The sequence below is a fragment of the Acidibrevibacterium sp. genome (assembly GCF_049965395.1).
GTDB classification, from domain to species: Bacteria; Pseudomonadota; Alphaproteobacteria; order Acetobacterales; family Acetobacteraceae; genus Acidibrevibacterium; species Acidibrevibacterium fodinaquatile.
Genome location: NZ_JBMFWJ010000002.1, coordinates 57,348 through 113,389, shown reverse-complemented (window position 1 = coordinate 113,389; position 56,042 = coordinate 57,348). Strand labels below are relative to the sequence as shown.

At 64.5% G+C, this 56,042-nt stretch carries 55 protein-coding genes (2 of these 55 cut by a window edge); 25 read left to right on the top strand and 30 right to left on the bottom strand.

Annotated elements, in window-relative coordinates:
* The 6 genes from ACP5M5_RS01495 to rfaD all read right to left on the bottom strand — a co-directional run.
* On the bottom strand, positions 1–1,656 hold the 5' portion of the coding sequence (locus ACP5M5_RS01495; protein ID WP_427935061.1) for a cytochrome c3 family protein. The gene continues 33 nt to the left of window position 1, outside the view; only the first 1,656 of its 1,689 coding nucleotides appear in the window; it begins with the start codon at positions 1,654–1,656; the stop codon falls past the left edge of the window.
* A gap of 236 nt (positions 1,657–1,892) precedes the next feature.
* Positions 1,893–2,417 (bottom strand): lytic transglycosylase domain-containing protein, encoded by a 525-nt coding sequence (locus tag ACP5M5_RS01490; protein ID WP_427935060.1) that lies wholly within the window; start codon positions 2,415–2,417, stop codon positions 1,893–1,895.
* A 73-nt stretch (positions 2,418–2,490) separates the two neighbouring features.
* On the bottom strand, positions 2,491–3,069 hold the full coding sequence (locus tag ACP5M5_RS01485) for a gamma carbonic anhydrase family protein (protein WP_427935059.1): 579 nt from the start codon (positions 3,067–3,069) through the stop codon (positions 2,491–2,493).
* Entirely contained in the window at positions 3,059–4,018 is a 960-nt protein-coding gene (argC, locus tag ACP5M5_RS01480; RefSeq protein ID WP_427935123.1) for an N-acetyl-gamma-glutamyl-phosphate reductase, read from the bottom strand. Before argC ends, ACP5M5_RS01485 begins: the two co-directional genes overlap by 11 nt.
* Positions 4,019–4,132: 114 nt before the next feature.
* Positions 4,133–4,948: a prolipoprotein diacylglyceryl transferase gene (gene lgt, locus ACP5M5_RS01475; protein WP_427935058.1), complete on the bottom strand. Its 816-nt coding sequence runs from the start codon at positions 4,946–4,948 to the stop codon at positions 4,133–4,135.
* Positions 4,945–5,925 (bottom strand): ADP-glyceromanno-heptose 6-epimerase, encoded by a 981-nt coding sequence (gene rfaD / locus ACP5M5_RS01470; RefSeq protein WP_427935057.1) that lies wholly within the window; start codon positions 5,923–5,925, stop codon positions 4,945–4,947. Before rfaD ends, lgt begins: the two co-directional genes overlap by 4 nt.
* 67 nt (positions 5,926–5,992) lie before the next feature.
* On the opposite strand from rfaD, the gene ACP5M5_RS01465 reads away from it, so the two are divergent.
* The 3 genes from ACP5M5_RS01465 to proC all read left to right on the top strand — a co-directional run bounded on the left by ACP5M5_RS01465 (position 5,993) and on the right by proC (position 7,729).
* Entirely contained in the window at positions 5,993–6,298 is a 306-nt protein-coding gene (locus ACP5M5_RS01465) for an accessory factor UbiK family protein (protein WP_427935056.1), read from the top strand.
* A gap of 127 nt (positions 6,299–6,425) precedes the next feature.
* The gene (locus ACP5M5_RS01460) at positions 6,426–6,932 is read left to right on the top strand and encodes a YbjN domain-containing protein (protein WP_114913791.1); all 507 of its coding nucleotides are present in this window, start codon (positions 6,426–6,428) and stop codon (positions 6,930–6,932) included.
* The gene (gene proC / locus ACP5M5_RS01455) at positions 6,929–7,729 is read left to right on the top strand and encodes a pyrroline-5-carboxylate reductase (protein WP_427935055.1); all 801 of its coding nucleotides are present in this window, start codon (positions 6,929–6,931) and stop codon (positions 7,727–7,729) included. The genes ACP5M5_RS01460 and proC overlap by 4 nt, the downstream gene beginning before the upstream one ends.
* Positions 7,730–7,809: 80 nt before the next feature.
* On the opposite strand, the gene ACP5M5_RS01450 is transcribed toward proC, so the two are convergent.
* Complete coding sequence (locus ACP5M5_RS01450) at positions 7,810–9,048, bottom strand: ABC transporter substrate-binding protein (RefSeq protein ID WP_427935054.1); 1,239 nt, start codon at positions 9,046–9,048, stop codon at positions 7,810–7,812.
* Between the two features lie 173 nt (positions 9,049–9,221).
* On the opposite strand from ACP5M5_RS01450, the gene ACP5M5_RS01445 reads away from it, so the two are divergent.
* A complete protein-coding gene (locus ACP5M5_RS01445) occupies positions 9,222–10,328 on the top strand; it encodes a malate/lactate/ureidoglycolate dehydrogenase (protein WP_427935052.1) in 1,107 nt (368 codons plus the stop codon).
* Positions 10,329–10,332: 4 nt separating this feature from the next.
* Here ACP5M5_RS01445 and ACP5M5_RS01440 read toward each other — a convergent pair whose 3' ends face one another.
* From ACP5M5_RS01440 to ACP5M5_RS01395, 10 genes are all read right to left on the bottom strand, one after another.
* Positions 10,333–11,106, bottom strand: coding sequence for an alpha/beta fold hydrolase (locus tag ACP5M5_RS01440; RefSeq protein ID WP_427935051.1), 774 nt, complete (start codon positions 11,104–11,106; stop codon positions 10,333–10,335).
* Positions 11,106–12,014 (bottom strand): DMT family transporter, encoded by a 909-nt coding sequence (locus tag ACP5M5_RS01435; protein WP_427935050.1) that lies wholly within the window; start codon positions 12,012–12,014, stop codon positions 11,106–11,108. Before ACP5M5_RS01435 ends, ACP5M5_RS01440 begins: the two co-directional genes overlap by 1 nt.
* Before the next feature lie 11 nt (positions 12,015–12,025).
* Complete coding sequence (locus ACP5M5_RS01430; RefSeq protein WP_427935049.1) at positions 12,026–13,030, bottom strand: NAD(P)H-quinone oxidoreductase; 1,005 nt, start codon at positions 13,028–13,030, stop codon at positions 12,026–12,028.
* Between the two features lie 90 nt (positions 13,031–13,120).
* Positions 13,121–14,326, bottom strand: a complete 1,206-nt coding sequence (locus tag ACP5M5_RS01425) for an ABC transporter substrate-binding protein (RefSeq protein ID WP_427935047.1) — start codon at positions 14,324–14,326, stop codon at positions 13,121–13,123.
* Positions 14,323–15,291 carry a branched-chain amino acid ABC transporter permease gene (locus tag ACP5M5_RS01420; protein ID WP_427935046.1) on the bottom strand — a complete coding sequence of 323 codons (969 nt, stop codon included), beginning with the start codon at positions 15,289–15,291 and terminating at the stop codon, positions 14,323–14,325. The genes ACP5M5_RS01425 and ACP5M5_RS01420 overlap by 4 nt, the downstream gene beginning before the upstream one ends.
* 8 nt (positions 15,292–15,299) lie before the next feature.
* Entirely contained in the window at positions 15,300–16,172 is an 873-nt protein-coding gene (locus tag ACP5M5_RS01415) for a branched-chain amino acid ABC transporter permease (RefSeq protein ID WP_427935044.1), read from the bottom strand.
* 16 nt (positions 16,173–16,188) lie between these two features.
* Positions 16,189–16,899 (bottom strand): ABC transporter ATP-binding protein, encoded by a 711-nt coding sequence (locus ACP5M5_RS01410; RefSeq protein ID WP_427935042.1) that lies wholly within the window; start codon positions 16,897–16,899, stop codon positions 16,189–16,191.
* Positions 16,883–17,719, bottom strand: a complete 837-nt coding sequence (locus tag ACP5M5_RS01405; protein ID WP_427935040.1) for an ABC transporter ATP-binding protein — start codon at positions 17,717–17,719, stop codon at positions 16,883–16,885. The genes ACP5M5_RS01410 and ACP5M5_RS01405 overlap by 17 nt, the downstream gene beginning before the upstream one ends.
* A gap of 111 nt (positions 17,720–17,830) precedes the next feature.
* A complete protein-coding gene (locus tag ACP5M5_RS01400) occupies positions 17,831–18,571 on the bottom strand; it encodes a tRNA1(Val) (adenine(37)-N6)-methyltransferase (protein WP_427935038.1) in 741 nt (246 codons plus the stop codon).
* Complete coding sequence (locus tag ACP5M5_RS01395; RefSeq protein WP_427935036.1) at positions 18,568–18,774, bottom strand: DUF2007 domain-containing protein; 207 nt, start codon at positions 18,772–18,774, stop codon at positions 18,568–18,570. Before ACP5M5_RS01395 ends, ACP5M5_RS01400 begins: the two co-directional genes overlap by 4 nt.
* A 130-nt stretch (positions 18,775–18,904) precedes the next feature.
* On the opposite strand from ACP5M5_RS01395, the gene ACP5M5_RS01390 reads away from it, so the two are divergent.
* From ACP5M5_RS01390 to ACP5M5_RS01355, 8 genes are all read left to right on the top strand, one after another.
* Positions 18,905–19,936, top strand: coding sequence for a polyprenyl synthetase family protein (locus ACP5M5_RS01390; RefSeq protein WP_427935035.1), 1,032 nt, complete (start codon positions 18,905–18,907; stop codon positions 19,934–19,936).
* 7 nt (positions 19,937–19,943) lie between these two features.
* Positions 19,944–20,537 (top strand): TIGR00730 family Rossman fold protein, encoded by a 594-nt coding sequence (locus ACP5M5_RS01385; protein WP_114912144.1) that lies wholly within the window; start codon positions 19,944–19,946, stop codon positions 20,535–20,537.
* Positions 20,534–20,917, top strand: coding sequence for a helix-turn-helix domain-containing protein (locus tag ACP5M5_RS01380; protein WP_427935033.1), 384 nt, complete (start codon positions 20,534–20,536; stop codon positions 20,915–20,917). The genes ACP5M5_RS01385 and ACP5M5_RS01380 overlap by 4 nt, the downstream gene beginning before the upstream one ends.
* 58 nt (positions 20,918–20,975) lie before the next feature.
* A complete protein-coding gene (locus ACP5M5_RS01375) occupies positions 20,976–22,424 on the top strand; it encodes an MFS transporter (RefSeq protein ID WP_427935031.1) in 1,449 nt (482 codons plus the stop codon).
* 102 nt (positions 22,425–22,526) lie between these two features.
* Positions 22,527–23,648 (top strand): serine hydrolase domain-containing protein, encoded by a 1,122-nt coding sequence (locus ACP5M5_RS01370; RefSeq protein ID WP_427935029.1) that lies wholly within the window; start codon positions 22,527–22,529, stop codon positions 23,646–23,648.
* Positions 23,649–23,741: 93 nt separating this feature from the next.
* Positions 23,742–25,460 carry a pyrroloquinoline quinone-dependent dehydrogenase gene (locus ACP5M5_RS01365; RefSeq protein WP_427935027.1) on the top strand — a complete coding sequence of 573 codons (1,719 nt, stop codon included), beginning with the start codon at positions 23,742–23,744 and terminating at the stop codon, positions 25,458–25,460.
* A gap of 80 nt (positions 25,461–25,540) precedes the next feature.
* Positions 25,541–26,104 (top strand): c-type cytochrome, encoded by a 564-nt coding sequence (locus tag ACP5M5_RS01360; protein WP_427935026.1) that lies wholly within the window; start codon positions 25,541–25,543, stop codon positions 26,102–26,104.
* Positions 26,105–26,210: 106 nt separating this feature from the next.
* A complete protein-coding gene (locus ACP5M5_RS01355) occupies positions 26,211–26,825 on the top strand; it encodes an endonuclease/exonuclease/phosphatase family protein (RefSeq protein WP_427935025.1) in 615 nt (204 codons plus the stop codon).
* A 7-nt stretch (positions 26,826–26,832) separates the two neighbouring features.
* Here the strand turns inward: ACP5M5_RS01355 and ACP5M5_RS01350 are convergent, their stop codons facing one another.
* The 6 genes from ACP5M5_RS01350 to trpB form a co-directional block, all read right to left on the bottom strand.
* Entirely contained in the window at positions 26,833–28,269 is a 1,437-nt protein-coding gene (locus ACP5M5_RS01350) for a phospholipase D-like domain-containing protein (RefSeq protein WP_427935024.1), read from the bottom strand.
* A 78-nt stretch (positions 28,270–28,347) separates the two neighbouring features.
* Positions 28,348–29,013 (bottom strand): dienelactone hydrolase family protein, encoded by a 666-nt coding sequence (locus ACP5M5_RS01345; protein ID WP_427935023.1) that lies wholly within the window; start codon positions 29,011–29,013, stop codon positions 28,348–28,350.
* A gap of 133 nt (positions 29,014–29,146) precedes the next feature.
* The gene (locus ACP5M5_RS01340; RefSeq protein WP_427935021.1) at positions 29,147–30,475 is read right to left on the bottom strand and encodes a bifunctional folylpolyglutamate synthase/dihydrofolate synthase; all 1,329 of its coding nucleotides are present in this window, start codon (positions 30,473–30,475) and stop codon (positions 29,147–29,149) included.
* Positions 30,472–31,326: an acetyl-CoA carboxylase, carboxyltransferase subunit beta gene (gene accD / locus ACP5M5_RS01335; protein ID WP_114912136.1), complete on the bottom strand. Its 855-nt coding sequence runs from the start codon at positions 31,324–31,326 to the stop codon at positions 30,472–30,474. The genes ACP5M5_RS01340 and accD overlap by 4 nt, the downstream gene beginning before the upstream one ends.
* The gene (trpA, locus tag ACP5M5_RS01330; RefSeq protein ID WP_427935020.1) at positions 31,323–32,144 is read right to left on the bottom strand and encodes a tryptophan synthase subunit alpha; all 822 of its coding nucleotides are present in this window, start codon (positions 32,142–32,144) and stop codon (positions 31,323–31,325) included. The genes accD and trpA overlap by 4 nt, the downstream gene beginning before the upstream one ends.
* The gene (gene trpB, locus ACP5M5_RS01325; RefSeq protein ID WP_427935019.1) at positions 32,141–33,373 is read right to left on the bottom strand and encodes a tryptophan synthase subunit beta; all 1,233 of its coding nucleotides are present in this window, start codon (positions 33,371–33,373) and stop codon (positions 32,141–32,143) included. Before trpB ends, trpA begins: the two co-directional genes overlap by 4 nt.
* Positions 33,374–33,732: 359 nt before the next feature.
* Here trpB and ACP5M5_RS01320 point away from each other — a divergent pair, with 359 nt between their 5' ends.
* The 11 genes from ACP5M5_RS01320 (at position 33,733) to ACP5M5_RS01270 (ending at position 48,561) form a co-directional block, all read left to right on the top strand.
* Positions 33,733–34,467 (top strand): FkbM family methyltransferase, encoded by a 735-nt coding sequence (locus tag ACP5M5_RS01320; RefSeq protein WP_427935017.1) that lies wholly within the window; start codon positions 33,733–33,735, stop codon positions 34,465–34,467.
* A gap of 197 nt (positions 34,468–34,664) precedes the next feature.
* A complete protein-coding gene (locus ACP5M5_RS01315; protein ID WP_427935016.1) occupies positions 34,665–36,470 on the top strand; it encodes a M3 family oligoendopeptidase in 1,806 nt (601 codons plus the stop codon).
* Positions 36,470–37,843: an ABC1 kinase family protein gene (locus ACP5M5_RS01310; protein ID WP_427935015.1), complete on the top strand. Its 1,374-nt coding sequence runs from the start codon at positions 36,470–36,472 to the stop codon at positions 37,841–37,843. Before ACP5M5_RS01315 ends, ACP5M5_RS01310 begins: the two co-directional genes overlap by 1 nt.
* Before the next feature lie 179 nt (positions 37,844–38,022).
* Positions 38,023–38,976 carry a malate dehydrogenase gene (mdh, locus tag ACP5M5_RS01305; protein ID WP_114912130.1) on the top strand — a complete coding sequence of 318 codons (954 nt, stop codon included), beginning with the start codon at positions 38,023–38,025 and terminating at the stop codon, positions 38,974–38,976.
* 5 nt (positions 38,977–38,981) lie between these two features.
* On the top strand, positions 38,982–40,178 hold the full coding sequence (gene sucC, locus ACP5M5_RS01300) for an ADP-forming succinate--CoA ligase subunit beta (protein ID WP_427935014.1): 1,197 nt from the start codon (positions 38,982–38,984) through the stop codon (positions 40,176–40,178).
* Position 40,179: 1 nt separating this feature from the next.
* The gene (gene sucD / locus ACP5M5_RS01295; RefSeq protein WP_114912128.1) at positions 40,180–41,055 is read left to right on the top strand and encodes a succinate--CoA ligase subunit alpha; all 876 of its coding nucleotides are present in this window, start codon (positions 40,180–40,182) and stop codon (positions 41,053–41,055) included.
* A 121-nt stretch (positions 41,056–41,176) separates the two neighbouring features.
* Positions 41,177–44,038, top strand: coding sequence for a 2-oxoglutarate dehydrogenase E1 component (locus ACP5M5_RS01290; RefSeq protein ID WP_427935013.1), 2,862 nt, complete (start codon positions 41,177–41,179; stop codon positions 44,036–44,038).
* 34 nt (positions 44,039–44,072) lie between these two features.
* Positions 44,073–45,320 (top strand): 2-oxoglutarate dehydrogenase complex dihydrolipoyllysine-residue succinyltransferase, encoded by a 1,248-nt coding sequence (gene odhB, locus ACP5M5_RS01285; protein WP_427935012.1) that lies wholly within the window; start codon positions 44,073–44,075, stop codon positions 45,318–45,320.
* Positions 45,321–45,324: 4 nt separating this feature from the next.
* The gene (lpdA, locus tag ACP5M5_RS01280) at positions 45,325–46,716 is read left to right on the top strand and encodes a dihydrolipoyl dehydrogenase (RefSeq protein WP_427935011.1); all 1,392 of its coding nucleotides are present in this window, start codon (positions 45,325–45,327) and stop codon (positions 46,714–46,716) included.
* A gap of 145 nt (positions 46,717–46,861) precedes the next feature.
* Entirely contained in the window at positions 46,862–47,839 is a 978-nt protein-coding gene (gene pdxA, locus ACP5M5_RS01275; RefSeq protein WP_427935122.1) for a 4-hydroxythreonine-4-phosphate dehydrogenase PdxA, read from the top strand.
* On the top strand, positions 47,836–48,561 hold the full coding sequence (locus tag ACP5M5_RS01270) for a pyridoxine 5'-phosphate synthase (RefSeq protein WP_427935010.1): 726 nt from the start codon (positions 47,836–47,838) through the stop codon (positions 48,559–48,561). The genes pdxA and ACP5M5_RS01270 overlap by 4 nt, the downstream gene beginning before the upstream one ends.
* Before the next feature lie 10 nt (positions 48,562–48,571).
* Here ACP5M5_RS01270 and ACP5M5_RS01265 read toward each other — a convergent pair whose 3' ends face one another.
* The 3 genes from ACP5M5_RS01265 to ACP5M5_RS01255 all read right to left on the bottom strand — a co-directional run bounded on the left by ACP5M5_RS01265 (position 48,572) and on the right by ACP5M5_RS01255 (position 51,953).
* Positions 48,572–49,537 (bottom strand): PEP-CTERM sorting domain-containing protein, encoded by a 966-nt coding sequence (locus tag ACP5M5_RS01265; protein WP_427935009.1) that lies wholly within the window; start codon positions 49,535–49,537, stop codon positions 48,572–48,574.
* Positions 49,538–49,752: 215 nt separating this feature from the next.
* On the bottom strand, positions 49,753–50,646 hold the full coding sequence (gene rpoH / locus ACP5M5_RS01260) for an RNA polymerase sigma factor RpoH (protein ID WP_114912123.1): 894 nt from the start codon (positions 50,644–50,646) through the stop codon (positions 49,753–49,755).
* A 290-nt stretch (positions 50,647–50,936) separates the two neighbouring features.
* On the bottom strand, positions 50,937–51,953 hold the full coding sequence (locus tag ACP5M5_RS01255) for an RluA family pseudouridine synthase (RefSeq protein WP_427935008.1): 1,017 nt from the start codon (positions 51,951–51,953) through the stop codon (positions 50,937–50,939).
* 63 nt (positions 51,954–52,016) lie between these two features.
* On the opposite strand from ACP5M5_RS01255, the gene ACP5M5_RS01250 reads away from it, so the two are divergent.
* A complete protein-coding gene (locus tag ACP5M5_RS01250) occupies positions 52,017–52,301 on the top strand; it encodes a hypothetical protein (protein ID WP_427935006.1) in 285 nt (94 codons plus the stop codon).
* On the opposite strand, the gene ACP5M5_RS01245 is transcribed toward ACP5M5_RS01250, so the two are convergent.
* A complete protein-coding gene (locus ACP5M5_RS01245) occupies positions 52,291–52,836 on the bottom strand; it encodes a hypothetical protein (RefSeq protein WP_427935004.1) in 546 nt (181 codons plus the stop codon). The two genes, ACP5M5_RS01250 and ACP5M5_RS01245, sit on opposite strands and share 11 nt — an antisense overlap.
* Before the next feature lie 723 nt (positions 52,837–53,559).
* Between ACP5M5_RS01245 and ACP5M5_RS01240 the strand changes: the two genes are divergently transcribed.
* Positions 53,560–53,766, top strand: a complete 207-nt coding sequence (locus tag ACP5M5_RS01240) for a hypothetical protein (RefSeq protein WP_427935003.1) — start codon at positions 53,560–53,562, stop codon at positions 53,764–53,766.
* Between the two features lie 10 nt (positions 53,767–53,776).
* Here ACP5M5_RS01240 and ACP5M5_RS01235 read toward each other — a convergent pair whose 3' ends face one another.
* The 3 genes in view from ACP5M5_RS01235 to ACP5M5_RS01225 are tightly spaced (at most 31 nt apart) and all read right to left on the bottom strand, a layout consistent with a single transcriptional unit that may run on beyond the window.
* A complete protein-coding gene (locus ACP5M5_RS01235; RefSeq protein ID WP_427935001.1) occupies positions 53,777–54,868 on the bottom strand; it encodes a hypothetical protein in 1,092 nt (363 codons plus the stop codon).
* 31 nt (positions 54,869–54,899) lie between these two features.
* The gene (locus ACP5M5_RS01230; protein WP_427935000.1) at positions 54,900–55,709 is read right to left on the bottom strand and encodes a putative hydro-lyase; all 810 of its coding nucleotides are present in this window, start codon (positions 55,707–55,709) and stop codon (positions 54,900–54,902) included.
* A 16-nt stretch (positions 55,710–55,725) separates the two neighbouring features.
* Positions 55,726–56,042 carry the 3' end of an ABC transporter ATP-binding protein gene (locus ACP5M5_RS01225; protein WP_427934999.1) on the bottom strand. 400 nt of this gene lie beyond the right edge of the window, so the window shows 317 of its 717 coding nt (coding positions 401–717); its start codon lies off the right edge, out of view; it ends in the stop codon at positions 55,726–55,728.

Genomic DNA, 56,042 nt, shown 5'->3' with positions numbered 1-56,042 from the left:
CCAATGGTCAAGCTCGGTTTGCGCCCAGGTGACGGTTTTGTCAGTGTGACAGAGCGTGCAAGGATTAGGCGTGCCAAGCGCCTCTGTGACCGCAGGCGGAATGAACCGAAATGTGTGCGCATGCACCATGATCGCATCGCCCAGTTGGCGCTCGATCGCCGGCATGTGACAGGCGGTGCAGGCGCTGCCCGCGCTATCGGGGCGATGATGCGTGTGGGCTGAGATCGTCTCCGCATGGGGACCATTCTGGGTATTCGCGCCATGGCAGGAAAGGCACAAATCATTGCCCTTGGCGCGCAGCATCGATGGGTTGTCGCTGCCGTGCGGATCATGACAGGAAAAGCACGTCACGCCGCGCCGGTACATCAAGCTTTGGACGAAATCGTTGCCCTGCATGCGATTTTTATGCGCCGTGCCATCGGCAAAAAAATAAAAATCAGTGACGCCAGGATGGCGCCGTTCCAGCCGCCAGACATCGGCGAGCCGTTTGCCCACCGTAAAACCGACCGGCCAGTCATAATACTGCCCGGCGATCGGATTATCGCGCGGGCGTCCCTGCGAGTGACATTGGATGCACGTATCGTCGGCGGCGAAGGCATCGAGCCGCGCCGGGTTGATGATCGTCTCGCGCCTAGGGTCGGCAAGATGGCGGCTGCCAGGTCCATGACAACGCTCGCAGCCGACATTCCATTCGGTGACCGTATGGGTCTGAATATCGTAATTCACCGAATGACAACCATCGCAGAGTGGCCCGGTTGGCCGCTTGAAATTGTCCGGCGGATAAAGCGTCGCCCACCAATCCTCATCTTCGGCAACGAAATATTTCAGCCAACGCTGGTGGACGATGTCCCACTGCACCGGCAGGACATAATAATCATCACCGATTTTCTTGAAAAAGCGCTGCTTCCAGCGGCTGCCATAGACCAGATCGGCATCCCCGAGGGCAGGTTTCATCACCGCCGGAGCGGAGGCGAGATCGGCGATGACGGCACTGGGCGATGCGCGCGGATCGCTCACGACATGCGCCATGCGGGTCTTGTTCCAGCGCGCGAAGATATCGCGATGGCACGATGCGCAAGCGGCGGAGCCCACATAATGCGGAGGTTCGGTGGCCGCCGCCTTGGCTTTTGCGACAGTCTGCGCCGCCACGGTACGCGGCAAAATCGCCGTCACCGGCAGATGGCGGATGAATAAAATGGTCTGCCAAATCGCCGGCTCCGGCAAATCCCACGCCGGCATGCCGGTGTAGCGAATGCCGTTGCGGATATGATAAAACAGCTCGCCATCACTTTGCGCCGCGATGGACGGGCCGCCAAGAGGCGGAACGGGAGGATATTCGCCTCTCCCGATGGTGTTTGCACCGCTACCATCATAGGCATGGCAGATCGCGCAGTGGCGCTGAAAAATCTGCGCCCCCGCGGTGATATTCTCCGCGGTTGCCGGCAGTGGGTTGGCCCGCAGCGCCTCTTTCGCGGGCACGCTCGCGCGCAAAAGCCACGATGCGATGGCGATTTCGGAGGCGGGCGGCACTGAACGCGCGGAGGAGAACCCGGGCAGGATGAGCCGATCCACGCCCCACCCGGCGAGCACGAGCAAAATGCCGGCAAGGGCGGCGACGATGATGGTCCGGCGAAATCGGGCGACGATCCTTCCCATCCAAATCTTTCCCGGGAGGCTCTCCTCCGCCACGGATCAGGGGCAACTGTTGGGTTATCCCAACCTTGAAGCGCGCGCCGCGCGTGGTCAATTCTGGCCCATGGCCTGGCCCAAAAGCGCCGGGGAGGCGGAAGACGCGCCAAACCCGCGGCATTCGCTCTTGCGTCTTCGACGCTTACGGCACGATTTTCGACTTCGCCTCGCCGGCGCTGCCTGCGCCCCGTGTTTGAGGTCTATCAGGGCGAGGCGGCGGGACTGATATAGGCGCGGGTCTCGTTGGGGAGCGGCACGCCCTCTTTGAGATGCGCGGCCACCCGCTCTGGCCCGGCATTATAGGCGGCGAGCATGTTCTTTTCCCCCACCGCGTCGCGCATCTCCCGGAGATAAGCGGCGCCGGCGAAGATATTGTCACGCGGGTTGAAGGGGTCGGCGCCGAACCCGTATTGCCGCCGGAGCTTGGCATAGGTCGCCGGCATGAGCTGCATCAGCCCGCGCGCGCCGGTCGTCGAAACCGCTCGCACCCTGCCGCGTGATTCCTTCTTGATGACCGTGCGGATAATTTGTTGCGGAATGCCGAACCGCGCTGAAGCCTGCTCGATATAGGGGCCCCACGGATCACCGGGCGGGCCGGGCGCGGGGTAGCCATCATAGAGGCGAAGCCCGGTGGTGGGCACCGGCGCCCGGCTTGCGCAGGCAGCGAGCAGCCCGAGCAAAGCAAGGAACGTGACCGCCCGCAACACCGGCAACAGGGGCCGGATCATCCACTCCTCCCACGTGACACTCAAAGCGATAGCCGATCCCAAGCGGCGCGTGAGGACATAATCATGTGACGGCTTATCCCACCGGGCGCAGACCGGCGCGAAAACGCGCGGCGAGGCGCGCGTAATGCACCGCCGTCCGGTCCCAGAGGGCGCGTTCCTCAGCATCCATGACCCGCTTCAGCCGCGCTGGCGACCCGGCCCAAAGCTCCATCGGGCCGATGCGTTTTCCCGGGGCAAGCAGCCCACCGGCGGCAAGCATCCCGCCGGCCTCGATCACCGCGCCGTCCAGCACCGTCGCGCCCATGCCGACAAAGGCGCGGGGTTCCAGGGTGCAGGCGTGGATGATGGCGGCATGGCCGATCGAAACGTCGTCGCCGATCAGGGTCGCGAACGGCGTGCCGTTGGCCTCACCGCTATTGACATGGATGATGGTGCCGTCCTGGATATTGCAACGCGCACCGATGCGGATGGCGTTGTCGTCGCCGCGCAGCACGCAGTGGAACCAGACGCTCGAGTGCGGCCCGATTTCGACGTCGCCGATGATCACGGCGCTGGGCGCGATCCAGGCTTCGGGGTGAATGCGCGGGGTGACGCCGTCGAGGCTGTAGATCACCCCCTGCTCGTCTTTATTTGCCAGAAAATCAGCGCACATGACCGAGTTCCTTCTCCGTCGTGGCAGCGGTAGCGAGGCCGAGCATCAGCCGCGCATTCTCGACCGCCGACCCCGAAGCCCCTTTGCCGAGATTATCGAGCCGCGCGACCAAAACCGCTTGGCGATGCCCCTCATGGGCAAAAACCATCAGCTCCATGCGATCGCTGTCCGCCAGGGTTTCGGCGGCGATTTTTTCGCCTGCCGCCTCCGGCACTGTGATCAGCGCCGCCCCGCGGTAATGCGCGGCAAGAGCCGCACGAAGATCGCCGCCCGCCGGCCGCCCGGGCAGTTCGTCGAGAAAGAGCGGGATCGAGACCAGCATGCCTTGGCGGAAATGCCCGACCGAGGGGACGAAAATCGGCCGGCGCGTAAGCCCCGCATAGCGCAGGATTTCCGGCACGTGCTTGTGTTCGAGCCCAAGGGCGTAAAGCGCGAAGGCGGGGCCGCCGGCCGCCTCATGGGCTTCGATCATCGTCCGGCCGCCGCCGGAGTAGCCGGAAACGGCGTTGATCGTAAGAGGTTGATCGGGCGCGATCAGCCCGGCCGCGATGAGCGGGCGCAGCAGGGCAATGGCGCCGGTCGCATAGCAGCCGGGATTGGCGACACGGGGCGCCTCGGCGATCGCGCGCGCCTGCCCGCCGGTGAGTTCGGGAAAGCCATAGACCCAGCCGGGCGCGATGCGATGCGCGGTGCTGGCATCGAGGAGGCGCGGCGCGCTCGCCCCGAGCCCCTCGGCCAGCGCCACCGCCTCGCGCGCGGCGGCGTCGGGGAGACAGAGAATGACGAGATCGGCCGCCGCCATCGCCGCTTGCCGCGCGGATAGGCTTTTGCGTTCGCGCTCCGGGAGATGGAGCAGCGTGATCCCCGCGAGCGCTTCCAGCCGGGCGCGGATGCCAAGACCCGTGGTTCCCGCCTCGCCATCGATGAAAACGGTTTTGCTGGCCATCATCTCGCCCATCATGATTATCCCGATCACCGCCATCGAAGGCCGAAGCAGCGGGGAAGGCAAGCCCAAACCGGAGAAAAGTTTTTTTGCTTCTTTTTCTTCAGAAAAAGAAGGTTCTTATTTCAACTTTCGTTGTTTCTTTCTAATCGACTGAAAAATAAGAAAAGCACCAACGATCAGCATTGGCAGGCTGAGCAACTGCCCCATCGTCAGGCCACCGGCGAGAAAGCCGAGAAACGCATCCGGGGCGCGGAAGAGTTCGCCGAACATGCGCGCGATGGCGTAGCCGGCAAGGAAAACGCCACTCAACAGACCAAACCGCGCCCGCACCTGTACCCGGCGGGAGAGAAAAAACAGCACAAGAAAAAGCACCACCCCCTCGAGTAGCGCCTGATAAAGCTGGCTCGGATGGCGTGGCTCGGGTCCGGCTTGGGGAAAAATCATCGCCCAGGGCAGCCATGCCGGCGCCGGCCGCCCCCAGAGTTCGCCGTTGATGAAATTGGCGATCCGCCCGAAGCCGAGCCCGATCGGCGCGCAGACGGCGAGCCGGTCGGCGAAGCCGAGCAAGTTGATGGCGTGGCGGCGGGCGAACCAGATGGTTGCGAGGACAACGCCGAGCATCCCGCCGTGAAAACTCATCCCGCCGTGCCAGACCTCGAGGATACTGAGCGGATGGGAGAAATACGCGGACGGCTGATAGAACAAGACATAGCCGAGCCGCCCGCCAAGGACGACGCCAAGCGTTGCCCAGCTCAGAAAATCATCGACCTGTTCGGGTGTCGCAACAGATGGGGCGAGCCCGACGAGGCGGCGCATCAGCCGCCAGCCGATGACGAGGCCGAGAATATAGGCGAGCGCATACCAGCGGATCGCGAAGGGCCCGAAATGCAGCATCACCGGGTCGAAACCGGGATAGAGCAGAACCGGGATCATCGATAGGGATCGGGGGCGCGGAGAAAGTCCTTCACATAACGCGAGACCCCGGCCTCCAGCGTGGTGAATGGGGCGGTGTAGCCTGCCTTGCGCAGCCGATCCATCCGCGCTTCGGTAAAAGACTGATATTGGCCGCGCAACGCCTCGGGCATGGCGATGAACTCGATCTCATCGGGCGCGCCCCAGGCGGCGGCGACCGCGGCGGCGAGTTCGCGATAGCTGCGCGCAACGCCAGTGCCGAGATTAAAGAGCCCGTTCACCTCAGGGTGGGCACCGAGCCAGAGCATGACCTCGACGACGTCCCCCACCCAGATGAAATCGCGTTTCTGCTCGCCGTCCTTGATCCCCTCCCGGTCGGCGCGGAACAGGCGCGGCTTCTGCCCGGCGGCGATCTCGTCGGATTTTACTTTGACGACCGAGACCATCCCGCCCTTGTGATATTCATTCGGGCCATAGACGTTGAAGAATTTCAGCCCCACCCATTGTGGCGGGCGCGGCCGGCCGGCCTCGACTTCGCCCGCGACCCAGAGATCGAAGGCATGCTTGCTCCAGCCGTAGAGGTTGAGCGGGCGAAGGCGCCGGAGGGCCGCAAGATCGAGCGCGTCGTCGAACCCCTCGCTGCCATCGCCATAGGTCGCCGCCGAGGAGGCATAAACGAGACGTACGCCGCGCGCCGCACACCACACCCAGAGGCGCTGCGACAGCGCGACGTTGGTCTCCCAGACGAGATCGCCGTCCGTGACCGTGGTCGCGCTGATCGCGCCGAGATGAAAAACCATCTCGAGCGGCGGATGGCGCGCGAGAAACTCGTCCAATCCCTCGGGGGGGATGATTTGCACCGGCGGATGGGCGCGGAGATTGCGCCATTTGCCCCCGTGCCGCAGCCGGTCGACGATTACGGTTTCGGCGCCTTGCTTGGCCAGCGCCGCCTGCAGATGAGAGCCGATGAACCCTGCGCCGCCCGTGACGAGAATCATGGGGAGGGTTATAAGGAGATCAGCGGGGCGGCGGAAGCCGTCTCCGCCGGTGAAGGAGTATCGTGCGATGAATGAGCGTCCACGCCTGTTCGATGACCTTGCCGGGATCGCCGGCGGCGCGCTTTCGGCGGTGGTTGGCCTGCGCGACGAAGCCGAATCGCTAGCTCGAGCCAAGGTGGAGGCCATCGTCCGCCGGCTCGATCTCGTGCAACACGAGGAGATCGCAGCGATCGGCGAGATGGCCGCCAATGCCCGCGCCGGCCAGGAGGAAATGGCGGCGACGCTGGCCGCGGCGCTTGCTCGCCTCGCCGCCCTCGAGCACCGAGTCGCGGCGCTAGAGGCGAATGCCAACGCCGCCGAAAGCGACAGTTAGCGCCAAAGAACGGGAATTGCTTGCAGCCCGTGCCACCCTCGCTTTAGGGTGGTTGCGCAGAGACCCGGGGGGCGCGTGACCGCCGCCCCCTTCCGACCCGGCCTTCCTTGTGATGGGAGACCTCGCCATGACCGCTCTCTCCCCCCCTTCCGAACAGACCCGTTCCGCCAACCCGCTCGATACGCTGGAACAGATCGCGAGCGCCAATGACTGGGCGTTCGATCGCCGCAGCGAATCGGAAATGGCCGCCGAGGCACCGGGCAAATGGTGTGATTACGGGCTCTATTTCAGTTGGTCGCACGAAATCAGCGCGATGCACTTCACCTGCGCGTTCGACCTCAAAGTCCCCGAGCGCCGGCGCGGCGCGCTCTATGAGCTGCTGGCGCTCGCCAATGAGCGGCTCTGGATCGGCCATTTCGGTCTCGACCCCGATGATGGGATGCCGCTCTTCCGCCATGCCATGCTGCTCCGTGGCACCCAGGGCGCCTCGGCCGAAAGCCTAGAAGATATGGTGGATATCGCGCTGACCGAGTGCGAGCGCTTCTTCCCCGCCTTCCAATTCACCCTCTGGGGCGGCAAAAGCCCGGCGGACGCGTTGCAAGCGGCGATGCTGGACTGCGTGGGCGAGGCGTGAGCGGCTCTCTCCCGCAGTTGCTGCTCGTCGGCTGCGGCAGGATGGGCGGGGCCTTGCTCGCCGGCTGGCATGAGGCCGGGCTCAGCGAGGTATTGGTCGTCGATCCGGCGCGGCCGGACATTGCCCCGCCGGCCCGCGTGGTGGCCGAGGCCGCCGATATCCCCGCCGATTTCGCCCCTGCCGCCGTCATTCTCGCGGTGAAGCCCCAGCAAGCGGCGACAACCCTTCCTGCTTACGCCCGCTTTGCCGGGCGCGCGGTGTTTCTCTCGATCATGGCCGGGCGCGGCATCGCCGGCATGCGTCGGCTGCTCGGGGCGCAGGCAGCGATCGTTCGCGCCATGCCCAACACCCCGGCGGCGATTGGCGAAGGGATCAGCGCTGCCTGCGCCGGCGACGAGGTTGATGCCGCGGCGCGCGCGCTTTGCGAGCGGCTGCTCGCTGCCGTCGGCGAGGTCGTCTGGGTCGAGCGGGAGGGCGATCTCGATGCCGTCACCGCGGTTTCCGGCTCTGGCCCGGCCTATGTCTTCCTGCTCGCCGAATGGCTGGAACGCGCCGCCATCGCCGAAGGGTTGGCGCCCCCCCTCGCCCGGCGCTTGGCGCGGCGGACGGTCGCCGGGGCCGGCGCGCTGCTCGCGGCAAGCGGGGAGGATGCGCAGAGCCTGCGTGAGGCCGTTACCAGCAAAGGTGGCACCACCGAAGCCGCACTCGCGATTTTGATGGCGCCTGGGGCGCTGCCGCAGCTTCTGCCCAAAGCCGTCGCCGCCGCCGCCGCCCGCTCCCGCGAGCTGGCGGAGTAAATCAGGTTAAGAGAAAAGAGGTTCTTTTTTGAAAAAAGAACCAAAAAACTTTTTCCGATGGCCTCGGTGGCGCGGCGCGCTCACGCGTGAATGAATGGGCAGCCGCCTTCGGCGAGCGGGCGGAAGGCTTGGTCGCCGGGCGTGGTCGCGACCAATGTGTAATAATCCCATGGCGCCTTGCTTTCGGCGGGGGCTTTGACACGAAAAAGATAGGCGGGATTGAGATTGCGGCCATCCTCGCGGATATGCCCGCTGCCATAGGCGTCGTCCTCCCAGGGCGTCGCTTTCATGCGCGCAACCGTCGCGCGGCCATCTTGCTTTGCGGCGTCGATCCCCATCGCCGCGGCCACCTTGAGATAATGCATGGTCGCCGAATAGCAGCCCGCCTGCTCGAAGTTCGGCTTCGCGCCGGCCGGCATTTTCGGCTGCACGCGGGCGCTGAAGGCGCGGGTTTTGTCGTTCAGATCCCAGTAAAACGGCTCGGTGAGCAAGGTTCCCTGCGCCACCGCGAGACCGAGGGCATGAACGCCGGAAATGGTGAGCAATAGGCCGGCAACCTGCATCGATTGCGTCAGGCCAAACTCATGCGCCTGCTTGATGCAATTCACGGTGTCATCACCGGCATTGGCAAGGCCGAGCACTTTCGCACCCGAAGCCTGCGCCTTGAGCATCAGCGAGGAAAAATCGGTAGTGCCAGGGAACGGATAGGCCGAGGCGCCAAGTACCGTGCCGCCTGCTGCCTTGACGACCGCGCTGGTCTGATCCTGAAGATTATGGCCGAAGACGTAATCGGCGGTAAGAAAATACCAGCTCGTGCCGCCGGCTTTCACCGTCGCCCCGCCGGTCGATTTGGCGAGCATATAGGTGTCATAGGCCCAATGGATGGTGTTGGGGCTGCATTGCTTGCCGGTCAGCTCGGCGGTGCCGCCGCCGCTATTGATATAGACGCGGTTTTTCTCGCGGCAAATATTGGCGACCGCGAGCGCGACCGAGGAGGTTGGCACATCGAGGATCATGTCGATGTTTTCGCGATCACACCATTGCCGCGCGATGGTGGCGCCGACATCAGGGTTGTTGCGATGATCGGCGGTCAGCACCTCGACCGCGAATCCCTTGCCGGGGACACCAAAATCCTCCAGCGCTTGGTTGACGCAGGCAACCGAGCCGGGGCCGCTGACATCGCGATAGGGGCCAGACATGTCGTTCATCACGCCGATGCGCAGCACCGGCCCCGCCGCAGCGGCGCGGCGCGCCAGCGCGCCGGCGAACGAGGCACCGATCAGGGTCGAGCCGAGCATGCGGCGGCGTGTGATGGCCACGTGGTTTTCCTTTTCTTCCGGCGGGGCCAGCAAGCATGGAGGCGGGGGCAAACCCTGTCAACGTGGTGGCGCGGCCCAGGTTTCGGCTTATCCTCCTCGGCTATCCTCCCCCTGGGCGGAAGGCGTGGCGGGCGCTAAACCGGGGAGGAAAACCGCCCAAGGGAGAAAGCGCCGTGTCCGATCATGCCCCCCACCCTACCAGCATCGCCGTGCCTGCCGCGCGCTTGCAGGCCTATGTCGCCGAGATTTTCGCCGCCGCCGGCTGCGAGGCCGAGGAAGCGGCGCGGATCGGGCGTTATCTGGTTTCGGCCAATCTCGCCGGGCACGACAGCCACGGTGTCATCCGAGTGCCGCGCTATGTCGCGTGGCTCAAGGAGGGCGCGGTGCGCGCCGGGCAAAGCCTCACCATCGTTCAGGAAACGCCGAGCCATGCCGTCGTCGATGGCAATTGCGGGTTTGGCCAAACCGTCGGGCCGCTCGCCGTCGATCTCGGCATCGTGAAGGCGAAAGCAACCGGCCTTGCCGCGATCGCGCTGCGCCGGGCGGGGCATCTCGGGCGCATCGGCGATTGGGGCGAGCGTGCCGCCGAAGCCGGGCTCCTCTCGCTCCATTTCGTCAATGTCGCCGGCGGCGAATTGACCGCGCCGTTCGGCGGCGTCTCGCGGCGCTTCGCGACCAACCCGATCTGCATCACCGTGCCGCGCGCCCGCGGCGTATCGCTGGTGCTCGATTTCGCGACCTCGCGCGTCGCCGAGGGCAAGGTGCTGGTCGCCTCGCAAGGCGGCAAGAAAGTGCCCGACGATTCGCTGATTGGCCCCGATGGCACGATTTCCGGCGACCCGCGTCTCCTCTATGGCGAGATCGAGGGCACGCATCTGCGCGACGCGACCAAGGGCAAGGGCGCGCTTCGCACATTCGGTGAGCATAAGGGCTCGGGGTTGGCCTTCATGTGCGAACTTCTTGCCGGCTGCCTCACGGGTGGCGCAACGTCGGGGCCGATGCCGGAGGGGCCGCGGCGGATCACCAATGGCATGCTCTCGCTCTATATCGATCCCGGCCATTTCGCCGGCGCCGGCTTCGCGCGCGCGGTCGAGGACTATGCCGCTTACGTGAAAGCCGCACAGCCAGCGAGCCCGGGCGGCGAAGTGCTGCTCCCTGGCGAGCCGGAAACCCGCACGCGGGAAGCGCGCCTTGCCGCCGGTATCCCACTTTCGCGGGAAACCTGGGCGGCGATCGGCGCGACGGCGGCCGAACTCAAGGTTCCGCCGCCTTCGCTTTGACCGGTCAGGACAGGAGTGGGTCGAGAAAAGCGGCGATCGCGGCGAGAAACCCCTCCGGGTCATCGGCGTGAAGCCAGTGCCCGGCCTGTTTCAAGGTCACGACGCGGGCATGGGGAAAGAACGCGCGGATCGCCGGGCGGTATTCCGAGCGAACGTAATCCGACCGCCCGCCGGTGAGAAACAGCGTCGGCCCGGCATAGGTCGCGCCAAGGGGGGCCTCCCAGGATTCGATCGCCGGCATTGCCGCCGCGATCTCGGCAAGACCGAGCCGCCATGACGGCGCGGCGCCAAAGCGGAGACTATGGAGCAGGAATTGGCGGAGCGGCGCCGAAGGCACCGCCTCGGCGAGTGCCGCCTCGGCGGCGGCGCGGGTGAGCGCGGGCGACAGCGGCAATGCCCGCATCGCTGCGACATAAGCGCGATGGCCGTGGCTCGGATAGGGGACCGGGGCGATATCGCAGACGGCAAGCCGGCTCACCGCCGCCGGCGCCGCGAGCGCGAGGCGCATCGCGACCTTGCCGCCCATCGAATGCCCAACCACCGCCGCCGGCAACGCGCCGAGCGCCGTCAGCGTTTCGCGCACATCCTCGGCGAGCGTCGCGTAATCCATCCCGGCGGCGCGCGGGCTTTCGCCATGATTGCGCAAATCGAGCGCGAGCACGCGAAAGTGCGCGGCGAGCCGGCGCTGGATGGTCGCAAAATTGCGCGCCGAGCCGAACAGCCCGTGCAGGATGGCAACCGTCGGCCCGGCGCCGGCTTCGATCACATGCAAACGCATCAGCGCCTCCCCCCCCTCCCCGGCCAGACCGCGACCAAAACCCCGCCCAAGATCAGCGCGGCACCACTCGCGAGATCGGCGTCCAGTTTTTCACCAAGAAAGGCCGCCGAGAGCAGAAGCCCGACCGCTGGTGTCGCGAGAAACCCGACCGAGGCGACGACCGAGGGCAACGTCATCGCCGCTTGCATCACGCACCAGGTGCCGATCGGCCCGCCGATCAGGCCGATGAAGCCGAGGGCCGCGAGCCCGGCCGATGTCCAGCGCCCGACCCCGCCATGCGCCATCGCCAGCGGCAGAAGCAGGGCTGAGGCGATCGCGAAACACCACGGCAGCAAAGCAAACATCGAGCTTTGCGGCGGATAGCGCCGCACCGCGATGATCGCGAGCGACCATGATCCGGCCGCGCCGAGTAAAAACAGGTTGCCTGCGAGAACCCCGGCGTGATGCCAATCGAACGCCCAGGGGCCGACGAGGACGATGATCCCGGCGAGCCCGATCAGGGTCGCGAGCCAACGGCGCGGCGGAATCGTCTCGTGCAGCACGAGAAGCGAAAGGGGCACGACGAAAATCGTCGTGGTGTTGGAAAGGATCGCAGTGCGCCCGGCCGGGACATAGGCGATGGCGGCATGGGCGAGGGCGAAGAAACCGGCGATCTGCAAGACGCCGACCGCAAGCAGCGCCGGCAGATCGGCACGCAGCGGCCAACGCAGGCGTCCGAGCGCGCCAAGCAGCACGAACGCCGCCAAGCCCGAAAGCGCCGCCCGCCCGAGCCCGAACCAGAGCGGTGCCGCCCCGGCATTGATCGCGACCTTGGTCACCGGCCACGCACCACCCAAAAGTACCACCGCGCCCGCGAGTTGCGCGATCCCCGCCGGGGAAATCTCTCCGGCGCGCCCGCCACACGTCATCCTCGGCGCCTTCAGGCGCCGACGCGGAGCATGATCTTGCCGATATGAGCACTCGTCTCCATCAAGGCGTGCGCGGCCCTTACCTCACCGAGCGGAAACACCGCATGGATCACCGGCCCGGCGCGTCCGGCCTCGAGCAGCGGCCAGACCGTCTCGTGCAACGCCTTGGCGATCGCCGCCTTTTCCTCCGACGAGCGCGGCCGCATGGTCGAGCCGGTGATGGTGAGGCGTTTGGTCATGACGTGGGTGAGATCGAATTTTTCCACTTTCGGGCCGCCGAGAAAAGCGATCAGCACCAGCCGCCCACCCTTGGCGAGGGAACGCAGATTGGCCGCGGCATAGGGCCCGCCGACCATGTCGAGCACGACATCGACGCCAGCGCCATCGGTCAGGCGGGCGATTTCGGCGGCGAAATCCTGGGTGCGGTAATTGATCGCGGCCGCCGCCCCGAAGCGAAGGCAGGCGGCACATTTCTCATCGGTTCCGGCAGTGGCGTAGGCGGTCGCGCCAAAGGCGGCCGCGAGCTGGATCGCCGTCACCCCGATGCCGCTGGTGCCGCCATGGATCAGCACCCGCTCGCCCGGCTGGAGACGGCCAAGCTGAAAAAGATTAGCCCAGACGGTGAAATAGGTCTCGGGCAAGGCGCCGGCGCGGATCGCGTCATAGCCGGATGGCCAGGGAAGACACTGCCCCTCGGGCACGGCGCAATATTCCGCATACCCACCGCCATTGGCGAGTGCCGCAACGCGATCGCCGATCCTCCAGCGCCCTGCCCCCGCGCCGAGGCCAACCACTTCGCCCGCAACCTCTAGGCCGAGAATCGGGCTCGCATTCGGCGGCGGCGGATAAAGGCCGCGACGCTGCTGGATATCGGGGCGGTTGACGCCGGCGGCGGCAACCCGGATCAGCACCTCGCCGGCGCTTGGGTCCGGCCGCGGCCCGGTCGCGAGATGCATCACCTCCGGCCCGCCGGCGCCTTCGGTTGCGATATGCTGCATGGTTGTTGGAAGTGTCATCGTCGTTCTCCAGCCTCTGTCGCCAGAGGGTAGAGGGATGCTGCGGGCGGCGTCCAGCCCCGCCGCCCGCATGGGAGACCGCGCCCTGGCTCAGGAGCCGTTGCCCTCGATGATCTCCCCAAAGCGCTCCCAGGTCTTGCCGTTCCAGCGCGAGAGCTGCAACTGACGCAGCGGATGGTAATTGGTCGGGCTGGTGTTGACCGTAATCCCCGGGAGCAGCACCGGAATTTCGAGCGCGTGAATATTGGTCGCCTGCTTCATCACGTTCTCGCGTGAGAGATCGTTGCCGCATTCCTTGAGGACATGGGCGAGCGTCATCGCGACGGCATAGCCATAGGTATAATTGCCATCGGTCTTGTCGGCGCCGGGCATGTATTTGTCCATGAAGGCGAGCCAGTCCTTCATCCCCTGATCGTTGGCCCAAGCAGGATCGGTGCTGTCTTTGAGATAGCCGCCGGTGATGATGCCGACCGCTTTTTCGACCCCCGCCGGCTTCAGCACGGCACCCACCGAGATCGAGACATTGGTGAGAAACTCGGTCGGATGCCAGTTGATGTCATAGACTTTGCGCACAATTTGCGCCGCGAATTTCGGGGTCGCGAAAATCATCAACGTGTCAGCGCCGGACGCTTGCAGCGTCACCACCTGCTGGTCGGTGGTGGGGTCGGTGACCTCGTAGGAAATATCCTTCACCACCATCTTCGCGTATTTGTCGCCGAAAATGTCTTTCACTCCGTTGACGTAATCCTTGCCGAAATCATCGTTCTGATAAATGATCGCAACCTTGGCGTCGGGCTTCGTTTTCAAAACGTATTTGGCGTAGATTTGTGCCTCCACCCGATAGCTCGGCTGATAGCCGATGGTCCACGGGAAATGCTGGTAATCGCCCCATTTGTCAGCCCCTGAGGCGACGAAAAGCTGCGGCACTTTCTTCATATTGAGATATTTCTGCACCGCCGTTTGGGTCGGCGTGCCGAGCCCGTTGAACATGAAGGCAACGCCCTCCTGCTCGACCAGCATGCGCGTCTGCTCGACGGTTTTTGGCGGGCTGTAGCCATCATCAACCGACATCAGGTTGATCTTGCGGCCATTGATCCCGCCTTGGTCATTAATCATCTTGAAATAGGCAACTTCCGCCCGGCCATCGGCGCCATAGGCCGAGGCTGGGCCGCTATAGGGCATGGTGCCGCCGATCTTGATCTCGGTGGCGGTGACGCCCGGCATATCGCCGGCGCGCGTTGCCCCGGCGGCAAACCCGATCGCAAGCAGGAAAGCAGCGAATATGAGGTGTTTCATGACGTTTCTCCCTGGTGTGTTGGCGCGCGCCGCAGGCCCATCACGCGGCGCGCGAGCCCGGCAAAACCCGCCGGCAGAAGATAGAGGAAAGCGATCAGGATGATCCCGTAAATCGCACCGGGCGCGGCTTTCGAGATTTTGTCGGCGAAGTTCGGGATGAAGACAATGAAGATCGCGCCGAAGACTGCACCGAGAAGCGAGGTGATGCCGCCTACCACGAGGCCGACGAACAGCGTGATCGAGACGAAAACCGAAAAACTGTCGGGGGCGACGAATTGCACCGCGATCGCGCCGAGCGCGCCGGCGATGCCGGTATACATGGCGCTCACCGCGAAGGTGCGGGTCTTGAGTAGCGCGAGATCGACCCCCATCGCCTCAGCGGCCAGCGCATGATCGCGCACGGCGCGCATCGCAAGCCCGATCCGCCCGCGCAAAAGATTGCGCGCGAGCAGAAACAGCACCGCCGCCACCGCGAGCGTGAACAGATAAAGCCATTGATCCTGGCTGAGCTTCAAGCCGAACGGCGGATCCGGCTTGCCGATCACGATGCCCTGGACACCGCCGGTCCAAGCCTCGAGCGCCTTGTATTTCAGCAGTTGCGGCACCGCGATCGCGAGCGCAAAGGTCGCGAGCGCGAGATAGAGCCCGCCGAGCCGCAGCGCCGGAAAACCGAAAGCAAAGCCGAAGCCGGCGCAAATGAGCGCCGCGATCGGCAGCGTCGCCCAATAGGGCACGTCGAAATTCGCCATCAGAATCGCCGCGGTATAGGCGCCGACGGCATAGAACGCGCCATGGCCGAGCGAGATCTGGCCGGTATAGCCGGTCAGCATGTCAAGCCCGAGAATGGCGATCGCGTAGGCCGCCACCATGGTCAATTGAAACAGCCGATAATCGCTGAGCAGAAAGGCGGGTGTCGCGGCCAGCACGAGAATGACGGGAATGAAAAAATCTGATCTTTGCGTCACGGTCATTGCTACACCCGGCTGACGATGGCGCGGCCGAAAAGCCCCGCCGGTTTGAGAATGAGAACCGCGAGAATAATGATCAGCGCGAGCGTGAGCTTGAGTTCGGGGCCGACCAGATAGGCGCCCGCGAGATTTTCGATGACGCCCACCGCGAAGCCGCCGATCACCGCGCCGAGGGGATTATCGATCCCGCCGAGGAGTGCTCCGGCAAAGGCGTATAACAAAATGCCGGACATCATGCTGGGATCGAGAAAAACGATTGGCGCGACCATCATCCCGGCAATCGCCCCAATCGCCGCAGCAAGCCCCCAGCCAAGCGCCAGCATCCAGCCGACCTGTATCCCAACCAGCCGGCTCGAGGCCGGATTGAAGGCCGCGGCGCGCATCGCGAGACCGAGTTTCGTGAAGCGGAAAAACCCGTAGACCAATGCGAGCACGACGAGCGTCACCAGCGTTGCGCCGACCTCGTGTGGTGAGGCCCAGCCGCCGAGCGCGTGGCTGGTTTCGGGAAAGGGGCTCGGAAAAGCTTTCACCGAATAGGAAAAAATCCATCCCGTGACGCTATTGAAAATCAGCAGCAGGCCAATGAAAACGCCGACCGAGGACAACACCGGCGCCTGCGCCATCGGGCGCATCAGGACGCGTTCGATGACGACGCCGATCGCGAACGAAATCACGACGGTGAGCAAAAACGCAAGCCAGTAAGAAAGTCCACCATCGATCAGAGTGAGGGCGATATAGGTGGAAAAAGTCGCCATCTCGCCTTGCGCGAAATTCACGTGATGCGTCGCCTGATAGATCATCACCAGCGCGAGAGCGACGCTGGCATAGATGCCGCCGGTCGCAACGCCCGAGAGGATTTGGTGCAACAAGGCCTGCATCCGGCGCGCCCCTTCGCTAATAGCCGAGATAAGAGTGGCGGATCGCCGCGTTTTCGCGCATCTCCACGGCACTGCCCGAGAGCATGATCCGCCCGGTTTCCAGCAGATAAGCATGATCGGCAAGCGCCAGCGCGAGATTGGCGTTCTGCTCGACGATCAGCATGCTCATGCGTTCTTCCCGGTTGATCCGGCCAAGAATGGCAAACATCTCGGCGACGATCAGCGGCGCGAGACCAAACGAGGGCTCGTCGAGCAAAAGCAATTTCGGACGCAAGAGCAGCGCCCGCGCGATCGCCAGCATCTGCTGCTCGCCGCCCGAAAGCGTGCCCGCCTGCTGGCGCAAGCGCTCGCGGAGCTTGGGGAAATAGCCGAACATGCGCTCGATGTCGCCGCCGACCGTGCGATCGCGGCGGCTGATCGCGCCGAGCCGGAGATTTTCCTCGACCGTGAGTTCGAGAAACGTCCCGCGCCCGTCTGGGACATGGGCGATCCCACGCCGCGCGATCGCTTCCGTCGCACGCCCCGCGATCGCGTCACCATCAAAGACGATATCGCCGCGCACACGCACCATGCCCGAAATGGCGCGCAGCGTCGTCGTCTTGCCGGCGCCATTGGCCCCGAGCAGTGCCGTGACCCCGCCCGAGGCAACGGCGAAATCGATTCCATGCAGCACTTCGGTCTCGCCATAGAAAGCGTGAAGAGCGGTGACTTCAAGCAGCGCTGGCATCGGCGCCGTCTCCGAGATAGGCGCGGATCACCCGCGGTTCGCGGCGCACCTCGTCCGGCGTGCCGTCGGCGATCTTGCTACCGAATTCCAGCGCAACCACCTTGTCTGAAATGCGCATGACCAGATTCATGTGGTGTTCGACGAGAAGGATGGTGAGCGCGAAGCGATCGCGAATCTCCTGCAAGAGATCGGCGAGGGCCGCGACCTCGTCGTGATTGAGGCCGCCGGCTGGCTCGTCGAGCAAAAGCAGTTTCGGGGCGCCGATCAAAGCGCGCGCCAGCTCGACCCGCTTTTGCGTCCCGAACGGCAAGCCGGCGACCGGACTATCGGCGACGGCGGCGAGATCGAGGCGATCGAGAAGGTCATCGAGCCGCACCGCCGCCGCCCGCGCCTCGCGTGCAACCCTCGGCAGCGCGAGCGCATTCGCAAGAAAACCGGAGCGGCCGAGGTGATGGGCGCCGACCAGGATGTTCTCGCGCACCGTCATGCTGCGGAACAGGGCGACATTCTGAAAGGTGCGGCCGATGCCAAGCCCGGCGAGCCGCGCACGCGCAACCGCGGCGAGATCATGGCCGTCGAAGGTGATCCTGCCGGCGCCGTAGCGATAAATCCCGCTGATACAGTTGAAAAGCGTGGTTTTGCCGGACCCGTTCGGCCCGATCAGGCCACAGATCTGGCCGCGCCCGACCTCGAACGACACGCCGGCCAGCGCTTGCACGCCGCCGAAGCGCACCCTCACCCCCTCGACCCGCAGCAAAAGCGCCGCCGCTGCGGCGGCAGTCAGGCGTGGGACGGCATCCGTCTCCGCTTCTCCTCGCACGAAACCCCCTGTTGACGCTGGGCTTGCCGCCCCGCTTACCGCCGAGCTTAGACGCCCGCCGTCACCCGCTGCAAGCGGCGTTCTGCGCCCGCGCCCAATGCCGGCGCGGCATCAGCCGAGCACGAGCCCGGCACCGTGACGAAGAACGGCTTCGGCGGCGTCGGTGAACCGGCCGGTCTCGTCATGGAGCACGAGGCCGGGGAGAATCTGCTCGCCACCGGTGGCCCCTTTGCGTGCCTGGAGCAGCATCAGCCGCGCCGGACGCCCGGCGCGCGGCCAAAGCGGCAGCACACGGGCGGCGCCCAGGCCAGCGGCGGCAGCAGCAGCAAGCGCGCGCCCGAGCTGTGCCGCGGGCAGGATGAGCGTCACGCTGCCGCGCCGCCGCAGCCGCGCCGCGAGCGCCACGACCCACCGCGCCGGCAGATCCGCCGCCGCGATCTTCGCCGCCCGCCGCGAGGGGTGCGGCGATGGGGTGCCGGCACCGTCATGCCAGGGCGGGTTCGCGCAGACGTGATCGAAACTCTCCCCGGCGATGGGCGGGGCGGTGATATCCCCGGCGAGGATCGCAAGCCGCGCCGCCCAGCCATTGGCGGCGATATTGCGGGCGGCCAGCGCCGCCAACGCCGGATCGCGCTCGATGCCGCACCCGCTGATCCCGGGCAGCCGGGCGGCAAGGCAAAGCAGCGCCGCCCCGGCGCCGCAGCCGGCTTCGAGCACGCGCTCTTGCGCCCGCGCCGGCACCGCCGCGGCGAGCAGAACCGGCTCGATGCCGCTCCGGAAGCCATCGCGCGGCTGGCTATAGACGACCCGCCCGCCGAGCAGAAATCCGTTTGTTTCCGGCGCCTCGCTCACCCCTCGCCGGCCTCGGCGAGAATCCGCCGGGCGCGCTCGGCATCGATGTCGGCAACCATCAGGCGGCGGGGAATGGCACCGATGCTGCCCTCGATCGCGCTGGCATGGGCATCGAGAAGCCGCGTCTCGATGCCGGCATCGGCGAGGAGAACTTGGAGGAAACTCAGCCGCACGGCGTCGTTGGAGCGGGCGATGATTTGCATTCCGCGATTCCTTGACCCTCTTTCCAGCGCGCCGATATCGTGCGAGAGAGCGCCATGCAACCGAGCGGAGCCCCTTCCCTCGCAACTTTTGGCCCTCGCAACTTTTGGCCAGGAGAGGTTTTTGGCCACGATGTCCTCCTTACCCGACGCGCCTTTGCCCAACCGTCCCGGCGAGGCCGCGTTGAACACACTCGCGGCCTTGGTGCAAGATGATCTCGAGGCCTGCAACCGCACCATCGTCGCGCGCATGGAGAGCCCGGTCGCGCTGATCCCGACGCTCGCCGCCCATATCGTCGCCGCCGGTGGCAAGCGGTTGCGCCCGCTGCTTACCCTGGCCTCGGCGCGGCTTTGCGGCTATGGCGCGGCGCGCGGCGAAACCCGCCATGTGCAGCTCGCCGCCTGCGTCGAATTCATCCACACCGCGACGCTTTTGCATGATGACGTCGTCGATGAAAGCGCGCTCCGTCGCGGGCTTGCCAGCGCCAACGCGGTGTTCGGCAACAAGGCTTCGGTGCTGGTCGGGGATTTCCTGTTCGCGCGTGCCTTTCAGCTCATGGTCGAGGATGGTTCGCTTTCGGTGCTCGCCATTCTCTCGCAAGCGGCGGCCACCATCGCCGAGGGCGAGGTGCTCCAGCTCATCACCCAGAATGACCTCGCAACCGACGAGGCCCGCTATCTCGACGTGATTCGCGGCAAGACCGCGGCCCTCTTCGCCGCCGCCTGCCAGGTCGGCGCGGTGGTCGCCGGGCGCGAGGCCTCTATCGAGGCGGCGCTCGCGCGCTATGGCATCAATCTCGGCATTGCTTTTCAGCTCGTCGATGACGCGCTCGATTACGCCGCCGATCAGGCCGCGCTCGGCAAGACCGTCGGCGATGACTTCCGCGAAGGGAAAACGACGCTGCCGGTGCTGCTCGCCTATCATGCCGGCGACGCTGCCGAACGCGCCTTCTGGGAGCGCACGATTGCGCAAAACGAACAGACGCCAGAGGATCTGCCGCAGGCGGTCGCCCTCATCGAGCGCCATCATGGAATCGAGGCAACGCTCGCGCGCGCCGAGCGTTTCGCGCACGAGGCGCAAGCGGCGCTCGGCTGCTTTCCGCCCTCGCCGCTCCGCCACGCACTGCACGAGGCCGCGGACTACACGCTTCATCGCGCCCGGTGAGCGGCGGATGGCTGACGCTGCCACCTTCCCCGTATCGCCCTTCAGTGTCGCCGTCTTCTGCGGCTCGCGCCCCGGCCACCACCCCGATTACATGGCGGCGGCGGCAACCCTCGGGCGTGGCCTTGCGCAAGCCGGCCTGCGGCTGGTGTTCGGCGGCGGCAAAGTCGGTCTGATGGGCGCTTTGGCGGACGCGGCGCTTGCCGCCGGTGGCGCGGTGATCGGCGTCATCCCCGATTTCCTGACGCGGCTCGAACTCGCCCACCGCGATGTCAGCGAGCTGGTGATCACCACCAGCATGCATGCGCGCAAGCAATTGATGTTCGATCTCGCCGATGCCTTCGTGGTGCTCCCCGGCGGGCTCGGAACCCTCGACGAGACGGTGGAAATCCTCACCTGGCGCCAGCTTGGCCTGCACGCCAAGCCGGTTCTGCTGTGTGATATCGAGGGCTCGGCCGCCCCGCTCCGGGCGATGATCGAAAGCGCCGTTGCCGCGGGTTTCGCGCCGGAAGCGGCCCTCACGTTTTTCGAGCCGCTCGCCGGCACCGCCGCGATACTGGCGCGGCTCCGCGAACTCGCGAGCGCACCCGGCGCGGCGCGATGACCCCGTTCGGGGCGCGGCTTCGCGAATTGCGCGCGGCGCGTGGCATGACGCTCACTGCGCTGGCCGCTCGCCTTGCGGTCTCGCCTGCCTATCTTTCGGCGCTCGAACACGGCAAGCGCGGCACGCCGAGCCGCGGCCTGGTCCATCAAATCTGCGAGGTTTTCGATCTGATCTGGGACGACGCCGAGGCGCTGGCCAAACTTGCGCGGCTCTCGCGGCCGCGCCCGCGCCTTGACACCGCCGGCCTCAGCCCGGCGCAGACGGCACTCGCCAACCGCTTCGCCGATACCCTCCCGCATCTGTCGCCGGCCACCATCGCCACCATCACCGCCCTGATCGACGCCACGCCTCCCGCCCGGCCACGGCGCCGGCGCGGGTGATGGCTCGGTTGCGCGTGACGCTCTTTGCGCGCGAAACAATGGCAGGCATGCTGCGGTGATGGCCGATCGGAGCGCGCTCGCCGAAACCATGCCGCAAGCCGGGCCGTCGCGCGTCCGTCTTACTGCGATGATCGTCGCTTCGGCGCTCTTCATGCAGAACCTCGACTCGACGGTGATCGCAACCGCATTGCCGGCGATGGCGCGGGCCTTCGGTGCCGATCCCGTGCATATGAGCGCGGCATTGACCTCCTATCTTCTCAGCCTCGCGGTGTTCATCCCCGCCAGCGGCTGGATGGCCGACCGCTTCGGCGCCCGCACGGTGTTCCGCGCTGCGATCGCCGTCTTCACCGTCGGCTCGGCCCTTTGCGGCCAGGCAAACGGACTGGGCTTCCTGATCGCCGCCCGCATCCTCCAAGGCGCCGGCGGCGCGATGATGGTGCCGGTCGGGCGGCTTTTGCTGCTCCGGACGGTCGCGAAATCGGAGCTGGTCGCGGCGATGGCGTGGCTCACCGTGCCGGCGATGATCGGCCCGGTGATCGGCCCGCCACTCGGCGGTTTGATGGTGAGCTATGCCTCTTGGCGCTGGATTTTTTATATCAACGTGCCGATCGGCATTATCGGCATGGTTTTGGCCAGTCTCTTCATTGCCGATGTGCGCGAGGAAACGCCCGAGAAATTCGACGGCATCGGCCTACTCCTCAGCGGGATTTGCCTCGCCGCCATCATGGCCGGGCTCGAGAGTCTCGGGCGCGGCCTGATTTCGGCGAGCGCCTCGCTCGCGTTGATCTTCGCCGGCGCCGGCGCCGGTCTTCTCTATCTCCGCCATGCGCGGCGCACTCCGCGCCCGGTGCTCGATCTCTCGCTGTTTGCGATTCCAAGTTTCGGGCTTTCGGTTGCCAGCGGCACGCTGTTTCGGATCGGCGTCGGCGCGGTGCCGTTTCTATTGCCGCTGATGATCCAGATCGGCTTCGGCCGCTCGGCCGCGGCGAGCGGCGGTATCACGTTCGCCGCCGCCGCCGGCGCGCTGGTGATGAAGCCCGCAACCCAAGGGGCGCTGCGGCGTTTCGGCTTTCGCGCAACCCTGATCTGGAATGGCGTGCTCGCCGTGGTTTTTCTCGGCGCGACCGCAGCCCTTCGCCCCGGCTGGCCGCTGGCCGCGATCTATGCGCTGCTCCTCCTCGGCGGTCTCTTCCGCTCGCTGCAATTCACCGCGTATAATACCCTCGCTTATGCCGATATTCCGCGCTCGCGGATGAGTGCGGCGACCAGCCTCTACTCCACCATTCAGCAATTATCGCTCACCTTTGGTGTTGCGTTCGGGGCGGCGATATTGGAGATCGGTCGGGCCGTCGGCGGGCACGAGGCGCCAACACTCGGCGATTTTTCCTGGGCCTTTCTCGCCGTTGCCGCGGCCTCCGGCCTCGGCCTGATCTTCGCCGCCCGCCTCGCGCCTGATGTCGGGGCGGAAATGAGCGGGCATGGCTCTGGCGGGCGAGGAAAAGCGTGATAAATGAAAAATTGTTCTTTTTTGAAAAAAAAGAACCAAAAAACTTTTGTCCCGTGGCACCGCTGGAACCGGGACTTTAGACGATGAAGGGAGAAAAGCCTGATGAAAGCCTTTCCGCTGCCAGAAGCCAACCCAGCCGAACTTGGTTTTGCCGCCGCCCCGCTCGCGCGGCTTGACGCGCTGATCACCCGCCACATCGCCGAAGGCCGCTATCCTGGCGCACAGATCGCCCTTGCCCGCCGCGGCAGGCTGGTGCTGTGCAAAACCTATGGCGACGCCAGCCTCGCGCCGAGCCGGCAAGCCGCGCGCGACGATACGCTCTGGCTGCTATTTTCCAACACCAAGATTCTCACCATGGCGGCGATCTGGAGCCTGATCGAGGAAGGCGCGATCTCTATCAATGACCCGGTTGCCGAGTATATTCCCGAGTTCGCCGCCCGCGGCAAAGGCGCGATCACCTTGTTTCAGCTCGCAACCCACCAAGCAGGCTTCCCCTCGGCCAATGTCTCACGTGAGGCCTGGGCCGATCACGCCCGGATGCGCGCCGATGTCTGCGATTTTTCGCTGGAATGGACGCCGGGCTCGCGCGTTCACTACCACGGCAGGAGCGCCCATTTCACCCTCGCGATGGTGATCGAGGCAGTGACGGGACGCGATTACCGCGACGAAATCCGTGACCGGGTGATCGCGCCGCTCGGCCTCGGCGACGAGCTTTTCGTCGGCGTGCCAGAGAAACATCACGGGCGCTGCGCCGATATCCATGGCCCCGAAGGCAGCGAGGTGCCGGGCGAAAACACCGCCGCCTTCCGCGCCGCCGGTCTGCCGGGAAGCGGCGGGTACGGCACCGCCCGCGCCATGGCGGCGTTTTACCAGATGATGCTCGGCGGCGGGCGGCTCAATGACGTGCGGCTGTTCTCACCTCGGCTGGTCGATTTCGTCACCCGCGACTTCACCGGCGACCGCGGCGATGACGGGATGGCCGGCATCAGCATGCATCGCGGCCTCGGCCCCCATTCGCGTGGCCTGCAACCGCTGATCCGCGGGCTTGGTAGCCTCGCCCACCCCGCTTGCTTCGGCCATGGCGGGGTCGGCAGCTCCTATTGCTGGGGCGATCCGGCGAGTGGCGTCTCCTTCGCCTATGTCACCAATTTCGTCGCCCCCGACCCCTGGCACTCGGCGCGGCTCGACCGTATCAGCAATCTCGTCCACGCCGCGATCGACTGAAACTATTGTTCGATCGAAAAGTATCTGTTCCTCTCACGCTGGCGTTGTGCTTCTATCGCGGAATAATCAACACGCGGCAACGGAGGAGGAAACATGTCGATCGGAAACCCGCGCATCTCCGGGGGGGTGGCCTTGGCTGCCCTGCTCGCCTTGGGCGCCAGTTGGGCCACTGGCGCCCGCGCTGATGAGGTCAACCGGGGCACGCTGTATGGCAATATGACCACAGCGACACAGGATCTTCTCAATCACGCCGGTCAGGACGCCAATAATTTTCTCATGACGAATGGGGATTACACGCAAAAGCGTTATTTCCCCAATCGTCAGATCAACACCATGAACGTACGCCATCTGCATCCGGCGTGGATTTTCCAAACCGAGGTCAAGGAGACTCAGGAAACCTCGCCGATCGTCGTCGACGGCGTGATGTACGTCACCACCGCCTTTGATCATGTCTACGCGCTCGATGCCCGCACCGGCACCGAACTCTGGCACTATAAGCAACCGCTCGGGCCGATCACCACCTATTGCTGCGGGCCAAATAACCGCGGCGTCGCCGTCTATGGCAACATGGTTTATCTCGCGACCCTCGATTCGAAACTCGTCGCCCTCGATGCGAAGACCGGCAAACTCGCCTGGCAGAGCGATATCGCCGACCCCGAACTCGGCTATAGCGAAACCATGGCGCCGACGGCCGTCGACGGCAAAATCCTCATCGGCACCAATGGCGGCGAATACGGCATCCGCGGCTTCGTCAAGGCGTTCGACGCCAAGACCGGGAAACTGATGTGGACCTTCAGCACCATCCCCGATAACACGGTCGGCGTTTGGGCGACCAAGGACGCGACCGGGCAGGATCTACATCGCGACATCGCCGCCGAGAAAGCGGCGCTCGCCAAACTCGGCGATCCCGCCAAGACGCTCGGCGGCGGCGTGTGGCAGAACCCCTCCGTCGATCTCGCCAACCGGCGAATCTATTTCGTGGTCGGCAATCCCTCGCCCGATCTCGACGGCGCGCCGCGTCCGGGTGATAATCTCTATACCGACAGTCTGGTCGCCCTTGATCTCGATACTGGCAAATATGTTTGCCATTTCCAATACGTCCCGCACGATGTTTGGGATCTCGACTCGACCAGCCCGACCGTTCTCGCCGACGCCAAAAATGAAACCGGCGCGACGGTGCCGGCGGTACTGCACGCCGGCAAAACCGGCTTCGTTTATGTCAACGACCGCAAGGATTGCCATCTGATCCGCTTCTCGGAAGCGATGGTGCCGCAGGAAAACATGTTCGCGCTGCCCACCCCCGGGGTTGGCACGCGCATGCTGCCGGGTGCCAATGGCGGCGTCGAATGGTCGCCGATGGCGGTCGATCCGACGCTCAACCTCGCCTACGCGATCAATCTCCATCAGCCGATGCACTACATGGTGAAATCGGCGGCCTATCCGGAAGGCAAACTTTGGCTCGGCGGCGCCTTCACCGTCATCCCGGAGGAGGAGCAGTGGGGCAACGTCACCGCGGTGGACTACAACACCGGTAAAATCCGCTGGCAGGTGAAGACCGCGCAGCCGATGATCGGCGGCATTCTGGCAACCGCTGGCGGCCTCGTCTTCACCGGCGAAAGCAACGGCTTCTTCAAGGCCTATGATTCGAGCAGCGGCGCCGAACTCTGGCGCTTCCAGGCCGGCGCCGGGGTGAATGCGCCGCCGAGCGGCTATACCGTCGAAGGCCGCGAATACATCGTCGTCGGCGCCGGCGGCAACGCTCAGGTCGACGCCAAGCGCGGCAACAACATCATCGCCTTCACCCTTGATTGATCTCTTGCCCTGACGATCAGGCGGGCGGGACCGGCAAGGGTCTCGCCCGTTTTTCTGTTAACGAAACGAGATGACTGTCGATGCCGACCTGGATCTTCGCGATTTTTTCTTTTCTTGCTGTCATTTCCACCGCCCACGCCGACGGTATCGCCGAGAAGGCGACGCTTTGCGCCTCCTGCCACGGCGAGAACGGCGTGCCGGTGGACCCAAAAGTACCAGTGATCTGGGGCCAGAACGCCGGCTATCTCTATATCGAATTGCGTGATTTCAAGCGCGGCGCGCGCGCGAGCGAGATGATGGCGCCGATGGTCGCCGATATGTCACGCGATGACATGATGGCGCTCGCCGAGTATTTCTCGAAAAAGCCGTGGCCCAACCTCGGCCAGAAGCCGGCCAGCGCGGCCATTGCCGAGCGCGCCGAGACCGTTGCCAATTCCGCCCAGTGTTCGCAATGCCATCTCGCCGGTTTTCTCGGCGCGAGTTCGGTGCCGCGTGTCTCGGACCAGAGTTTTGACTATCTCCTGGCGACGCTGGAGGCCTTCCGCTCCGGGGCCCGCGCCAATAACGCTTGGATGACCGACCTGATGAAAGCCTACTCCGGCGACGACATCAAAGCCCTCGCCACCTATCTCGCCGGGCTTTGAACCTTGGCGCCGCTATTTTTCTCTCGTCTCGGCCGCCGCCGGTAGCAATATCTTCACGCAATTGCCATTTTATTGTGGGTGCAAGATGCGTTAGCGGTTACCTGACATGAAAATCATCAGCTGGAATTTGCTGCGCCTGAAGGGCGCCTCCCTCGCCGATGTCGAGGCGCTGATCCGGCGCGAGCGGCCGGATGTCCTGCTGATGCAGGAGGCGACGGCGGCCATCGACCCGCTTCCGGATGAAATCGGTGGGTATTATGCCCGCACCCCGCTTCCCGAGCGCATCCATGGCCTTGCGGTCTGGAGCCGGGCGCCCCTGCCGCAGCCGCCGCGCCTGCTCTCGCTGCCCGCCGGCAGCATCGTCAAACGCATCAGCCAGATCATCGAGTTCGGTGATTTCGCCCTCGCCAATGTGCATCTCTCGCATGGCCAGGTCTTGAACCGCCGCCAGCTTCGCCGTATCGCCGCCGCGTTGCCGCCCGCGGCCGCTGTGCTCGGCGATTTCAACCTGATCGGGCCGGCCTGGCTGCCGGGATTCCGTGACGTCGGGCCACGCCAGCCGACCCATCGCGCCGGCGACGTGCTGCCGCTCCGCATCGATCGCTGCCTGGTCCGCGGCCTGATCGCTGCCGCCCCGGCGGTTTTGGGCCGGGGCGCTTCCGATCATCACCCGATCGTGATCCACCTCCACCGCGCCAGCGCTTTCGCCGCCGCGGCGTGAGATTTCCTTACAAATAGGGCAGCAAAAGCCTCGCCGCGGCATTGCGGAGGCGGATCGGCAGCGGACTGGCGGCGATCTCCTCGCTCGTGATGCGTGGCCCGCGGCACGCCGTCATGTGGGCGCCAAGGGTCGCCGCGAGATCGTCGTGGAAGACCTCCATGTTCAGCTCGAAATTGAGCCGGAAGCTGCGCATGTCCCAATTCGCACTGCCGATCAGGCACCAGACGCCATCCACCACCATCATTTTCGAGTGATCGAACGGCGCCGGGTTGCGCCAGATCCGCACCCCGTCGTCGAGTAAGGGCTTGATATTGGCAGCACTCGCCCAGTCCACCAGCCGGTGATTGCTCCGCGCCGGCACGACGATATCAACGCCAACCCCCCGCAGCGCCGCCAGCGCCAACGCCGTCACCAGCCGCTCGTCGGGGAGGAAATAAGGGGTCATGATGGCGATCGAGCGTTGTGCGCAGGCAATCGCCTGCAACACCAGCAGCTCGATCTTCTCAACATCCTCATCCGGGCCCGACGTCACCACCCGCGCCACCGCCTCGCCTCTCGCATCCGGCGTCGTGAACCAGGCCGGCCCCTCCAACTCCTCGCCGGTCGCGAACGCCCAATCATCGGCGAAGGCTTCGACGAGCTGCGCGAGAACGGGTCCGGCGACGGCGAAATGGGTATCGCGCACCGGGTGGCGCGGATGGCGGGCGACGAGGTTCTCTGCGCCGATATTCATGCCGCCGGTGAAACCGTGCCAGCCATCGATGAGCAGCATTTTCTTGTGGCTGCGCAAATTGAGAAACGGCATCCGCCATGGCAGCGGCGAGTGCAGGAACCGCGCGACCCGAACCCCGGCACGGCGCAGCCGACGATAGGCGGGAGAGATGAAATAGCCGCTGCCGACACCATCGAGCAGAACCCGGACAATGACCCGGCGCGCCCGCGCCGCGATCAGCGCCTCGATGATCGGCCCGCCCGCCTCATCGTCACGCAGGATATAGGTCGAAAGTGCGATCGAGTGGCGCGCCCCGGCGATCGCCGCCAGCATCGCCGGATAGGCCTCATCACCGTTCCGCAGCATCGTGATGGCATTGCCGGCAACCGTCGCGCGCCGGGTCAGGTGACGCGCGGCACGCTCCAGAGGCGCGAGATGATCCTCGCGCGGTGATCCCGCCGGCACATCGCGCGGGATCGCGCGCGGCCCATCGCGCAGCCCCCGCGCCCGCCGCTGCACGCGGTTGATGCCAAACACCAGGTAAACGACACCCCCCGGCAACGGCGAAAACCAGACGAGGCCGATCCAGCCGATCGCGGCGCCGACATCGCGCTTGGTGAGCAGGATATGAAGGCTGAGCGCGAGCGCGACGACGAGGCCGAGCGGCGCCAGGATCTGGGCGCGGATCAGCCCGAACAGCGCCGCGAGCCAATAGGCCTCGTCACCGAACATCGCGGCATGCCTCGAAAGATGCCATCAGTGGGGAAAGCGCTTCTTTTTTGAAAAAAGAAGCAAAAAACTTGTCCTTGGTCAGATGAGGTGTTCCGCGAAAAAGGCGAGGCTGCGATGGAGTGCGATCTCATTGGCGCGCGCATTGAAGCTCGCTCGCGCCTCACAGCCAAAACCATGTCCCGCGCCCTGATAGATATAGACGGGGATTTCGGGGTGGCGCGCCTTGATCGCCTCGACATCGGCGAGCGGAATGCCCTTGTCCTCGGCGCCGAAATGGAGTTGCACCGGGCAATGCGGCGTCTCCTCCCGCGCCGCCGCGATGCCGCCGCCATACCAGCCGATCGCGGCTTTGAAGGCGTGGCTCCGAGTGGCGCCGAGCCAGGCGATGGTGCCGCCCCAGCAATAGCCGATGATCCCGGTTGGGCGCGGCGCCAGCGCCGCCGCCGCGGCCTCGATGTCGCGCAACACCGCCGCCTCGTCGATCGGCGCGCGGAGGGCCAAGCCGCGCTGGACATCGGCCTCGCTGTAGCCGAGTTCGACGCCGCGCTCGACCCGGTCGAACAAAGCCGGCGAGACCACTCGATAGCCATAGCCAGCGAGTTCGTCGCACACACGCCGCATATGCGCATTCACGCCGAAAATCTCCTGCACCACCACAAGCCCGCGCGCCGCCTTGGCGTCCCCCGCGGAATAGGCCTGGAAATGGTGGCCGCAGGATGCGGTCAATTCGATCATTTCACCCATCATCGTCTCCTTCTGATTGTGATCGCCGCGCGGTCAGCCCTTGCGGGGTCAGCGGCGGGCCACCGGGCGCGTCAGTGTTCATGTTCGTTTCTCTCCCTCGCCTCGAAAAACACCAGGCTGTGCGCCCCCGGTTTCAGGCCGGCGAGAGGGCTTCCGGGGCGCTCGCTTGCCGCAGTACCTCGCCGGCGAGGTAGAGACTACCACATATGAGCACCCGCGCCGACGGGCCATCTTTGGGCAGGCGATGCAGCGCCTCGGCGACACTGCCGCCGGGACGGGCGCGGCCACCCGAGGCGGCAACGATCGCCGGGATCGGCATCGCGAGATGCTGCCCCGGCTCGGCAACCGCCAGCACCGAGGCGGCATGGGGCAGCAACGGGCGGAGGAACTCGGCGGCGTCCTTGCTCTGTTTCATGCCGATGATTAGATGCACCGGTCGATCCCCCCACGCGCGCCCGAGATGCTCGGCGAGTGCGACGCCGGCGCCAGGGTTATGCCCGCCATCGAGCCAAAGCTCCCAATCCTCGGGGAGCAGGCCGGCGAGCCCGCCGGCGAGGCGTTGCAAACGGGCCGGCCATTCGGCACTGGCGAGCCCGGCGGCGATGATGTTCTCCGGCCAGCGAAAGCCGGCGGCACGCAAAGCGGCGATCGCGATGCCGGCATTGTCGATCTGAAACCGCCCAGGAAGATGCGTTGGCAACGACAGGGCGAAGTGATCGCCGCGATCGGCGAAGCGCCAGCCGCCAGCGTCCACCGATGCCGTCCAGTCCCGCCCGCGCGCGGCGAGCGTGGTGCCGGCGCGACGGGCGGCGGCCTCGAGCACCGCGCGCACCTCCGCCGCTTGCGCGCCGGTCACCGCCGGGGCGCCGGGTTTGATGATCCCGGCTTTCTCGCCGGCGATGGCGGCGAGCGTGTCGCCCAGAAATTCGCGATGATCGAGCGAGATCGAGGTGATGGCCGAGGCCGCCGGGGCGGGAATGACATTGGTCGCATCCGCGCGGCCGCCGAGGCCGACCTCGATCACCGCGAGGTCGGCAGGAATCGCGGCAAACAGCAGGAATGCCGCCGCGGTGATGACCTCGAACACGGTGATCGGCGCGCCGGCATTCACCCGCTCCACCTCTTCGAGGGCGGCGAACAGCTCGGCATCGCTCGCGAGCCGGCCGGCAAGCCGCACCCGTTCGTTGAAACGCACCAGATGCGGCGAGGTATAGACATGAACAGCAAGCCCGGCGGCCTCGGCGATGGCGCGGGTGAAAGCGGCGGTGCTGCCCTTGCCGTTGGTGCCGGCGATATGGATTACCGGCGGCAGCCGGCGCTCGGGATGGCCGAGCCCGGTGAGCAGCCTCTCAAGCCGCCCGAGGCTGAGATCGATCAGCGTTGGGTGCAGCGCGTGTAGCCGTGCGACGATCGGCGAAAGCGCCGGACCGTAACCCGGCTCGGGCGGCGGAAATCCTTTCACGCGGCCTGCTTTCGGGTCAGCAGGCCGATCAACCGGGCGAGCGTTTCCTTCATCTCGGCGCGCGCCACCACGGCGTCGAGAATGCCATGCGCCAGAAGATATTCGGCACGCTGAAACCCTTCGGGCAGTTTTTCCCGCACCGTTTGCTCGATGACGCGCGCCCCGGCGAAGCCGATCAAGGCGCCCGGCTCGGCGATCTGAACGTCACCGAGCATCGCGAAGCTCGCGGTGACGCCGCCGGTGGTGGGATCGGTGAGGACGGTGATGAAGGGAAGTCCCGCGTCCTTGACCTGTCGCGCCGCGATCACTGTCCGCGGCATCTGCATCAGGCTGATCGCGCCCTCCTGCATCCGCGCCCCGCCGGAGGCGGTATAGATGATGAGCGGCGCATGCTGCAGCACCGCAAGGCGGGCAGCGGCGACAATCCCCTCGCCAACCGCCGCCCCCATCGAGCCGCCCATGAATTCGAACGCCATCGCCGCGACCACCGCTTTGTGCCCGGCGATGCTGCCGTGGGCGACGAGCAGCGCATCCGTCAGGTGGGTTTTCTCGCGCGCCTCTTTGAGGCGATCAGTATAGCGCTTGCTGTCGCGAAAGCGCAGCGGATCGGCGGGAACCTTCGGTAGTTCGATGCGCGTGCCACCGTCATCGAGCGTCCAGGCGAGGCGCTCGGCGGCGCTCGCGCGCATGTGGTGGCCGCAATGCGGGCAGACCTTGAGATTGCGTTCGAGATCGCGGCGAAACACCATCTGTTCGCAGGCCGGGCATTGGTGCCAGAGATTGTCCGGGATCTCCCGCCGCCCGAGCAGGGTGCGGATTTTCGGGCGGACGAATTCGGTGATCCAGTTCATCGCCGCACCTCCCGGATCGCCCGCGCGATCGCGCGCACCTGATCGAGCACACGCACAACCGTATCCGGCCCAGCCCGGCCATCTTGGAGACTGGCCGCCAGGGTTTCGATCAAGGCGGAGGCGACGACGGCGGCATCGGCGATGCCGACCGCTGCCGCCGCTTGCGCCGGGGTTTTGACGCCGAAGCCGATCGCGATCGGCAGATCGGTCGCGCGCCGGATCGGCGGCATGGCGGCGGCGAGATCGGCGATGGCGGCGCTTCTGGTGCCGGTGATGCCGGCGATGCTGACATAATAGACGAAGCCACCAGCGCCAGTGAGGACGTGCGACAGGCGCTTCGCATCGGTGGTCGGCGCGACCAGGCGAATGATATCGAGGCCGGCGCGGGCCGCGTCGGGCGCGAGCAGGTCGGCCTCCTCGGGCGGCAGATCGACGATGATCAACCCATCGACGCCGGCGGTGGCGGCATCGGTGCAAAACCGCGCCTCGCCATAGGCGAGGATGGGGTTGAGATAGCCCATCAGGATCACCGGCGTCGCCGCGTCATGCGTGCGAAAGGCGCGCACCATGGCGAGCACGCCGGCAAGCGTCGCCCCGGCCTTGAGCGCGCGCTGGCCGGCTTCCTGGATGATCGGCCCGTCGGCCATCGGGTCGGAAAACGGCATGCCGATCTCGATCAGATCGGCGCCGGCCGCCGGCATGCCCTCCAGAATCGCCTGGCTGGTCGCGCGATCCGGGTCGAAGGCTTCGAGAAAGGGGATGAAGGCGCCGCGCCCCTCGGCGCGGAGGGCAGCGAATCGGGCGGCGATGCGGCTCACGGCAGTTCCTCAAGGCCAGCGCCGGCACCGAGATGGCGGGCGACAGTGAAAATGTCCTTGTCACCGCGGCCGGAGAGATTGACGACGATGACGCCGCCCGGCCCGATCTCGGGGGCGAGCTTGGTCAGATACGCGAGCGCGTGCGCCGTCTCGAGCGCCGGGATGATGCCCTCGGTCTGGGTGCAGCGCTGAAACGCGGCCAAAGCCTCGTCATCGGTGACGCTGACATAGGTGACGCGCCCGCTCTCGAACAGAAACGCATGCTCGGGGCCGATGCCGGGATAGTCGAGCCCGGCGCTGATGCTGTGCGCCTCCTCGATCTGCCCGTCTTGCGATTGCAACAGATAGGTGCGGTTGCCGTGCAAAACGCCGGGCTGGCCACGCTCCAGGCTCGCCGCGTGCTCATTTGTGTCGAGCCCGCGCCCCGCCGCCTCGACCCCGATCAAGCGCACCGCTTCGTCATCGAGAAACGTGTGGAAAAGGCCCATCGCGTTGGAGCCGCCGCCGACGCAGGCGAGCGCGGCGTCCGGCAGCCTGCCTTCGGCGGCGAGGATCTGGGCGCGGGTCTCGGTGCCGATCACTGATTGGAAATCGCGCACCATCATCGGATAAGGGTGCGGCCCGGCGACGGTGCCGATGAGATAATAGGTGTCGTTCACATGGGCGACCCAGTCGCGCAGCGCCTCGTTCATCGCGTCCTTGAGGGTCGCCGACCCTGAGGTGACCGGGCGTACCTCGGCGCCGAGCAGGCGCATGCGAAAGACATTGGGTTTCTGCCGCTCGACATCGACAGCGCCCATATAGATCGTGCAAGGCAGGCCGAACAAGGCGCAGACCGTCGCGGTCGCGACGCCGTGCTGGCCGGCGCCGGTCTCGGCGATGATGCGGGTCTTGCCCATGCGGCGGGCGAGCAGGATCTGACCCAGGCAGGAATTGATCTTGTGCGCGCCGGTGTGGTTCAGATCCTCGCGCTTGAAATAGATTTTGGCGCCGCCCAAAGCCGCCGCAAGCCGCTCGGCCGGCCAGAGCGGACTCGGGCGGCCGACATAATCGCGCAGATAGCGGTCGAGTTCCGCCTGAAACCCGGGGTCGTCGCGGGCGGCGCGATAGGCGGCTTCGACCTCGAGAATGAGAGGCATCAGCGTCTCGGCGACGAAGCGCCCGCCGAAAGAGCCGAAACGGCCGCGCGCATCGGGCCCGGCGCGGAGAGAATTGGCGAAATGGCGCACGATCAGGCGTTCCCTAAAACTTCCTCTCCCGCTCATAGCGCAGCCTGGAATGGCCGTCACGCCCGGCGCGCGCCAGAGAGCCGAGAATTTGTTTCTTCCCGTGAAGGTTTTCGTTAGGATTTTGCGACTAGCCTGATGACGCCGCAAAATCGCGGTGCGCGCCGAGCCCCGGCCAAGGGCCGCCCAGGAGATCCCTAGGAAATTCGATGTCGGAAAACCCGTCGGACAGCCAACCCCCCGAATCCCAACCCCGAGAAACCCGGTCCCAGGAAACCCAACCCACAAACCCTCAACCAGAGAGAGCCCCGCCGCCCGCCGCCGGCTTTGCGCCGGCACGGCCGCTTTCCTTTACCCTCATCGTGCCGACGGTTTATGGCCAGATGCTGGTCAACCGCAACGACATCAACCAAACCAACGCCCTGTTCAAAACCGGCCAGGCGATCGACCATCCCGAAATCGAGCTGCTCGCGACCATCCTCAGCCTCGCCCCGCCGGATCCGATCGTCGTCGATGTCGGCGCCAATATCGGCACGTACACGCTGCGCCTGGCCGCCGTCGCCGGGCCGCGCGGGCGGGTGCATTGCTTCGAGCCGCAGCGCATCCTCTGCAACATGATCGCCGGCAGCACCGTGCTCAACGGGCTCACCAACGTGATCTGCCACACCATGGCGGTCGGCGCGCGTGAAGGGGCATTGGAGGTGCCGCAGTTTGACTACCATCGCCCGCTCAATTTCGGCAGCATCGAGTTCGGCCCCGAGCAGCGCGAACCGCTCGACCAGCCGCGCGGCCATGACCCCTTGCTCCGCGAATTCGTGCCCGTCACCACGCTCGACCGGTTCGGCTTCACCCGCCTCGATCTGATGAAAATCGACGCCGAGGGCATGGAGGACGATGTGCTCACGGGCGCGACCGAGACCATCAAGCGCTGCCGGCCGGTGCTCTATGTCGAATTCCAGAAATCTGATTATGTCGCGCTCAAGACCCGACTCCAGGGCCTCGGCTACACGCTTTATCCGGTGCAGATGAATTTCCTCGGCGTGCCGGCGGAACTGAGCCAGCGCTTCTCAGTCCGCGGCATCGCGCCGGTGAGTTGAGACAATGGTGAATTGAGGCAATAAGGCGCGCAAGCCGATGGCGTGAGACATCGGCCAGCGTCGTCGCTCGGCCGGAAAATCATTTTTGGGAAATGCCCGCCCGGCGCCCGATCAGCCTTGCCATCGGCGAGACCCTTTGACGTCCCCCCGCGATCGCTTACATCGAGGGGTATCAAATGCAACGAGGTCACCCGCCGATGCCCGGCTCCCTGCCCGACCGCGCCGCCGAAAAACCGGCCGCCGATACCGCACTGCCCTCCTGGGATCTTGGCGATCTCTATGAAAGCCCGGAAAGCCCGGCGATCGAGGCCGATCTTGCAGCCGCCGAAAAGGCGGCAAAGGCGTTCGAAAGCGCCCATGCCGGGCGTCTTGCCACGCTTTCGGGCGAGGCGTTGGCGGCCGCGATCGCGGCCTATGAGCAGATCGAGGAGCAGCTCGGCCGCCTCGTCTCCTATGCGCAACTGCATTTCGCCACCTGCGCCACCGACGCCGAGCGCGGCCGCTTCTATCAGACCATCACCGAACGGGTGACGGCGATCAGCAGCCATCTGCTGTTCTTCACCCTGGAGCTGAACCGGCTCGATGAGGCGACGCTCTCGGCCAAATACGCCGCCCCAGCGCTTGCCCGCTGGCGCCCATGGCTCGATGATTTGCGCGTCTTCCGGCCGCATCAGCTCTCCGACGAGCTGGAAAAATTGCTGCATGAAAAAGAAGTTACCGGCCATGCCGCGTGGAGCCGGCTGTTTGACGAGACGATCGCCGGCTTGCGTGTGCCGCTCGATGGCGAGGAACTCACGGTCAACGCGGCGCTCGAAAAACTCTCCGATCGCGATCGCGCCGTGCGGAAAGCCGCGGCCGGCGCGATCGGTGCCGTCTTTTCCCAGCATATCCGTCTTTTTTCTTTCATTACCAACACGCTCGCCAAGGACAAGGAGATCATCGACACCTGGCGCCGCTATCCCGAGCCGTGGAGCGCGCGCAACCGCGCCAACATGGTCGAGGACGAGGTGGTGGCGGCCCTGGAAGAGACGGTGACGGCGGCCTACCCGCGCCTTGCCCATCGCTATTACGCGCTCAAGGCGAAATGGCTTGGGCTCGAGACATTACAGCATTGGGACCGCAACGCCCCGCTCCCTGAGGATCATGACCGCGAAATCCCGTGGCCGGAGGCGACGCGCCGCGTGCTCGACGCCTACGGCGCGTTCTCACCCGAACTCGCGGCGGTGGCGCGGCCGTTCTTCGAGCGCCCCTGGATCGACGCGACCCTCCGCCCCGGCAAAGCCGGCGGCGCCTTCGCTCACCCGACGGTGCCCTCCGTGCATCCTTATCTCCTTCTCAATTATCATGGCCGCACCCGCGATGTCATGACGCTCGCCCATGAACTCGGCCATGGCGTGCATCAGGTTCTGGCCGGCGGCCAAGGCTATCTGCTCGCCAATACGCCGCTGACGCTCGCCGAAACCGCGTCGGTGTTCGGCGAGATGCTGACCTTCCGCGCCCTTCTTGCCGCCGAGACCGATCCGGCGCGCAAGCGGGTGATGCTGGCGGCGAAGGTCGAGGACATGCTCAATACGGTGGTGCGGCAGATCGCCTTTTATCGCTTCGAGAAAAAACTGCATCTCGCCCGGCGTAAAAGCGAGTTGTTGCCGGACCAAATCGGCGAACTCTGGCTTGAGGTCCAGCGCGAAAGCCTCGGCCCGGCCTTTGAATTCAGCGAAGATTATAGTGTGTTCTGGGCCTACATTCCCCATTTCATTCACACGCCGTTCTATGTTTATGCTTATGCTTTCGGAGATTGTTTGGTGAATGCGCTCTATGGCGTGTTCGAGGACGGGCATCCCGGATTCGCCGCGAAATATCTCGATCTGCTGCGCGCCGGCGGCAGCAAGCGGCATCGCGCGCTGTTGGCGCCGTTTGGCTTGGACGCCGCCGATCCGGCGTTTTGGCGCCGCGGCACCGAGGTCATCGCCGGCTTCATCGATCAGCTCGAGGCGATGGGCTGATGGCCGATCGCCCCGAAGCCGCCAGACGGCATGACGGCGCGACGCTGTTTGGCGAGGTCAAGCGCATGGCGCGGACTTCGGGTGCCGTCGGCGGCATCGCCGCGCGCCTCGCCGGGGCGCGGATGTTTGGCCTCCGCACCGATCGCGCTGCCCATGCCGAGGATCTCAAGGTGCTGCTCGGTGGGCTCAAAGGGCCGCTGATGAAGGTCGCGCAATTCCTCTCCACCGTGCCCGATGCGTTGCCCGCCGAATACGCCGCCGAACTCGCCGAATTGCAGGCCAACGCGCCGCCGATGGGCCGAGCTTTCGTGCGCCGGCGGATGGAGAGCGAACTCGGGCGGGACTGGCGCAGCCGATTCATGGTGTTCGAGGAGGACGCGGCGGCGGCCGCGAGCCTCGGCCAGGTGCATCGCGGAACCCTGCCGGATGGCCGCCAAGTTGCCTGCAAGCTGCAATACCCTGACATGCCGAGCACGGTGGAGGCTGATCTCCGCCAGCTCAAGCTCGCGATGGCGATTTATCACCGCATGGATAACGCCATTCGCCAAGGCGACGTCTATCTCGAGCTCGCCGAGCGATTGCGCGAGGAGCTGGACTACCGGCGTGAAGCCGCGCAGATGCGGCTTTATCAGCGGATGCTGGCCGGTGAGCCGGCGGTGCACGTGCCCGAGCCGATCGCCGGCTATTGCACCGAGCGCCTGCTCACCATGACCTGGCTCGATGGTCAGGGTCTGATGCGCTGGCTTGCCGACGACCCGCCGCAGGAGGCACGCAACCGGGTCGCGGAGGCGCTGTTTCGCGCCTGGTATGTGCCGCTCTATCGCTATGGCGTCATTCACGGCGACCCGCATCTCGGCAATTACCAGGTTGCCGGCGATGGCGGCGTCAATCTGCTCGATTTCGGCGCGATCCGGGTGTTCCCAGCGCGTTTCGTGCGCGGCGTGATCGACCTTTATGAGGCGGTGCGTGACAATGACGAAGACCGCGCCCATGCCGCTTACGCCGCTTGGGGATTTACCGACGTCACCCGCGAAAAACTCGAAATCCTCAATCTTTGGGCGAAATTTCTCTATGAGCCGCTGATGCAGGACCGCGCCCGGCGGATCCAGGAGACCAATGATACGCAATTCGGCCGCGCCGTCGCCGAGCAGGTGCATGCCGGATTGCAGCGCACCGGCGGGGTCAAGCCGCCGCGCGAATTCGTGCTGATGGACCGCTCGGCGATCGGGCTCGGCAGCGTATTTTTGCGCCTCGGCGCCGAACTCAACTGGTATCGGATGTTCCAGGATCTGATCGCCGATTTCGACACCGATCGCCTCGCGGCGCGCCAGGCGGCGGCGCTGGCCGAAGCCGGCGTTCCCACGACGACCTGACCCGCTCCCCAGCCCCCCTTCCCCCGCCTCTCCCGCTCACGGTCTTGCGCGCGGGCGAGACCTTGCCGCTCGGCGGGGGATGGGTTAGCAACATTCGCCTTTCGGGGCGGCGCCGTCTGGGGGGACTGGCCTTGGGCGGTGTGCGCCGCGCATGTTCCACCCTCATTTGGAAGACAGCCATGGCCCGCAACAAGATCGCCCTGATCGGCGCCGGCAATATCGGCGGCACCCTTGCCCATTTGATCGGCCTCAAGGAACTCGGCGACGTCGTTTTGTTTGACGTCTTCGGCGGGGTCGCGGCCGGCAAGGCGCTCGATCTCGAGCAATCCGGCCCGGTCGAAGGATTTGACGCGGTAATGACCGGGGGGTCAGACTATGCCGCGATCGCCGGCGCCGATGTCGTCATCGTCACCGCCGGCTTCCCGCGCCAGCCCGGCATGTCGCGCGATGATCTCGTCGCCAAGAATGCCGGCGTCATCGCGACCGTCGCTGAGGGGATCAAGACCTATTGCCCCGGCGCCTTCGTCATCGTCATCACCAATCCGCTCGATGCCATGGTCGGGGTCATGCAGCAGAAATCCGGCCTGCCGCATGCGCGCGTCGTCGGCATGGCGGGAGTGCTCGATTCCGCGCGCTTCCGGCTGTTCCTCGCCCGTGAATTCAACGTCTCGGTCGAAGACGTGACGGCCTTCGTGCTCGGCGGCCATGGCGATTCGATGGTGCCGCTGGTGCGCTATTCCGCGGTCGCCGGCATCCCGGTCCCCGATCTGATCAAGATGGGGTGGACGACGAAGGAGAAGATCGACGCCATCGTCACCCGCACCGCCAATGGCGGCGGCGAGATCGTGAAATTGCTTGAGAAAGGCAGCGCGTTTTATGCCCCGGCCTCCTCGGCGATTGCCATGGCCGAGAGCTATCTCCGCGACAAGAAGCGGGTGCTGCCTTGCGCTGCCTGGCTCGATGGCCAGTATGGCATCAAGGGGCTTTATGTCGGCGTGCCGGTGGTGATCGGCGCCGGCGGGGTCGAGCGGGTGGTCGAGATCGAGCTCAACGCCGAGGAGCGCGCGGCGTTCGAGAAATCCTGCGCCGCGGTGCGGGAACTGGTCGAAGCCTCGCGCAAGCTGGTGGGCTGAGCGCGATGAACATCCACGAATATCAGGCGAAGGAACTGCTGCGCCACTATGGCGTCGCGGTGCTCGCGGGGCACGTCGCCTGGACTGCCGAGGAGGCGGAAGCGGCGGCGGCGAAGCTTTCCGGCCCCGTCTATGTGGTGAAGGCGCAGATCCACGCCGGCGGCCGCGGCGCGGGCCACTTCGCCGACGATCCGGCCGGCAAGGGCGGTGTGCGGCTGGCGCGCTCGCCCGAGGAGGCGCGCAAGATCGCTGGCCAGATGCTCGGCCACACCCTGGTGACGAAGCAGACCGGGCCGGCCGGGCGCAAAGTCCATCGCGTCTATATCGAACAGGGCTGCGATATCGCGCGTGAGCTTTATCTCTCGTTTCTCGTCGATCGCGACAGTGGCCGGGTGGCGATGATGGCGTCCCGTGAAGGCGGGATGGAGATCGAGGAGGTCGCGGCGCACCATCCCGAAAAGATCCTGACGGTGACGATCGATCCGGCGAGTGGATTCTCTTCTTTCCATGCCCGCAAGCTCGCCTATGGGCTCGGCCTCGCCGCCAAGGAGATCGGCGCCTTCGGCCGCTTCGCGCAAGCGCTTTACCGTGCTTTCGTCGAACTCGATTGCGGCATCATCGAGATCAATCCGCTGGTGGTGACCGGAGGCGGCGAGGTGGTTGCCCTCGATGCCAAGATCAGCTTCGACGACAACGCTCTCTTCCGCCACCCCGATCTCGAAAAACTCCGCGATGAGGATGAGGAAGACCCGAAGGAGCGGGAGGCCGCGCGCCACAGCCTCAATTACGTGGCGCTCGACGGCACCATCGGCTGCATGGTCAATGGCGCCGGGCTCGCCATGGCGACCATGGACATCATCAAGCTCTATGGCGCGGCGCCGGCGAATTTTCTCGATGTCGGCGGTGGCGCGACCAAGGAGCGGGTGACGGCGGCGTTCAAGATCATCCTTTCCGACCCGCATGTGGAGGGAATTCTGGTCAATATCTTCGGCGGCATCATGCGCTGTGACGTGATCGCCGAGGGCGTGGTTGCGGCGGCGCGCGAGGTTGCGCTCAGCGTGCCGCTGGTGGTGCGGCTCGAAGGGACAAATGTGCAACTCGGCAAGGAAATTCTCGCCAAATCGGGCTTACCCATCATCGCTGCCGATAATCTTGCCGATGCCGCCGAGAAGGTGGTCAACGCCGTGAAGGAGGCCGCCTGACATGGCTGTTCTCGTCGATGCCGAAACCCGTGTCATCACCCAAGGTTTCACCGGCGCCCAAGGCTCGTTCCATTCCGAGCAGGCGATCGCCTATGGCACCAAGATGGTCGGCGGGGTAACGCCGGGAAAAGGTGGCGGGACGCATCTCGGCCTGCCGGTCTTCGATACTGTCGCCGAGGCGGTCGCGGCGACCGGGGCGAGCGCGTCGGCGATCTACGTGCCGCCGCCTTTTGCTGCGGATGCGATTCTGGAAGCGGCCGATGCCGGCGTGCCGCTCATCGTCTGCATCACCGAGGGGATTCCGGTGCTCGACATGGTGCGCGTCAAGCGGGCGCTTTCGGGAAGCCGATCGCGGCTGATCGGCCCAAACTGCCCCGGCGTGATCACCCCGGAGGCGTGCAAGATCGGTATCATGCCGGGGCATATCCATCGTCGCGGCCGGATCGGCATCGTCTCGCGCTCGGGCACGCTCACCTATGAGGCGGTGGCGCAGACCACGGCGGCCGGGCTTGGCCAGTCGAGCTGCGTTGGCATCGGCGGCGATCCGGTCAAGGGCACCGATTTCATCGAAGTGCTGGAGATGTTCCTCGCCGATCCCGAAACCCAGGCGATCATCATGATCGGTGAGATCGGCGGCCAGAGCGAGATTTTGGCCGCGGAATTCCTCGCTCGCGAAAAAGTGAAAAAGCCAGTGGTCGGCTTCATCGCCGGCGCGACGGCACCGCCGGGCCGGCGCATGGGCCATGCCGGGGCGGTGATCAGCGGCGGGCGCGATACCGCGGCGGCCAAGATGGCGGCGATGCGCGAGGCTGGGATCCATGTCGCGGAAAGCCCGGCAGCGCTCGGCAGCACCATGATCCGCGCCTTGGGGGGCTGAGCGCATCGATGCGTCAGGTGCATAGCTAGGGCAGTAAAATTGCACCGGACGCAAGTCATACTTAAGTCATATATGCTCTCTATGGGTCGATAACGGCCAGATCAGGAGCAGGGACAATCACATGGCAGGCGTCGATCTTCTCGCCAGTGCGTTTAATGGCGCGAATGCAAGTTTCATCGCCGATCTCTACGCCAAATGGGTGGCCGATCCGGGGGCGGTCGATCCCAGTTTCGCGGAGCTTTTCGCCTCTTTGAACGATGAGGCGCGGGCGGTCCTGACCGACGCGATGGGCGCTTCCTGGGCGCCGCGCCATTATGATGCCGGCGATGGCGAGGCGCCTGCGCCGCCGTCCTCCCCTGGCGCGAGTGCGGCGGAGATTCGCAAGACCGCGGAAGACAGTCTCCGCGCCCTGATGATGATCCGCGCCTATCGGGTGCGTGGCCATCTCGAAGCACAGCTCGACCCGCTCGGCCTGCACGTGCCCAAGCCTCATCCCGAACTCGACCCGGCGAGTTATGGCTTCACCGAGGCCGATTACGACCGGCCGATTTTCATCGATTACGTACTCGGCCGCGAAACCGCGACCATCCGCGAAATCGTCACCATCCTGCGCGAGACCTATTGCGGCCCGATCGGGGTCGAGTTCATGCATATCCAGGATCCGGATCAAAAATCCTGGATCCAGCGCCGGATCGAGGGCGCGCCCTGGCGCGACGGCCTCGCGCCCGAGGCGCGCGTTCAGGTTTTGCGTGAACTCACCGAGGCGGAGGGGTTCGAGACTTTCTGCCAGAAGAAATATGTCGGCACCAAGCGCTTCGGCCTCGAGGGCGGCGAGGTGACGATCCCGGCGCTGCACACCATCATCACCACCGCCGCCGAACAGGGGGCGAACGAGATCGTCATCGGCATGCCGCATCGCGGTCGCCTCAACACCCTCGTCAATGTGGTGAAAAAACCCTTCACCGCGGTGTTCAGCGAGTTCGGCGGCAATGGCGCCAATCCCGATGACGTGCAGGGCTCGGGCGACGTCAAATATCATCTCGGCACCTCGACCGATCTCGAGATCGCTGGGCGGTCGCTGCATCTCTCGCTGCAACCCAATCCCTCCCATCTCGAAGCGGTCGATCCGGTGGTGGTGGGCAAGGTGCGGGCGCGCCAGGACATGGCGGGCGATACCCTCCGCCGGCGTTCGGTGATGGGTATTCTCGTGCATGGCGATGCCGCCTTCGCCGGCCAAGGCTTGGTTTACGAGACCCTGGCGATGAGCCAACTGATCGGCTATCGCACCGGCGGCACCGTGCATGTCGTCGTCAACAACCAGATCGGCTTCACCACGGTTCCGGCGCACGCTTATTCCGGGCTCTATTGCACCGATGTCGCGAAATCGGTGCAGGCGCCGATCCTGCACGTCAATGGCGACGATCCCGAAGCGGTAGTCTATTGCGCTCGCCTCGCCGCCGAATTCCGTATGGCGTTCGCCGCCGACATCGTGATCGACATCGTCTGTTACCGCCGCCATGGCCACAATGAAACCGACGAGCCGGCCTTCACCCAGCCGCTGATGTACAAAGCCATCCGCGCCCAGAAAACCACTCGCACCCTCTATGCCGAACGCTTGGTGCAGGCCGGCGTACTCACCGCGAAAGAGGCGGCGGCGATGGCCGATGCTTTCGCCGCCGAACTCGAAGCGGCGCAGGCGGCGGCGCAATCCTTCAAGCCCAACAAGGCCGATTGGCTCGAAGGCCATTGGTCGGGACTCAAACAGGCCGACGAACGCGAGGAATGGGCGGAAGAGGCAACGGCGGTCGATAAGGAGACGCTGAAGACCATCGGCCACGCGCTCGCCCACGTGCCGGAAGGGTTCGACGTCAACCCCAAGATCGCGCGCCAACTCGAGGCCAAGCGCGAGATGATCGAGAGTGGCGAGGGGATCGACTGGGCGACCGGCGAGGCGCTCGCCTTCGGCAGCCTGCTGCTGGAAGGGCATCGCGTTCGTCTCTCGGGCGAGGATTGCCAGCGCGGCACCTTTAGCCAGCGCCATGCGGTGCTGATCGATCAGACCAATCAGCACGAATATGTGCCGCTCAATAACATCGCGCCCGATGACGGGCAGGCGAAAATCGAGATCTATAACTCGCTGCTCTCGGAAGCCGGGGTGCTCGGCTTCGAATATGGCTATTCGGTCGCCGATCCGCACACCCTGGTTTTGTGGGAAGCGCAGTTTGGTGATTTCGCCAATGGCGCGCAGGTGATCATCGATCAATTCCTCGCGTCGGGGGAAATGAAATGGCTGCGCATGTCGGGCCTCGTCTTGCTTTTGCCCCACGGCTATGAAGGCCAGGGGCCGGAGCATTCCTCGGCGCGGCTCGAACGCTATTTGCAGCTCTGCGCAGAGCGCAACATGGCGGTGTGCAATCTGACGACACCGGCGAATTACTTTCATGCGCTGCGCCGCCAGCTCAAGCGCAATTTCCGCAAGCCGCTGGTGTTGATGACGCCGAAATCGCTGCTCCGGCACAAGCTCGCGGTCTCCTCGCTCGCCGATATGAGTGCGGGCAGCCAGTTCCAGACCGTGATTGGTGAGATCGATCCGATCGCCAAGCCCGACGAGGTGCGCCGCGTGGTGCTGTGCAGTGGCAAGGTCTATTATGATCTCTTGGCGGCGCGGCGGGAACGCGGAATCGAGGATATCGCCATCCTCCGGCTCGAACAGCTCTATCCTTTCCCGAAACTCACGCTTCCGAAGCTGCTCGCGCCTTATCGCCGCGCGGAAATCGTCTGGTGCCAGGAAGAACCGATGAATATGGGGGCCTGGTGCTTCGTCGATCGGCGCATCGAATGCGTGCTCGAGGACATCAAAGGGAAGGCGAAACGGCCGCGCTATGTCGGGCGCGACGAAGCGGCGAGCCCGGCGACTGGCCTTGCCAAAGTGCACGCGGCACAACAGGCGGCGCTGGTCGACAAGGCGCTCGCAAAAGCCTAATCAGCGGAAAACGAAGTCAGGACGAGGAATGGCGATGCCGACGGAAATCAAGGTGCCGCAGCTTGGCGAAAGCATCACCACCGCGACCCTGGCGCGCTGGCTCAAGCACAAAGGCGACGCCGTCGCGGCGGATGAGCCGCTGGCGGAACTGGAAACCGACAAGGTGACGGTGGAGGTGAACGCGCCTTCGGCCGGCGTGCTCGCCGAGATCGCCGTCGCCGAGGGGGACGAGGTCGAGGTCGGCGCCGTGCTCGCAACATTGACCGAAGGCGGCGGCAAGGCGAAGCCGGAGGAACGTCCGGCGGCGAACCCGAGCGGCGGCGTCAATCCGCCGCCGCGCCCCTCGGGCCCGGTTGCACGCCCGGCGGCTGCACCGCCGCCAGCGCAGGCTGCGGCGACGCACGCAGCGCTGCCGGCGGCCGCGAAATTGATGGCCGAAAACAAGGTGACCGCCGCGCAGATCGGCGCCGGCGCCGGCAAGGGTGGGCGCATCACCAAGGGGGACGTGCTCGCTTTCCTCGAAAACGGCGCGGCGGCGCCGAAAGCGGCCCCCGCGGCAAAGGCGCCACGCGAACTCGACGCCGGCGAGGAGCGCGTGCGCATGACGCGCCTTCGTCGCACCATCGCTCAGCGCCTGAAGGACGCGCAAAACAACGCCGCCATGCTCACCACCTTCAACGAGGTGGATCTCTCCGCGGTGATCGCATTGCGCAACGAATACCGTGACGCGTTCGAGAAGAAACACCAGGGCGCGCGGCTCGGTTTCATGTCCTTTTTCGTCCGCGCCGCCATCGTCGCTCTGCAGGAATTTCCCGCCGTCAACGCCGAGATCGATGGCGATGACATCATCTACAAGCATTACGTGCATATGGGGATCGCGGTCGGCGGCCCGAACGGTCTCGTCGTGCCGGTGATCCGCAACGCCGATCGCATGGGTTTTGCCGAGATCGAGAAAGCGATCGCCGATTTCGGGAAGCGTGCCCATGCCGGCACCCTCAAGCTCGAAGAACTCACCGGCGGCAGTTTCAGCATCACCAACGGCGGCGTCTATGGGTCGCTGATGTCGACGCCGATCCTCAATCCGCCGCAATCGGCGATTCTTGGGATGCACAAGATCCAGGAACGGCCGGTCGCGATCGCCGGCAAGATCGAGATCCGCCCGATGATGTATCTCGCCGTGTCCTACGATCATCGTATCGTCGACGGCAAGGAGGCGGTCTCGTTCCTGGTGCGGATCAAGGAAAGCATCGAGGACCCGCGCCGCCTGCTTTTGGATCTTTGAGATCATGAGCGAAACATTTGACGTCATCGTCATCGGCGCCGGCCCTGGCGGCTATGTCTGTGCCCTGCGCGCGGCACAGCTCGGGCTCAAGGTCGCCTGTGTCGAGAAGCGCGCGACCTTGGGCGGCACCTGCCTCAATATCGGCTGCATCCCTTCGAAAGCGTTGCTGCAATCATCCGAGAATTTTCATGCCGCCCAATCCGCGCTCGCTGATCATGGCGTGATGGTGAAGGGGATTACGCTCGATCTTTCGCGCATGCAGGCACGGAAAGAGGAGGTGGTGAGCGCCAATGTCAAAGGCGTTGAATTCCTCTTCAAGAAGAACAAAGTCACCTGGCTCAAGGGCGCGGCGCGGATCGCCCGCCCCGGCGTTGTCGCGGTGGACGGTGCGGAATACGCGGCCAAGCACATCGTCATCGCCACGGGTAGCGAAAGCGTGCCGCTCCCTGGCGTCGAGGTCGACGAGACGCGCATCGTCACCTCGACCGGCGGCTTGGCGTTGGATGCGGTTCCGAAGCACCTCGTCGTCATCGGTGGCGGTTATATCGGGCTCGAACTCGGCAGCGTCTGGCGGCGTCTCGGCGCCGAGGTGACGGTGATCGAATTCCTCGACCGGCTGGTGCCAACCATGGATGGCGAGATTTCCAAGGCGTTTGAGCGCATTCTCGCCAAACAAGGCATGAAATTCCGCCTCCAGACCAAGGTCACCGGCGCGCGGGTCGAGAAAAAAACCGTGATCTTGAGCCTCGAGCCCGCCAAGGGGGGCAAAGCCGAGGAGATCAGCGCCGATATCGTGCTGCTTGCGATCGGCCGCCGGCCTTATGTCGAGGGGCTTGGCCTTACGGAGATCGGCGTTGCGCGCGATGAGCGCGGGCGCATCAAGACCGATGAGCACTACGCGACCTCGGTTGCCGGCATTTACGCCATCGGCGATGTGATCGCTGGACCGATGCTCGCGCACAAGGCGGAGGAAGAAGGCGTCGCGCTCGCCGAAATCCTCGCCGGCCAGGCGGGACACGTCAATTACGGCGCCATTCCCGGTGTCGTCTATACCTGGCCCGAGGCGGCCTGCGTCGGCGCGACCGAGGAAAGCTTGCGCGAAGCGGGCACCGCGTATCGCGTCGGCAAATTTCCCTTCACCGCGAATGGTCGCGCCCGCGCCATGGGCGAGACCGAGGGGTTCGTCAAATTGCTCGCCGACGAAAAAACCGATCGCCTGCTCGGCGCCCATATCATCGGCCCCGATGCCGGCACCCTGATCGCCGAACTGGTCACCGCGATCGAGTTTGGCGCCAGCGCCGAAGATGTCGCGCGCACTTCGCACGCCCACCCAAGCCTGAGCGAAGCTGTCAAAGAGGCGGCGCTCGCGGTCGCCGGCCGCGCGCTGCATATCTGAATGGCCATGACCAAAAGGCCAGATCTTCTTTTTCTGAAGAAAAAGAAGCAAAAAGACTTTCTTCCCGGTTTCTCGGCGCGGGCAGTGCCGCAGGCACTGCCCAACGGATAAAAGTTTTTTGGTTCTTTTTTTCAAAAAAGAACAAATTCTTCCCCTAGCCCTCACCATGGGCGATCCGGCGGGGATTGGGCCGGAGATCACGCTCGGCGCCTGGCGTGTGCTCCATGCCGAGGGGCCGGCGTTCTTCGTCCTCGCTGATCCGGCGCTGTTTTCCGGCTCCGAGGTGCCAATCCGCGCGATCGCCGAACCCGAGGAGGCGCTTGCCGTTTTCGCCGATGCGCTGCCGATCCTTCCACTCGCACTCGCGGCCCCGGTGCGGCCCGGTAAGCCAGACCCCGCCAATGCGCCGAGCGTGATTGCGGCGATTGAGCGCGCGGTCGCGCTCACGCTGGCCGGGCGGGCGGCAGCATTGGTCACCAACCCGATCAGCAAATCGGTGCTGTATGCTGCCGGTTTTCCCCATCCCGGCCACACCGAGTTTCTTGCCGCCCTCACCGGGGCCACGACGCCGATCATGATGCTCGCCTCACCCATGCTGCGCGTCGTTCCGGTCACCGTGCATGTCGGCTTGCGTGCCGCGCTCGATGCGTTGAGCGTGGAAGCGATCGTGACTGCGGGACAGATCACCGCGGCCGCCTTGCGCGAGGATTTCGCCCTCCCCTCCCCCCGCCTGGCCGTCGCTGGCCTCAACCCGCATGCCGGGGAAGGCGGCGCGATGGGCGATGAGGAGGAAACGCTGATCGCGCCGGCGATCACGGCGCTCCGCGCCGCCGGGATCGACGCTTTCGGCCCGCTACCGCCCGATACCATGTTCACTGCCCGCGCCCGTGCCGGCTATGATGCGGCGCTCTGCATGTATCATGACCAGGCGTTGATCCCTTTGAAAACGCTGGACATGGATGGCGGCGTGAACGTGACGCTCGGGCTTTCGATCACCCGCACTTCGCCCGATCATGGCACGGCGTTCGATATCGCGGGACAGGGCCGCGCCGATCCCGCGAGTCTGATCGCGGCGATCCGCCTTGCCGCCACACTCAGGGCCAACCGGATGAGGAACCGATGACGACGCTCAGACTCGGGGTCAATATCGATCATGTCGCGACCGTTCGGAATGCGCGCGGCGGCGCCCATCCCGATCCAGTGGCGCTTGCCAAAGCGGCCCTTCGCGCCGGGGCGGATGGCATTACCGCGCATCTGCGCGAGGATCGGCGGCATATGCGGGATGCCGATATGGAGCGTCTGCGGGCCGAGATCGCCGCGCCCTTGAACATGGAAATGGCGGCGACGGCGGAGATGGTGGACATCGCCCGCCGGCTTCGCCCGCATGCCGTCTGCCTGGTGCCCGAGCGCCGGCAGGAAATCACCACCGAAGGCGGGCTCGACGTCGCGGGACATAGCGTGGCGCTTGCCCCGGTGGTCGCGGCGCTCGCGGAAGCGAGAATCCGGGTCTCGCTGTTCATCGATCCCGATCCGGAGCAGCTTCGCGCAGCGGCGGCGATCGGCGCGCCGGTGGTCGAGCTGCACACCGGCGCCTATGCCGAGGGCCACGCCGGCGAACTCGCGCGCCTACGCGACGCCGCGGCATTGACCGCCGAACTCGGCCTCGAATGCCATGCCGGGCACGGCCTGACTTACGAGAACGTCGCGCCGGTTGCCGCGTTGCCCGAAGTGCGTGAACTCAATATCGGCCATTTTCTGATCGGCCAGGCGATTTTCGATGGCATTGCCGCCGTGGTTACCGAGATGCGCGCGCGCATGGATCGCGCGCGCGCTGCCTCGGGCTAGCCGCGCCGGGTCAGGGCTGGCGGGCGCGGCGCCGTGCGCCGGCGAGACCGAACAGGCCGGCGGCGAGCAGACCGAGGCTCGCCGGTTCGGGGATATTGCCGGAATATTCCCCGGAAGCGAGCGTTGCCGGGCCATTGAAGGCGGTGAACGGCGAATTGGTACTCCCGGGCGGCGGGAAATCAGTGGCATTTAGTTGGTCGAGGGGGATTTCCGTTGGTGACATAAAATAGCCGTAACTCTGGAGATAAAGTGGCTGATCCTCGGTGTTGCTGATGGCGACATCGGCGCCGCCGGTCGACTCATCCAGGCCATCGACCTCAAGGAGGCCCTCGGCGGCGTTCCAGGCGATCGTCGTGTTCGGGCCGGCGACGAACGGCACCTCGAACCAGGAGCCGTAGAACGGCCCGCCGCTGGCAAAGCCGGCTTCGAGATAGATCACTAGGAATTCCGTTGCGTTGCCGGCGATCGGATGCGGCTGGATGAGGTCGATATTGGCGGCCGGCATGAGCACCGGGGATATCCCGCTACTGGAGGAATAGGTCCAGGTTTTGCTCACGACGCTGAGATTGTTCGGCGGATAGGGCGAGAGGATCGGCCCGTCATTGAGGCCGAAATGCATATGCGTGTCGGACTTGAGCGGGCTTCCGGAGTAGGTGACGGTGGTCTGGTTCGTAACCGGATTATAGGACGTCGTCACTGACGCATTGGCCGTCGATCCACCCGGCGCCAGATCTGCGCCGTTGGCAAACGGATCGGTGGCCGAATCCGCGGCGTTCTGGGTCGGGATCGGCGGCGCGCCGGCGAAGGTGATCTCGAAATCAGTGGGGTTGCCGGTGCTCGGCGACATATCGAATTCATTGAAGAATTCGAAAGGAAGAGCCTGCGCCGGACGGGCGCCGAGGACGCTGCCGGCGAGTACGAAAGCGGTCGCGAGAGCGGTGCTGGCGAGCGGCGAAAAGCGGGTGCGGCGCGGCATGTGTTCCTCCACGGCATAAAAGATGAAGACGGCGGTGGGGCGGATGCGGCACGGCGGCGTTCGTTAACGAATATCAATTTATCAAAAACGCATGAATGATGCAATATCGAAATTATATGAGTGTCACTGACCTTTTCGTTTCGCAGCACTGGTATTGTCCAAAAAAAGACGGCCCCGCAGGGCCGCCCGATCGAACACGAGGTTACTCGACACTATCAAGCGTGGCCTTCCGGTGGCATGCCACGGCGTTTGGCGATTTCCGCCTTCATCGCCTTTTGCAGTTTCTCGAAGGCGCGCACCTCGATCTGGCGCACCCGTTCGCGCGAGATATTGTATTGCTGCGAGAGATCCTCGAGCGTCGTCGGATTGTCACGCAGCCGCCGCTCGATGAGGATGTGACGTTCGCGGTCATTGAGGGTTTTGAGCGCCGCGCCGAGCAGCGCCTTGCGGCCCGAGACCTCCTCCTGCTCGGCGATGACGGTTTCCTGGTTCTCACTGTCATCGACCAGCCAATCTTGCCATTCACCCTCGCTATCGCTGCGGAGAGGCGCATTCAGGCTGTGGTCGGGCGCCGTCAGGCGGCGGTTCATGTTGACCACATCCTGCTCCGGCACATCGAGCGCATGGGCGATCTTGGCGACCTGCTCGGGCTGGAGATCGCCGTCCTCGATCGCCTGCATCTGGCCTTTGAGCCGGCGGAGATTGAAAAACAACTTCTTCTGCGCCGCCGTCGTGCCCATTTTGACCAGTGACCAGCTATGCAGGATGTATTCCTGGATGGCCGCGCGGATCCACCACATCGCATAGGTCGCGAGGCGGAAGCCGCGATCGGGGTCGAAGCGCTTGACCGCCTGCATCATGCCGACATTGCCCTCGCTGATCAGCTCGCCCATCGGCAAGCCATAGCCGCGATAGCCCATGGCGATCTTGGCGACGAGGCGAAGATGCGAAGTCACCAGCTTATGCGCGGCTTCGGTGTCTCCCTGGTCGCGCCAGCGATGCGCGAGCTCCAGCTCTTCTTCCGCGGAAAGCATCGGGAATTTGCGGATCTCCTGGAGATACCGCGAAAGATTGCCCTCGGGGGCAAGATTAGCGACGGCAGAGGCCATGGCGATAGGCTCCTTTCGTCCGGGCGGGAGCGGTTGCAAGGAACGGCACCCAACGCCCGACATATTAGCGTGATGCGATCTGATGCGTCTTGATCTGTCGCAATTTCCGGCCGGTTATGTCGCCGGGTGAGGAAAACCCGGCTCCATCCCGCTCTGAGGTCCGGCGGGGTATCAGGCCGGACGGAAGACTCAGATCAACCGGGACGCGAGAAGAGGGGCGCATTCGTTGCCGAATCTCATACTGGACCAAAGCGGTCCGGTCAAGGAAAACCCGACATGATGAATAGGAATTAAGAATTCCGCGGCCCTGCCAGTAATCCGAGGAGGGCCTGGAAATCGGCCGGCGGCGGGGCTGAAAACGCCAGTTTGGCGCCGCTTCTCGGGTGGATGAAGCCAAGCTCGGCGGCGTGCAGCGCTTGCCGGGGGAAATCGAGCAGGCGCGCCTTGATCGCCGCCGGCACGGCTTTTGCCGCAGCGGGCATGCGGCGGAGATAGAGCGGATCGCCGATCAGCGGGTGGCCGTTGGCCGAAAGATGCACCCTGATCTGATGTGTCCGTCCCGTCGCCAAGCGACATTCGAGCAGCGAGACGGCACCGAACCAACTCTCCCTGAGGCGATAATGGGTGAGCGCCGGCTTGCCACCGGAAGCCCGCACCGCCATGCGCTTGCGATCGCGCGGGTCGCGCCCGATCGCGCCCTCGATACTGCCGGCGGCCGGGCTGGGAAGGCCCCAGGCGAGCGCGAGATAGGTGCGTTCCAGCCTGCGTGTTGCGAAAATTTCCCCGAGTCGCGCCATCATCCACGCGGTCTTCGCGACCACCATCACGCCGGATGTATTCTTGTCGAGGCGATGGACGATCCCGGGCCGCTTTTCGTCGCCGATGCCGGCGAAATCGTCGCCGCAATGGGCGAGGAGGGCGTTGACCAGGGTGCCGTCGCGATTTCCCGGCGCCGGGTGAACGACCAAACCCGCCGGCTTGTCGAGAACCAGCAAATCCTCGTCTTCGAACAGGACCGGGAAAGCAATCGCCTGCGCCGCCGGCCGTGCCGCGGCGGCCGGTGGTGGGGCAAGGGTGTAGCGCTCGCCGGCGCGGACCGGTGCGGCGGCATCGGTGAACACGGCACCGCCGCGGCGCGCCGCGCCCGCCGCGATCAGCGCCTGAATGCGCGCGCGCGAGAGCGCCGGGAACGACGCGGCGAGAAACCGATCGACGCGCTGCCCGGCGGCGTCGGGCGGGGCGAGGATGGTCAAGGATTCGGTCTCGGTCTCGCCCTCGGCAGCGGGCTGGGGTAAGGACGGCGGCATGACACAGAGCATAGCCGGTTCGGGCGCGCGCGCGCAGGTGCCCATGGCGCATAGGCGGCAATCATGCGGACACTAAAGGCGATCACCATCATCATGGCGGTCCTGATCATCGTCGGGACGGCGACGCTCGCGGTGCTGATCGCGAAACGGCTGGCTGGCCCGCCGAGCATGACCGGGGCGGAGGTCGCGATCCGGCTCGACGAGCCGCCGGCGAGCGAAATCGCCGCGATTGCGAGCGAGGGGCCCGATCAGTTGGCCCTCCTCCTTCATGGTGGCGGGCCGGACCGGGTGGTCGTGGTCGATCTCGCGCATGCGCGGGTGCGCGCGAGGATCGGCGTCAACCGCTGAGCGTTTCCGCCGCGCGCGGCGCTGCACAGGGCTGATCGAAAAAATTCGCCGTCGCCGAGGCGCGCCCGACGATAGCGCGCAAGGCCGGGTTATCGGCGCTGTTTTCGTCGGTCAGCGCTTCCATCGGCACGAAATATTCGTGCGGATGGGGGATCTGGCTCGCGGCAAATCCCTGATAATGCCGATTTTTCAACCCGTAGAGGACGCGCAGATCGCGCACCGGCAGAACCAGCGGGGTCACCGGCTCGCGGCGGAGCAGCCCGATCGCCTGCCAGCGCGGCGTTTCCTCGTTGCTGCTGACCGGGGCGAGCAGCCATGGCACCGGACACACGGCAAGCAGCGATTGCGTGCTCGGGGCGAAGCGCGAGCGTTTGTCGAGCAGGTTTTGCAGCGATCCGCAGGCCTCGATGGCGAAAATATCCACATAAGGCTCCACAGACGTGCCGCCGAAATTGAGCCATAGCCCATCGGGCAGGGTTCGCAGCCGATCGCTCCCAGGGAATTTCAGGAATGGGTTACAAGTTCCGGTTTTCACGTCAGGTCTGCCGCGCAGCCAGGTGTCTGCCCCTTGTGCGCGCGGCGCCAGCCCCGGCGGCCGCTGCGGCCATTTCTGCAAACGCGCCCGAACCAGCGCATCAAGTGAACGATACTCGTGCATTAAAATCTTCTCCCCCACCAGAGCACTGCCAGAGATTGCTAAGAAAGCAGCTTATATCGCCAAAAAGGAGAAGTTAAAAGGACTAATTTAACCACAGGTAGTTAATACATGCGATTCACTCGTCATGGTGAAGCTGAGTTGTGGCCGGCGGTGACAATCTGAGCGTGAATTAAGAAAGATATTGTTGACGTTGCTCGGCGTGAGTGCGGCTTTCCTTCGAGGGGAACGCGAGTCTTTGGAATCTGTTGACAGGCTTTCTTCAGATTACTTACTAACACCCTGTGGATAATTTTATCCACAGGGTGTTATGCGAAAAACACGCGCCTGATTTGCTAATTTTGCATTTACGCAGAGTCGCGCCCCTGCGTGAACGTGACGCCCGACAGGACGCAAAGGACGCGAACGGCCCGGCTCAGCGCCGGCCCCCAAGGGAGCTTATAAAGCGGGCTTATAAAAAGCTTGTCTCGATCGTCGGGGATTGCGTTTTCTACAACACCGCGCAGGGATAGGCGTCGCCAGTTTGATTCGACGGAATCTCAAGTTTAACGTGAGGTAACTATCGATAGTGGCCAAGCTGTTCGCAGTGAGGGGATAAGCACCATGGCGATTGGGAATGCCGTGCAGCGTGGGACAATTGTGCAAGTCTATGACGAGAAAAACCGTCCGATATTTATCTTACCGGCGGGCTCCGGTGCGAACGATGGTCTAAGGGGCTATACCGGTTCAACAATCAATATCAAACGTGGACCTTATATTTACACCTATGACGCAAAAGGGCGGCAGATTGGCATGACCGCCGCCCGCTGATCTCGGCAAGTCATTCTTCTTGCGTTTTAACAGATTGTTGTTGTTTCAGCTCGAGTAAAGCCCTGAGTCCTGGCAAGGACGCGATTGAATCTGTTGTTATCTGAAAATTTTGATTGGTGATTTTCTTCAGTATAATGTAAAAAATAAATAGAATAATTATTGGAAACACAAGTGTCTGAAGTATAAATATTTGGAACAAGGCGATCAGATATTTTGCGGAATTTGGTAGGTTAGGCGCTACTGATGCCGTTAAATTATAATAATATTTTGCTTCTTGTTGTATATCAGAATATACTTGTACTATACCAGAATATTTCTCCGTTATATAGTAATAAAATCCAGAATTTTCTTGTTTTTTATTATCCTTAGAGTCATTTTTTATGTTTTTTGAATCAATTTTATTGTTATTCTGACTGCTATAACTACCTTCTTCTGAATTTTTTTCTTGATAATCATTATTTTCTGCCGATTTCGCGATCTCTCTAAGAGCAGTAAATGAGTCACCGTAATTTTTGGTAAGGAAGTGCTCAGTTAGTAAATCTCCTGCCCACCCAGAGACTGGAATCGCAAAGCGCAAAAAAATTGCTAGGAAAATCATAAAACGTCCAAGCGTTAAACTACGGCCAAAAGAAATAGAAATTTGATGAAAGTACGAACCTATTATAAAAAATACACAACCTAACGGCAAGATAATTGTTAGAGCTAAGGCCCGAGAAACTTGAATCAAAAGACGTTGTGCAGAAATTGATGTAATACTTATCAACATAACATCTGATAATTGTTCTACCAACTCTTCAATTGGCTGAAGAGTTTTAAAAGGATGGATTTCTGCGTTAAGAAGTGGTAGTGATATTTTTACATCGCCAGATTCTAATTCTGATATCACAGAATTGAATATTCTTAAAATAACAAACGTGCTAATCGCCTTTTCATTAGAATTATCTAAATATAAAACAGCTCGATTTTCCATATATGAAAGAGGAAAATGCCCCACCAAACCTTCAAGAGTGCCAGAGAGACCCAAAATGGCCACTATAATGAGAATGAATTCGTGAGATTTGGCTAACTTGAAAAGTTTTTTTCGAATATCTGGCTTTTCCATCCCCCTACCTCCCTTGTTTAAGATGCCTAATTCACAACACCGCGCAGCGGTGATCCGGCAGATCGAGCACCAGCATCCGGCCGGGCTGGTGGGTGATCGCGAAAGGCGGCCGCATCGCCGCGATCACCGCTTGCGGCGTAACCCCACAAGCCCAAAACACCGGCACTTCATCGGCCATCACCGCGACCGGTGCGCCATAATCCGGCCGGGCGAGATCCTCGATCCCGATCATCTGCGGGAGACCAAGATGCACGGGAGCGCCATGCACGAAGGGAAAGCGCGAGGTGATCTGCACCGCGCGGATTGCGTCCGCCGGGCGGAAGGGTCGCATGGAGACCACCATCTTGCCCTGGAACGGCCCGGCGGGGACGCAATCGATATTGGTGCGATACATCGGCACCTCGGTTCCCGCCGCGGCGTGGCGGAGCGTCATCCCCTCGGCAAGCAGGGCCGCCTCGAACGTGTAAGAACAGCCGATTGCGAAGGCGACGAGGTCATCGCGCCAGACCTCGCGCACCTCCGCCGGTTCGGCGATGAGTTCGCCGTCCCGCCAGACGCGATAGCCGGGAAGATCGGTGCGCAAATCGAGATCCTCGGCAAGGCCAGGCAAATCCACCGCCCCCGGCTCCGAAACCCCGAGCAGCGGGCAGGGTTTCGGGTTGCGCTGGCAGAACCGCAGAAAATCGTTCGCGAGGTCGGCGGGAAGAACCACGAGATTGGCCTGGGCAAAGCCAAGCGCGAGCCCCGCGGTCGCACCTGAGAATCCAGCCCGGCACGCGAGACGTGCCTCCCGCCCGGTTTTGAGCGTGGCGCGATCGCTGCGATCGGTTGCGAAATCCATGGCCAGTCCCTCCTGATTACATGCCGAGATAGGCGCGCCGCACCTCCGCATTGCCGGCAATCTCGGCGGCGGCGCCCGCGAGAACGATGCGGCCAGTCTGCATGACATAGGCGCGATCAGCGATCGCCAGCGTCTCGACAAGACGCTGTTCGACGATCAGGATGGTGACGCCGCTGGCCCTGATCCGCGCAATCGCCGCGAAAATATCATCGACGAGGCGCGGCATGATGCCTTGGGAGGGCTCATCGAGCATCAGAAGGCGCGGCGCCGTCATCAAGGCACGCCCAATCGCGAGCATCTGCTGCTCGCCGCCCGAGAGCGTCTCGGCGCGCT

Excerpts from the sequence above, each read along its gene's own strand:
- ACP5M5_RS01315 (WP_427935016.1), top strand. The coding sequence starts at position 34,665 with ATGCCCGGCTCCCTGCCCGACCGCGCCGCCGAAAAACCGGCCGCCGAT.
- ACP5M5_RS01270 (WP_427935010.1), top strand. The coding sequence starts at position 47,836 with ATGACGACGCTCAGACTCGGGGTCAATATCGATCATGTCGCGACCGTT.
- sucD (WP_114912128.1), top strand. The coding sequence starts at position 40,180 with ATGGCTGTTCTCGTCGATGCCGAAACCCGTGTCATCACCCAAGGTTTC.
- ACP5M5_RS01350 (WP_427935024.1), bottom strand. The coding sequence starts at position 28,269 with ATGTTCGGTGACGAGGCCTATTGGCTCGCGGCGCTGTTCGGGCTGATC.
- ACP5M5_RS01265 (WP_427935009.1), bottom strand. The coding sequence starts at position 49,537 with ATGCCGCGCCGCACCCGCTTTTCGCCGCTCGCCAGCACCGCTCTCGCG.
- ACP5M5_RS01490 (WP_427935060.1), bottom strand. The coding sequence starts at position 2,417 with ATGATCCGGCCCCTGTTGCCGGTGTTGCGGGCGGTCACGTTCCTTGCT.
- ACP5M5_RS01380 (WP_427935033.1), top strand. The coding sequence starts at position 20,534 with ATGACCCCGTTCGGGGCGCGGCTTCGCGAATTGCGCGCGGCGCGTGGC.
- ACP5M5_RS01240 (WP_427935003.1), top strand. The coding sequence starts at position 53,560 with ATGGCGATTGGGAATGCCGTGCAGCGTGGGACAATTGTGCAAGTCTAT.
- ACP5M5_RS01345 (WP_427935023.1), bottom strand. The coding sequence starts at position 29,013 with ATGGGTGAAATGATCGAATTGACCGCATCCTGCGGCCACCATTTCCAG.
- lpdA (WP_427935011.1), top strand. The coding sequence starts at position 45,325 with ATGAGCGAAACATTTGACGTCATCGTCATCGGCGCCGGCCCTGGCGGC.
- ACP5M5_RS01425 (WP_427935047.1), bottom strand. The coding sequence starts at position 14,326 with ATGAAACACCTCATATTCGCTGCTTTCCTGCTTGCGATCGGGTTTGCC.
- argC (WP_427935123.1), bottom strand. The coding sequence starts at position 4,018 with ATGATGGCCAGCAAAACCGTTTTCATCGATGGCGAGGCGGGAACCACG.
- ACP5M5_RS01390 (WP_427935035.1), top strand. The coding sequence starts at position 18,905 with ATGTCCTCCTTACCCGACGCGCCTTTGCCCAACCGTCCCGGCGAGGCC.
- ACP5M5_RS01385 (WP_114912144.1), top strand. The coding sequence starts at position 19,944 with ATGGCTGACGCTGCCACCTTCCCCGTATCGCCCTTCAGTGTCGCCGTC.
- ACP5M5_RS01355 (WP_427935025.1), top strand. The coding sequence starts at position 26,211 with ATGAAAATCATCAGCTGGAATTTGCTGCGCCTGAAGGGCGCCTCCCTC.
- ACP5M5_RS01440 (WP_427935051.1), bottom strand. The coding sequence starts at position 11,106 with ATGCGTTTGCATGTGATCGAAGCCGGCGCCGGGCCGACGGTTGCCATC.
- ACP5M5_RS01465 (WP_427935056.1), top strand. The coding sequence starts at position 5,993 with ATGAATGAGCGTCCACGCCTGTTCGATGACCTTGCCGGGATCGCCGGC.
- mdh (WP_114912130.1), top strand. The coding sequence starts at position 38,023 with ATGGCCCGCAACAAGATCGCCCTGATCGGCGCCGGCAATATCGGCGGC.
- rfaD (WP_427935057.1), bottom strand. The coding sequence starts at position 5,925 with ATGATTCTCGTCACGGGCGGCGCAGGGTTCATCGGCTCTCATCTGCAG.
- ACP5M5_RS01435 (WP_427935050.1), bottom strand. The coding sequence starts at position 12,014 with ATGACGTGTGGCGGGCGCGCCGGAGAGATTTCCCCGGCGGGGATCGCG.
- ACP5M5_RS01375 (WP_427935031.1), top strand. The coding sequence starts at position 20,976 with ATGGCCGATCGGAGCGCGCTCGCCGAAACCATGCCGCAAGCCGGGCCG.
- ACP5M5_RS01255 (WP_427935008.1), bottom strand. The coding sequence starts at position 51,953 with ATGCCGCCGTCCTTACCCCAGCCCGCTGCCGAGGGCGAGACCGAGACC.
- ACP5M5_RS01230 (WP_427935000.1), bottom strand. The coding sequence starts at position 55,709 with ATGGATTTCGCAACCGATCGCAGCGATCGCGCCACGCTCAAAACCGGG.
- ACP5M5_RS01485 (WP_427935059.1), bottom strand. The coding sequence starts at position 3,069 with ATGTGCGCTGATTTTCTGGCAAATAAAGACGAGCAGGGGGTGATCTAC.
- ACP5M5_RS01370 (WP_427935029.1), top strand. The coding sequence starts at position 22,527 with ATGAAAGCCTTTCCGCTGCCAGAAGCCAACCCAGCCGAACTTGGTTTT.
- sucC (WP_427935014.1), top strand. The coding sequence starts at position 38,982 with ATGAACATCCACGAATATCAGGCGAAGGAACTGCTGCGCCACTATGGC.
- ACP5M5_RS01235 (WP_427935001.1), bottom strand. The coding sequence starts at position 54,868 with ATGGAAAAGCCAGATATTCGAAAAAAACTTTTCAAGTTAGCCAAATCT.
- lgt (WP_427935058.1), bottom strand. The coding sequence starts at position 4,948 with ATGATCCCGGTTCTGCTCTATCCCGGTTTCGACCCGGTGATGCTGCAT.
- ACP5M5_RS01430 (WP_427935049.1), bottom strand. The coding sequence starts at position 13,030 with ATGACACTTCCAACAACCATGCAGCATATCGCAACCGAAGGCGCCGGC.
- ACP5M5_RS01360 (WP_427935026.1), top strand. The coding sequence starts at position 25,541 with ATGCCGACCTGGATCTTCGCGATTTTTTCTTTTCTTGCTGTCATTTCC.
- ACP5M5_RS01460 (WP_114913791.1), top strand. The coding sequence starts at position 6,426 with ATGACCGCTCTCTCCCCCCCTTCCGAACAGACCCGTTCCGCCAACCCG.
- ACP5M5_RS01250 (WP_427935006.1), top strand. The coding sequence starts at position 52,017 with ATGCGGACACTAAAGGCGATCACCATCATCATGGCGGTCCTGATCATC.
- ACP5M5_RS01365 (WP_427935027.1), top strand. The coding sequence starts at position 23,742 with ATGTCGATCGGAAACCCGCGCATCTCCGGGGGGGTGGCCTTGGCTGCC.
- odhB (WP_427935012.1), top strand. The coding sequence starts at position 44,073 with ATGCCGACGGAAATCAAGGTGCCGCAGCTTGGCGAAAGCATCACCACC.
- ACP5M5_RS01290 (WP_427935013.1), top strand. The coding sequence starts at position 41,177 with ATGGCAGGCGTCGATCTTCTCGCCAGTGCGTTTAATGGCGCGAATGCA.
- ACP5M5_RS01310 (WP_427935015.1), top strand. The coding sequence starts at position 36,470 with ATGGCCGATCGCCCCGAAGCCGCCAGACGGCATGACGGCGCGACGCTG.
- ACP5M5_RS01395 (WP_427935036.1), bottom strand. The coding sequence starts at position 18,774 with ATGCAAATCATCGCCCGCTCCAACGACGCCGTGCGGCTGAGTTTCCTC.
- accD (WP_114912136.1), bottom strand. The coding sequence starts at position 31,326 with ATGAACTGGATCACCGAATTCGTCCGCCCGAAAATCCGCACCCTGCTC.
- rpoH (WP_114912123.1), bottom strand. The coding sequence starts at position 50,646 with ATGGCCTCTGCCGTCGCTAATCTTGCCCCCGAGGGCAATCTTTCGCGG.
- ACP5M5_RS01410 (WP_427935042.1), bottom strand. The coding sequence starts at position 16,899 with ATGCCAGCGCTGCTTGAAGTCACCGCTCTTCACGCTTTCTATGGCGAG.
- ACP5M5_RS01415 (WP_427935044.1), bottom strand. The coding sequence starts at position 16,172 with ATGCAGGCCTTGTTGCACCAAATCCTCTCGGGCGTTGCGACCGGCGGC.